The sequence below is a fragment of the Belliella filtrata genome (genome assembly GCF_022549775.1).
In the GTDB taxonomy this organism is placed as follows: Bacteria; Bacteroidota; Bacteroidia; order Cytophagales; family Cyclobacteriaceae; genus Belliella; species Belliella filtrata.
The window spans coordinates 57,672-115,342 of record NZ_JAKZGP010000002.1 but is presented as its reverse complement, the minus strand read 5'-3'; the positions used below and the strand labels follow the sequence as shown (position 1 = coordinate 115,342).

The window sequence follows — 57,671 nt, the reverse complement described above, 5'->3', positions numbered from 1 at the left end:
CTCCTTTGGTGTCGAGAAGCTCAAAGAAGCCTTAGAAGAAGCGAATTATGAGGTAAATGTTCTGACTGAGTTTGATAAGGATAAGTCGAAAAACCAAATAATCATCGGTAATTGGCAAGATGAATTGGTTCTTGAAGCGCTCAGAACGCTAGCTTTTGAGGAAGGAGATGCTGGAGCGTTGGGTAAAGAAGGTTTCTCATTATATGGGAATGGAGAACAATTGATGGTTCGAGGCAAAGACAGTTCAGGTACCTTATATGGATTGTTGGCATTGAAAGATCAGCTTCTTGAGGAAGGTGTGATTGATTTTGATACCAACTACTCAGACCAACCAGAAATGGTTCTTCGAGGAGGAGTCATTGGGGTTCAGAAGATGGAGTATTTGCCTGGGCGAAAAGTCTACGAGTATCCATACACAGAGGAGAATTTCCCATGGTTTTATGATAAAGCTCATTGGATCGCTTACCTTGATATGCTGGTGGAGAATAGGATGAACTCTTTATATCTCTGGAACGGACACCCATTTGCTTCCTTGGTCAAGCTTGAGGATTATCCCTATGCCGTCGAAGTGGATGAAGCTACTTTTCAGAAGAATGAAGAAATGTTTAAGTTTCTTACTGAAGAAGCAGATAAACGTGGGATATGGGTCATTCAGATGTTCTACAATATCATCGTTTCCAAACCATTTGCTGAACATCACAACATTGCCACCCAAGATAGAAACAGGCCTATTACACCGTTACTAGCTGATTATACTAGGAAGTCAATCGCTGCATTTATAGAAAAATATCCTAATGTTGGGCTTCTGGTGGCACTGGGAGAAGCTATGCAAGGGGAGGAAAATGACATAGAATGGTTTACTGAGACGGTCATCCCAGGAGTGAAGGATGGACTTCAAGCCATAGGGTTGTCTGAAGAACCACCAATAATTTTACGTGCACATGATACGAATGCCCCACTTGTAATGGAAAATGCGCTTCCGATTTACAAGAACTTATATACCATGCACAAGTACAATGGAGAGTCCTTGACTACTTATGAGCCACGGGGACCATGGTCACAGATTCACAAGGACCTCAGCCAAGCTGGATCTATTCATATTTCAAACGTGCATATTCTGGCAAACCTTGAACCCTTTAGGTATGGCTCTCCAGATTTTATTCAAAAAAGTGTAAAAGCCATGCATGAAGTTCATGGGGCTAATGCACTACACTTGTATCCACAAGCCTCTTACTGGGATTGGCCATACACAGCAGACAAGACAGCGGAAAGGTTAAATCAAATAGATAGAGATTGGATATGGTATGAGGCTTGGGCAAGGTATGCTTGGAACCATCAGCGTGATAGAGACGAAGAAATAGCGTATTGGAGCAAAAAAATAGGGGATAAGTATGGTGATAAGCAAGCGGGAAAATATATTCTTGATGCATATGAAGAGACAGGAGAGATAGCGCCTAAGTTGTTGCGCAGATTTGGCATTACAGAAGGGAATAGGCAGACTTTACTTCTTGGGATGTTTGGTAGCCAATTGGTCAACCCTTACAAATGGAGGGTTTACCCGGGGTTTTATGAGTCTTGCGGACCTGAAGGAGAAATACTGATAGAATATGCCAGAAAGGAATGGGAAAATGAAGATCATGTAGGTGAGACTCCTACCCAAATCATCCAGGAAGTTAAACGCCATGGCGCCAAAGCGGTAGAGGCGATCGAAAATGCGATTCCTTCTGTGACTAAGGATATAGAGGAGTTTGAAAGACTTAAAAATGATATTTATTGTTATCAAGCATTTGCTGACTTTTTTCATGACAAGGTTGAAGCCTCTCTCCATGTATTGAGGTATAGCTATTCAAAAAATATTGAAGATTTGAAACATGCAGTAGCTCCGCTAGAACAAAGTGTTGCCCATTTTGAAAGATTAGTGGAGTTGACTAAAGATACCTACTTGTATGCTAATAGTATGCAGACCGCTCAACGTAGAATTCCAATAGGTGGGGATGATGGCAAACATATCACTTGGGAAGAAATGCTGCCTCATTATCAAAATGAGCTCAGGAACCTCAAAAGGAACATTGCTCAACTAGAAAGTAATGAAAAGCCTGATCAAGTAAAGGAAGAGATTAAACCTTGGAACAATGTGAATGTTGACTGGGAGAATTCCCTGGGGAAGAAGGTTAATTTGAAAGCAGGAATTAACCTCAGTAAATCCTCCTCAATGGTAGTTAAAAGAGTAGCCGATGAATTGGAAAGTTTTGAGGGATTTGTTCTTGATGATAAACAACAGATTGAAGATGGTACAAGCTTAAAGTTCAAAGCAGATAAACCAGTCAAGCTTGTCGTTGGGTATTTCAATACCGACCAAAAAGGATACCTGTCCCCACCAACTTTAGAGACTGATGCCGCTGGGAATGACCGTGGCCAGGCTGAACCTGTGATTTTAAATGCTATAGAATTAGAAAACTTACCTCGTGTAAATCTTCATACCTATAGTTTTGAAGCTGGTAACCATGAGCTTAACCTTGGGAAAGGTAAAGTTCTAATTTTAGGCTTTGTAGATGGCGCAACTCCAATAAACCCTAGGGATGCGGGACTTATAGATCCTTCCGAAAAAGTTTCAGTCGATTGGGTTTTTTATTGATGGAGGAAAGAGTTTACATATAAGCTAAACTTTATCAGGTGCATTGATAATTGTGAAGTTTTAGATAGTTCAAGTTAAACCCATAAACCATACTTATAGCCAATATCATGTTGAGATTATTCCATAGGGTTTTTATCAAATCAATTTTTTTTATACTCTGTTTAACGTACTCAGCTTTTGCTCAGGAAGTTCGGAAAGCTGCGGACCTGAATGGAGGATGGAGAAGTGTGGCCACGGGTTTGGTAGAAATCAATGAAGATGGGTTCGAGGAGGTGGATTTTGATGATAGTCAATGGAAGGCCGTGACTGTTCCGCATAATTGGGATCAGTATGAAGGGTATCGAAGGATGAAACATGGCAATAAGCATGGTTTTGCATGGTATAGAAAAACTTTCGAAGTAGATATCAAGGATCAATCAAAGCAACATTTTTTGTTCTTTGAGGGAGTAGGTTCATATGCTACGGTTTGGGTCAATGGCATTAAGGTGGGCGAACATGCAGGAGGAAGAACAACATTTACATTAAATATTTCTGATGCAATTTTGTTTGGCAAAGAAAATACCTTAGCCGTAAAAGCAGATCATCCAGCCATGATTGCAGATCTTCCCTGGGTATGTGGTGGCTGTTCTGGAGAATGGGGCTTTTCAGAAGGCTCACAACCTTTGGGGATTTTTAGGCCCGTTACTTTGGTAGTTACAGCTCCAGTAAGGATAGAACCTTTTGGTGTGCATGTTTGGAATGATCCAAGCACAGATAAAGAGAAGGCCAAGCTCCATATCCACACGGAATTAAAAAACTATGGAGATAAACCAGTCACCTATTCTTTAGTCAATACGCTTATTGATGATCAAGGAAAGCAAGTAAAAAAAACGGAATCTAAAGTAAACCTGAAAAAAGGCGAATTACGGACGTTTAAACAGGAGCTTCCAGAAATAGCAAGCCCTAAACTTTGGTCTCCTGAGAATCCTTACATGTATAAAGTGGTGACAGCGATCAAGCACAAAGGCAAAATCATCGATGAAATGGAAACACCTTATGGCATCAGGTGGATCAGCTGGCCCATAGGAAGGGAAGGAGATGATAACAGGTTCTTTATCAATGATGAGCCAGTATTTATCAATGGAACTTGTGAGTATGAGCATTTGATTGGCAACAGCCATGCTTTTTCTGAGCAACAGGTGCGCTCTAGGGTGGATCAAATAGTAGCAGCAGGGTTCAATGCATTTAGGGATGCTCACCAACCGCATCACTTGAAGTATCACGAAGAATGGGACAGGAGAGGGGTTCTGTTTTGGACTCAATTCTCTGCTCACATATGGTATGATACTCCTGCATTTAGAGAGAATTTCAAGACACTCTTGCGTGAATGGGTGAAGGAAAGGAGAAATAGTCCCTCTGTGATTCTTTGGGGACTCCAGAATGAAAGCACCATCCCCAAAGCATTTGCTGAAGAATGTACTGAAATTATAAGAGAAATGGATCCAACTACCTCTTCTCAAAGACTAGTCACCACTTGCAATGGTGGAGAAGGAACTGATTGGAACGTGGTACAGAACTGGTCTGGAACCTATGGAGGTGATCCAGAGAAATATGGAGAAGAATTGAGTAGACAGATCCTAAATGGAGAATATGGCGCTTGGAGAAGCTTGGATTTGCACACCAGTGGCCCTTTTGACCAAAATGGGATATACAGTGAAGATCGGTTTTATCAACTCATGCAGTCGAAGATTCGCTTGGCAGAGGAACACAAAGACCACCTCGCTGGTCAGTTTCAATGGCTCTACAACTCCCATGAAAATCCAGGGCGAATTCAAAATGGTGAAGGCTTTAGAGATATTGATCGTGTTGGACCCGTCAACTACAAAGGCTTGGTGACGCCATGGGAGGAGCCTTTGGATGCTTATTTTATGTATAGGGCTTCCTATGCCTCCAAGTATTCAGATCCTATGGTGTATATCGTTTCACATACCTGGCCTGATCGCTGGCATACGCCAGGGGTAAAAGATAGCCTCATTGTTTTTTCTAATTGTGATGAGGTTGAACTTTTCAATGACCTGGACGGTGAAAGCTTAGGCAAAAAAGAGCATCCGGGCTTAGGAAAGAACTTTCAGTGGGATCAAATAAATATCCAGTACAATGTGCTATTAGCCAAGGGCTATGTTGATGGGGAGCTCGTGGCTGAAGATGTAATTGTACTAAATCACCTTCCTGAATCTCCAAATTTTGAGTCCTTCTATCATAATGACAAACTGATTTTGGGTGCTGAGCCTGGGTTCAATTATCTATATAGGGTCAATTGTGGTGGGCCGGACTTTACAGATAGCTTTGGGCATTTATGGCAGGCAGATGTACCCTTGAGTGGAGAGAACTCCTGGGGATCGGTATCTTGGACAGCTGATTTTGATGATTTACCTCCTTTTTATGCAAGTCAGAGGAGAACATTTGATCCTATCCAAGGTACTAGAGATTGGGGCTTGTTTCAAACTTTTAGGTTTGGAAGGGATAAGCTGAAGTATAAATTTCCTGTTGAAAGCGGCACTTATTGGATAACGTTTTACTTTGTTGAGCCATGGTATGGTACAGGTGGTAGCATGGATTCAAAAAGCTGGCGGGTGTTTGATGTTGGGGTAAATGGGAAGACAGTGTTGAAAGATTTAGATATTTTTTCAGAATTAGGGCATGATCATGCTTTGAAAAAAACGGTCAAAGTAGAAGTTACTTCAGGAGAAATAGTGATTGATTTTACAGGCGTGCAATCTGGTCAAGCGGTCATTTCTGGAATTGCCATTGCTTCGGACGATCCGAATAAAAAACCATCCGAGGCTTCGAGCAAAACGATGCATTCTTTAAAATCAAGCGTCAATTCAGAGAATTTGTTGAAAATTAATTCATGGCTTGACACTGGTCAACCTCAATACATGGATAAGGAAGTAGCCTTTGCAAGCCTACCCTATGAGCTATTTGGGGCCGATTGGCTTCAATGCGCTCAAAGTTTGGGAGAGGAAGCTTTTGAAGGAAGTTTTGAAGTGTTGAAAGATAGTAAGGTTTATGTTTTGATAGATTCAATGAGCAAGGAATTTCCAGACTGGCTGACAGGATATGAAGAGACTGAAAGTATGGCTTCAAATGGTGAAGGAGCTGTTTTCAAAGTTTTGGTAAGAAATTTCAAAGCTGGAGAACCTGTTGATTTCGGTTCTATCATGGGAACTTGTGCAGCGCATATGTACAGTATAGTTACTGTGCCTGATTATCAAATGGGTGAGGGAGAAGAGGCTAGACCCATCAACTTATTCCAAGCGCAAGAGACCATGATCGAAGGGGAAGGTTTTATTGAAGCCAATTTTAGAAATGAAGAACATATCGAAATCACAGATGATGCTGAATTTAGTATGGCAGTAAAAGTTTACCCTGGGCTAGCAGGTACTTATTTGATTCGTTATCGCTATATGAATGTGAGTGATAAGCCGATTTCGGTAAATTTCAGAATAGAAGCTGCCAACGGCACAGTCATGCGAGACGATACCCTTACTTTTCCTGTAGCAGATGAAAAGTGGCGCGTGCTTAATACCACATCAGGCTCAAGTATCAACGCTGGAGACTACAAAATCATACTATCAGGTGAGGGCATGAAAGGTTTGAAAATAGCGTCAATTGAATTTCAATAAACACCAATAACTCCAAATAGACATTTCAATAAATTGATTACCATGAAAAATATCAGGAAGCAATTTTTGTACACCCTTATGATGATAAGTTATGGCTTATTTTCAGCGTGTAGTACACAGGAAAATCCACGAGAAGTGATAGACTTTAATTTGGATTGGAAATTTAGCTTGGGGGATTTTCCTGAGGCAACAGAACCTGATTTTGATGATACAGCTTGGAGAAGTTTAGAACTTCCACATGATTGGAGTATTGAAGGTTCATTCAGTGAGCAGCACCCCACCACGCCTGAAGGAGGAGCATTGCCTGCTGGAAAGGGATGGTATAGAAAAGCTTTTACAGTCCCGAAGACTTACGAGCAGAAAGAGGTTTGGATTGAATTTGATGGTGTTTATAGCAATAGCGAAGTTTGGATCAATGGGCATTACCTGGGTAAAAGGCCTAACGGTTATATTGGATTCAAATACGATTTGTCACCTTATTTGACCTATGGGGACAGTACAAATTTGATTGCGGTAAAAGTCGATAATGAAGATCAACCCAATTCAAGGTGGTATACTGGCTCGGGGATCTATAGGAATGTTCGTATGGTGGCAGCCAATAAGTTGCATGTCGATCACTGGGGTACTTTTGTTACCACTCCAGAGATCAATGATCAGCATGCCAAGGTTTCCTTAGCAGTCCAGTTAAAGAATGCTTCTGTTGCAGAAGAAGAGTATACCTTAGTATCCATTATACTGAATAGCGAAGAGAAGGAAGTAGCCAGGCAGGAGTCCTCAGGTCAAGTTAAAGCAGGTCAGGTTGAGCAAGTGGAACACAGTCTGGAAGTTGAAAATGCAAAGCTTTGGCGTGTTGAGGATCCATATTTATACACTGTGATTTCAGAAGTATATCAAAATGGGAAGAAGAAGGATGTATACAGCACACCTTTAGGAATTAGGTATTTTGAATTTGATCCTGAAAAGGGATTTTCACTGAATGGTGTTCAAAAGAAGATTTTAGGCGTTTGTTTGCACCACGATTTAGGTGCTTTGGGAGCAGCGGTCAACAAGAGGGCTATTCAAAGACAATTGGAAATATTAAAAGAAATGGGGGTTAATGCCATCAGAACAGCCCATAATCCACCTGCTTCTGAGCTTTTGGAACTATGTGATGAGATGGGGTTTATTGTTCAAGATGAAGCTTTTGATGTTTGGAAGAAAAGAAAAGCCAAAGAAGATTATCATAAGGATTGGGATGAATGGCACCAGAGGGATCTACAGGATATGATCAAAAGAGATAGAAACCATCCTTCTATCATGATGTGGAGCATAGGCAACGAGATCAGGGAACAATTTGATAGTACTGGACTTGTGATTACCAGGGCATTGGCAAACATCGTAAAAGAGCTAGATACCACAAGACCGGTTACGGCAGCTTTGACGGAAAACGAACCTGAAAAGAATTTTATCTATCAATCTGGAGCCTTGGATCTTTTGGGGTTCAATTACAAGCATGAGGCATACAGCGATTTTCCTGAAACTTATCCTGGAGAGTCCATTATAGCCAGTGAGAGCATGTCTGCTTTGGCAACACGAGGATTTTATCAAATGCCATCAGACTCTGTGATGAGATGGCCCATAGCACACGATATTCCGTTGGTGACTGGGAATGATGAGTTTTCAGTCTCAGCTTATGATCATGTCTCAGCATACTGGGGAAGTACACATGAGGAAACATGGAAAACGATCAAAGCCCTCGATCACATGGCAGGGTTGTTTGTATGGACAGGTTTTGACTATTTAGGTGAACCGATTCCGTATCCATATCCTGCCAGGAGTTCCTATTTTGGGATTGTCGATTTGGCTGGATTTCCTAAAGATGCTTACTACATGTATCAGAGTGAATGGACAGACAAGCCTGTATTACATATTTATCCACACTGGAACTGGCAGGATGGTGAATTGGTGGATGTTTGGGCCTATTATAGCCAGGCAGATGAAGTGGAATTGTTCTTGAATGGCAAATCAATTGGCGTAGAGAAAAAGCGGGGAGATGATCTCCATGTGATGTGGCGAGTGCCATATCAAAAAGGTACACTGAAAGCAGTCAGTAAAAAAGATGGAAAGGTTGTATTAGAAAAAGAGATTCATACCGCAGCAGAGGCCTATCAAATACAAACAGTAGCAGACCGCAACGAGTTAAGTGCAGATGGCAAAGACCTTTCATTCATTACTGTAGAGGTCAAAGACCAAGAAGGTAACCTTGTACCCTATGCGGATCACTTGATTGAATTTGAAATCACAGGTCCTGGGAGAATCGTCGGAGTTGATAATGGTTATCAAGCAAGTTTAGAATCTTTTAAAGCACCATTTAGAAAAGCATTTCATGGCAAATGTCTTGTGATAATCCAATCTGAAAGGACATCAGGAGCAATACACCTTGTAGCAAAAAGTGAGGGATTGAAGTCCGGTGATGTCACATTGAAGGTGAATTAAATATATGATTTGGGATTTAAAGTTTCGTAACCTTAAATAATAGTTTAATAAGTTGTGGTGTAGGGAAACTCAAATCTCAAAATGAAACCATTATTGCATGATGATAAATCAATTCAAAAAACACAATGAAGCTTTAATGAATAGGATATGAAAAATACATTTAGCGTAATATTCTTGAGCTCCATGCTAATAATGAAAAGTTATGGTCAAGTTTCGACAGTTTGGGTTTCTGATCAAGGTGATGACACATTCATAAACCCAGTACTGCACGCTGACTACTCAGATCCAGATGTGGTCAGGGTAGGTGAAGATTTTTATATGACAGCTTCTTCATTCAATGCCGTACCAGGATTGCCTGTTTTACACTCCAAGGATTTGGTTAATTGGGAATTGATAGGTCATGCATTGCAAAGACAAGTGCCAGTTGATCACTTTAGTGTGCCAAGACATGGCGATGGCGTTTGGGCACCTGCTATCAGGCACCATGAAGGTATGTATTATATCTTTTGGGGAGATCCTGATTTTGGGATTTATATGGTCAAATCAAAAAACCCTATTGGTCCATGGGATGAGCCTGTACTTGTGGAGTCAGGTAAAGGGCTCATAGACGCATGTCCCCTGTGGGATGAGGATGGGAATGCCTATCTCGTACATGCTTACGCAGGAAGTCGCGCTGGAATCAAAAGTATACTGGTGGTAAAGCCGATGAGTCCTGATGGTACAAAAGTGACTGGTACGGGAAGGTTGGTTTTTGATGGTCATCCAAACCATCCTACAGTAGAAGGTAGTAAATTTTACAAAAGAAATGGTTACTATTATATTTTTGCTCCAGCAGGTGGGGTAAGTACTGGATGGCAACTAGTCCTTAGGTCTAAAAATCCCTATGGTCCATATGAAGAAAGGGTAGTTATGGATCAAGGAGGTACTGATATTAATGGTCCTCATCAAGGGGCTTGGATCTCACTCGAAAACAATGAAGATTGGTTTATGCACTTTCAAGATAAAGATGCTTATGGTAGAATTTTGCACTTACAGCCTCTGGTATGGAAGAATGATTGGCCTATTATAGGAGAATTTTCTGGTGATGAAACCAAAGGGGAGCCGGTCATGCAAACGACTAAACCGAATGTAGGAAAAGTCTATCCCATGGCTACACCTGCGGATTCTGATGAATTTGATGGCATCGAGCTAGGCTTACAGTGGCAGTGGCACGCTAATCCTAAAGCTACTTGGGCATTCATTGACTCTGGAAATTCGCAACTTACTTTGTTTACAGCAAAACCAGAGAACGAAGCACGTAATTTATGGGATGTACCCCAACTACTACTACAAAAGTTTCCTGCTGAAGAATTTACTGTGACCACGAAATTGGCTTTTTATCCTAATGAAAAGCTAGAAAATGAGCGTGTAGGCCTCGTAGTAATGGGCATGAGTTATGCCAATCTATTTTTGAATAGTAGCCCTGATGGCATTTACTTGATTTATGGTAGTTGTGAGCAGGCTATAAACGGTAAACCTGAAGTAATGGAAGAGTTGAGGAAAATTAAAGGCAATGATGTCTATTTACGTGTGAAAGTTTCTAAAGGTGGATTATGTGTTTTTAGCTATAGTGAAGATGGAAGTGATTTTCAAGAAGTTCATACAGCATTCAAAGCTGAGCCAGGAAAATGGATTGGAGCGAAGGTTGGATTGTATGCTCTTAGGGACTCACAAATAAATGATAGTGGATTTGCTAGGGTTGACTTTTTTAGATTTGAAAAATAGGGTTTGAAAGTAAAGTGATACAATCAATGATAAATTTGACTGGGATATTTAATGGAAAAATGTACCAGTATCACTTCTTTACATCTTTAAGAACTATTGCATGAATTTGCTTATGGAAATTAGCAGGGCTTAGTCCAGTTCGATTTGAAAAATAGGTAGTGAAGTGCTGTAAGGAAGAAAAGCCGCATTCATAGGCCAGGTTTGTCAGGTTTACATTCCTTTCCTTTTTCAGGACTTCTTTTGCATAAGCAATTCTCAAATGAATGATGAAACTATTGGGTGGGTACCCCGTGAGCTTCTTTACCATTGCCGTAAATTTGGTCTTTCCCATACCAAACTTCATTGCAAGATCCTCTACTGGCCATTTCTTTGAAAAATCCTTACAGATTTCATTGGATAACTGTGAGATAAGAAACCCCTCTTGGGCGATTTTCTGTTGTCTTGTGCTCAGTTGTCTGTTTAAAGCAATCAAAAAATTTTCAAGTAAATTTCTGATGACAATTTTGTATCCAGCACCTTGAGTGCGAAGCTCCTCAGAAATTCTTTTGAAATACCTACTCAGCACTTTTACATTTCTAATAACTATACCGTTTTCTATGGCAATCAATTCTCCGAGGTTTCCTTGAATCGCTTTTGAACTCTTGAACAAAGGACCAAAATCCAAACTTACTTTTTGACTATAATTTTCAGGTTTTAAGATGATCCAGCTTATATGTCCCATATCCATCTTACCCGCAGGACTTCCATTTAGTTGCCATGGAGCTGTAATTGAGAGATCACCAGGATATAGAAATACAGGATTCCCATTGATAGTCCATTCATACCTTCCGCTTTCGACATAATGGATTTCAATACCATCATTTAAATGTGGCTTCATATTCTCGTCCATCCTGACCTTTGAAAATTTCATGTCTCCAAATTGGCTGATATAGGGGAAATGTATCAAGGGACCTGGTGCTTGGGGATGTAGCCAAATACCTTTTTCTATTGAATCGGCTTTTTTCATGTTAATACTTGAATGTTGGTGATTATTGGTATCTAAAATATAAAAAGAAATAAAGTTCTGTGTACTGTACTATCTTGTATTGTATGTTTTATAACATCGACCGTTGTACAATTATTATACTGGTTGAATTTATTTTTCATTTGATTAGCAAAGTAAAAGGTCAAGTTATCCAAATTCTTGAGCCAATTGCTACAATTAACCTAAACAACCCAAAATACCATGAAAACAAGTTTACTTAGTAGCACCCTATTATGGGTGTTGTTACAGATCCCTTTTGTAGGGGAGGCATCGGGCATGCCATACAGTGAGTTGCTGCCATTTCAAGCAGTAGAGAATGAAAAGGTGCTACGAGGAAAAATCCTGGATAAAGCTAGTCAAGAACCGATTCCTGGAGCATCAATTTTAGTAAAAGGTACCTCAATAGGTGTAGTGACAGATGTGATGGGAGTTTTTGAAATGAGCATTCCTCAAGATGCAGAAACATTGATAGTTTCCTTCATAGGGTATTTACAAGTAGAAATTCCCATAGAAAATCAATCAATCTTTACGATTCAACTAGAAGAAGATACCCAAAATTTAGAGGAGTTCGTCGTAGTTGGTTACGGAACAGCTAGGGTCAGAGACCTGACTGGTGCAGTAACCAGAGTTGGAGAGGAGGGTTTCAACAAAGGGGTGAACGTATCCCCAGACCAATTGATTCAAGGGAAAGTTGCTGGAGTGGATATTATCAATAATAGTGGTTCGCCTGGAGGCGAAGTGACATTTAGAATCAGAGGAGCTTCATCGGTTCGTTCTGGCAACCAGCCACTATTTGTTGTCGATGGCGTGCCTCTTGATGGTCGAAACACAAAGCCTGCGGCTTCAGCTGGAGAATTGGGTAGTACAGAGGGATCAAATCCATTAAACTTTATCAATCCAAATGACATTGCAACAATTGACATTCTAAAGGATGCTTCAGCCACGGCTATATATGGTTCAAGAGGGGCGAATGGCGTAGTCTTGATCACCACAAAAAAAGGTCAAAGTGGAGAACCTAGGGTATCTCTTGATTTGCAATCAGGAGTAAGTGTGATTGCAAGAAGACCGAAAATAATGGATGGCAACACTTTCAGAGAGGCCCTTGCCCACCGTGAACTTTCTCAGTATGATGGAGGTGCAAACGTGAATGCTTTTGATGAAATCATGCAGCCTGCTTTGACCAAAATTGTAAATTTCTCTGTAAGTGGAGGAGGGAAAAGTAACGATTATAGGCTTTCACTAGGTTACCATGATCAAGAAGGTATCGTTAGAAACTCTGGGATTAAAAAATACACCGCTAACTATGCGGCTACTTATAAGCTGCTACCTGAGGAGAGGCTTAAATTGGATGTTAATATCATCGCTTCCAATAATACTGAAAGAGGAGCTCCCATTACAGAGAATTCCAATGTAAATGGAAGTCTCATTGGAAATGCAATAGAATGGAATCCAACAACTCCCTTCCGCAATAGCCAAGGAGATTTTGTTCAAAGGCTCTATCAGGAAGGAGGAAGAAATGTGACTGGATTGCCTACAAATCCACTGGCCTTGTTAGAATATTATAATGATCAGAGTAATATTACCAATATCCTTGGCTCATTGGCGGCTTCTTATCGTATCGTTGATGGCTTAGATTATCGGGTGAGCATCGGGGTGAATCATGCTAAAGGTAACCGAACAGTAGACACATCAGGGTTATTATTTCTGAACACCATTACAGACCTAGGGCTAGCCTTGGTCAATACCAGTCAGCTTAATAGCAGTACACTGACGCACACATTGAATTACGAGAAACAATTTTCCAAAGTGAAAGTCAGTGCTTTGGCAGGATATGAATTTCAGGATTACAAGAGCTATGTGAATAACATCACAGCTAGGGGATTCTCTATGTTTGAAATTCAAGGGACTGATATTCTTCAAAACCCGAATAGAGATAATGTACAGGTAAGCTCGTATCGTGACCCTACCAATCAAATTCAATCATTTTTCTCAAGATTAAACTTGAACTTCTCAGATCGTCTCTTGATCACCACGACGATGAGGGCAGATGGTTCTACAAAGTTTGGAGAAAATAATAAGTATGGTTATTTCCCATCATTTGCAGGTGCATGGGTGTTGAGTGAGGAGCAGTTTTTGAGGAACTCCAAAAACATAGGGATGCTAAAACTTCGTGTTGGATGGGGAAGGACCGGAAATCAAGAGTTCCCAGCGGGTGCTTCACAAGATCGATATGCCTTTGGACTTCAGAGTTTAGCTTTAGCAAATGTGGCTAACCCCAACCTGAGATGGGAAACGACTGAAACCTATAATGTTGGTGTGGATTTTACCTTTTTCAATCACAGGCTTGCAGGGTCAATCGAATACTTTGATAAGTCTACCAAAGATTTACTGTTTCAATTGCCAACTATTCAACCTGCACCAGCAGCTACATATTGGACTAACTTACCGGCAACCATTCGAAATAATGGTGTAGAAATCATGCTCAATGCCCTGGTTAAGGAAACCACAGATTTCACATGGGAGATGGGAGCGAATGCAACCTTTCTGCGAAACATATTTGAAAATTATACAGGAGCACCTGTACTGACGGGGCAGATCAATGGCAATGGACTGGGAGGTGGTAGTAATTCCCAGCAATTAATTAATGGTCAGCCATTATTTACCTTCAAAATGCTCGAATTTTTAGGTTTTGATGAATCAGGAGCTGCGCTGTATTCTGATGAGCAGATGATAGTGGGGAACCCAAATCCTAACTTCTTGCTAGGAGTTAACTCAAACTTGGTCTATAAAAAGTTCAGTCTCAACTTTAGCTTGAATGGAGTTTTTGGTCACCAGGTATACAACAATACAGCTAATGCATTGATTACAGCGGCGAATTTTGGCTTGGGAAGAAACACTTCCTCAGAAATTGGTTTAGGTAATGAAAGCCTAAGCAATGCCAATGTCGTTTCCACGAGATTCTTGGAGTCAGCAGACTACCTTAGGCTCCAGAACATGAGCATTGCCTACAATGTGGGAGCAATCAAGAATGCTTTTAACAATGTCAGGGTTTCACTAACAGGACAGAACCTTTTTTTAATAACCAACTACAGTGGCTTTGATCCAGAAGTAAATACTAATAGAGGAGTAGGTGGGGTGCCATCTTTTGGTATCGAGTACATTCCATACCCTGCTGCACGGACATTTCTACTTGGAATCAATGCTTCTTTCTAAAATTTAAACCCAAAATTATCATGAAAAATTATATCCTTCCTATACTTGCCTTTTCCTTGATCACGCTTTCTTGCACAGACTTGGTGGAAGAATTGAAGTCTGATTTACCTGAGGACAAAGCAAGAGCATTTCTTAATGAAAATGTTAATTTCGATGTGCTGCTAGAAACAGTGTACAGAGAGTTTGACAGCAGGTATATCCAGCATGCTGGTAGTGTTTGGTTGCTGCAAGAGGTGAGTGCCGATGCAGCCATAGTACCCTCTAGACCCTCGGGTTGGGATAATGGAGGTGTTTACCGGGAATTACATACCCATTCCTGGACTCCTGAAAATGCTTATATCATAGCTGTTTGGAATGGTCTGAACAGAGGGATTTTCAATGCAACCAACGTGTTGTCTTTCAATCCCTCTGATGCAGTAGCAGCGGAAGCGCGCTTTTTACGTGCTTTTTTTATGTACACTATCTTGGATCTTTTTAATCAAGTGCCTTTTAGAGAGCCTGGTGATGACCTCTTACTTCCATCTACAGTTTTGACGGGTGGTGAGGCTGTGGAATTTATTATAGATGAAGTAAAAGCTGCTTTACCCTTGTTGGCCACCACTGGGCCTGCTTATAGGGCAACACAAAATGCAGCAAGGGCTCTCTTGGCCAAATTGTATTTAAACAAAGCGGTGTATTATCAGCGGTCTAACCCACAGTTTGATGCGCAAGATATGCAACGTGTGATTGCGTATGCTGATGAAATTACCGAGAAATCCCTAGACTTCTATTGGGACAGCTTCGTGCCAGACAATAACCTCAATTCAAATGAGCTGATTTTTACCATTGAAGGAAGAGGAGGAGTACGCTCTCATTCTCTTTGGGTATGGTGGCATGCTATTTTCCCAACAGAAATGATTCTTCCAAATGGAGGTGGATGGAATGGTTTTGCCTCTACGCCCGAGGTGTATGATTTGTTTGAAGCCAATGATGTCAGGCGCTATTATGAGCATCCTATCACTGTAGCACGGGGTTACAATGCTGGATTTCTTACAGGGCAACAGTTTGACCCTAATGGCGATGCCTTACCTGGGGTAGTTTTTACAAAGGAAATACCAACCTTGGTCGGGGCTACTTTATGGAATGGATATCGACCCGTCAAATATATTCCTGATTATGCCAATCCAGGCGCTGCGGACAATGATGTTGTGCTTTTGAGGTATGCCGACGTACTGCTAATGAAAGCAGAAGCGCTCCTCAGGCTAGGAGATACGCAGCAAGCCCTACAAATCGTCAACCTGATCCGAACTGAAAGAAATGCGAGTGAATTCCAAAGCCTAGATTTAGACCTATTGCTTGATGAAAGGGCGCGCGAGCTTTATTGGGAAGGTCACAGAAGGCAAGATATGATAAGATTTGGTAAATTCTTGGGCTCCTGGACGCTCAAAACCTCTTCTTCAGACCAGTACTTACTGTTTACTATTCCGCCAGCTGATGTTTTGGCTAATCCAAATCTTGATCAAACCCCAGGATTTTAAGATAGCCTAAATGGTGAAACTAGGAATTGACCCATCTCAATATTTTATATCGATTTTAAATTCCTTCAAACTGGAAAGTACAGGATGCAGGGAATTTCATATAGTCCTAATATTAACTATTCTGAAGGTCAATTCCATACTCATGTTTGAGACCAAAAACCCGAAATAAACCAAATGCAAAAAATGAATTGCTCCATATTTAAAAAAGGATTGCTTTTATTTCTGACGTCTTTCATATGCCTTTCTAGCCCAGCCGCAGACCTATGGGTAGCACTGGATGGCAATGATCAGCAAGAAGGCACAAAAGATAGTCCTCTTCTTTCTTTACAAATGGCATTGCGGAAGGCACGAGAACTAAGGCGATTGAATGATCCTTCTGTTGAGGGAGGTATATACATTTATGTGAAAGGTGGTACTTACTTTTTGGATGAAACACTTCAAGTCAGACCTGAAGATTCTGGTACTGCCAGTAGTCCAACGATCATCATGGCTGCACCAGGTAGCAAGCCCGTTCTATCAGGAGGAGTTAAAGTTACGGGCTGGAAGAAACACAGTTCAAAAATCTCTGGATTGCCCAAAGCGGCCCAAAATAACCTCTGGGTGGCTCCAATACCTCGCAAATCAGGTAGACAAGTGGAATTCAGGCAACTTTATGTCAATGACAAGAAGGCAAATCGGGCTTCAAACTTGGATGCTCCAGAACTTGAAAGAATCCTAGCGAAAGACAATGAAAAGCAAGAAATGTGGATACCTACTCTAAAAGTAAAATTAGGTAACATTCATGATGCTGAACTTGTAATTCATCAATGGTGGGCTATTGCCAACTTAAGGATAAAATCCATGGAAGCAATTGGGGACAGTACCAAAGTGACTTTTCACCAACCAGAAAGTCTCATAGAGTTTGAACATCCTTGGCCTGCCCCTTTTATAGATGATAAAAAGGAGTATGAGGGGAATTCAGTTTTTTTCATTCAGGGAGCTGTGGAGTTTTTGGATAAGCCTGGGGAATGGTATGTAGATCAAAAGGAGGGGATGCTCTATTATTGGCCACAGGAAGGTGAAGACATGTCCAGTATCAATGCAGTAGTTCCGGTATTAGAGACAATTGTACAGGTTGAGGGGACTTTGGATAGTCCTGTAAGACATGTTGGATTCCAAGGCTTAAGTTTTGAGCATGCGGGGTGGATGCGCCCCTCTAAAGCTGGGCATGTGCCCTTACAGGCAGGTTGGTATATCTTGGAAGCCTATGCTCTCCAAGAGCCAGGTACTCCAGATAAAGCCAAGTTGGAGAATCAGGCATGGATTGGAAGGCAAGCTGCCAGCATTCAGGTGAGCAACGCTATCAACTTCTCTTTCCAAGACTGTAAGGTTTCACATGTAGCAGCAACAGGCATAGACTTGATAACAGGTGTTCAGCACAGTATCATTAAAGGAAATGTATTTAAAGATATCGGGGGAACGGGAATTCAAGCGGGATTTTTTGGAAGTCACGCTTTCGAGGCCCATTTACCCTACAACCCACAGGATGCAAGGGAATTGGTGGGCTTTGCAGAGATTTCAAACAACCTAATCTCTGATGCAACCAATGAAGATTGGGGATGTGTAGGTATCAGCGTTGGCTTTGCCCATGATATCAATATAGAACACAATGAAATAAGGGATGTGAATTACTCTGGAATTTGTGTAGGATGGGGATGGACGAAGACAATTTCAGCTTCTAAAAACAACCGAGTCCATGCAAATAAAATCCATCATTTTGCAAAGCAAATGTATGATGTAGGAGGAATATACACACTTTCTTCTCAGCCCAATATGGAGATTAGTGAGAATTATATTTTTGACCTTGTTGAAGCTCCTTATCCACACATGAGGCATCACCACCAGTACATTTATTTTGATGAAGGATCTTCCTACATCAGGGCGATAAACAATTGGACCGAGCAGGATAAATTCTTCTCAAATACCCCAGGCCCAGGTAATGAATGGGAGAACAATGGACCCCAAGTCTCAGATGAAATCAAGGAAAAGGCAGGAATCCAACCAGCCTATCAAAAGATATTCGATAAGTAAACAATGAATAGGACTAACTACCAACTGTTTGATTTCTTGGATTTCGATCCAAACCTAAAACCTGAAGAGCAGCCTAAAAGACTTTGGAGGGCTGGTAAACCTGTTGACATAGCAACAGTGGATGGTATTGTAGTCGTTACCATTGCATTTCAGTGCCAAGAGGCTACCAAAGAAATCCATGCTGATACAGCTATTCCTCTAGAATTCAAGCGGCTTAGCTTGGAAGCCTTGGGAGATAAAATTTTGAGGGTAGGTATTGGAGAGGGCAAGGATGCATTTCCAGACTCAGACATGCTGGAATTTGCACTTGATTTAGAAAGAAATCCATTGTCTGTTACAAAATCAGACAAGGAATGGAATGTTGTGGATTCAAGAGGGAAATTGAGAGCAAAGTTTAGTTTTGAAGACCATCCGAAAGACCATTGGAGTGAATTGCTTCCAGAGCCTCAAGAAACTTTGGAGATGAGTTTTTATCCAGGTGGAGAAAAAGAAGTGAAAATGCATGGTTTTGATCAATTTTTTCCAGCAAGACAAGATGCTTTTGGATTGGCTTACATCAAAGAGGGAGGATTAACCCAAGCGATGACAATTTCTCTACATGCCAAACCCGATGAGAAGTTTGTAGGCACAGGAGAAAGGTTTGCTAAAATGGATCTTGCTGGAAAAACCTTCCAAATGAAGAATCAAGATGGACAAGGGGTGAACAGTCAGAGAACCTATAAGAATGTGCCTTTTTATCTTTCCAGCGAATTGTATGGGATGTTTTTACACACTTCAGCATATTGTAAGTTCTCCATGGCTGACCATTCTACCAGAAGTGTTCAAGTTCTTAGTGAAGAGCCAAGCTTGGATATTTTCCTGATCGGTGGAGATAAACCAGAAGAAATATTATATCAATATCGAAGAATTACGGGCTTCCCAAGTGTGCCTCCACTGTGGAGTTTTGGAATTTGGATGAGTAAAATGACCTATTTCTCTGCCGAAGAGGTCTATGAGATTTGTGATCGATTGCGTCAGGAAGACTATCCCTGTGATGTGATCCACCTTGACACAGGCTGGTTCAAGACTGATTGGCTTTGTGAATGGGAGTTCAACCCTGAAAGGTTTCCAGACCCTGCTGGGTTTATGCAAAGATTAAGAAAGGATGGATACAAAGTCAGCCTTTGGCAAATGCCCTATATTGCCAAGGAAGCAGCACAGCATGATGAAGCAAAAGAAAACAATTTTTTTGGGGAGTCACTAAAGGTGTCTAAGCAAGAGGGGTCGAATTTTAGTGCTTTGGATTATGCTGGAACCATAGATTTTACTTACCCCAAAGCAGTGGCTTGGTACAAGAATTTGTTGAGAAACTTACTGGAAACTGGTGCTGTATGTATCAAAACAGATTTCGGTGAAGAGATTCATATGGATGCATCATATCATAGAATGAATGCTAAGCAACTCAATAATATCTACGGGTTACTCTACCAGAAAGCGGCATTTGAAGTGACAAAAGAAGTGACAGGAGAAGGAATCGTATGGGCAAGAGCAGGATGGGCTGGTTGTCAAAGATATCCTCTTCATTGGGGTGGGGATGCAGCAGCTACTTGGGACGGCTTGGCAGGCTCACTGAGAGGTGGTTTGCATTTGGGTCTATCAGGATTTGCATTTTGGAGCCATGATGTTCCCGGTTTTCATGCACTTCCAGATTTTATGAATAGCATCATACCTGATGAGTTATATGCCAGGTGGACTCAGTTTGGTGTGTTCTCTTCACATATTAGGTACCATGGGACATCTAAGCGTGAACCATACCATTATCCTAAAATTGCGGATATGGTGCGCAGGTGGTGGAAATTACGATATGCCTTGATTCCTTATATCATGAAAGAGAGTGTACAAAGTACCCTCACAGGATACCCTGTGCTCAGGGCTATGCTATTTCATGACTTTGATGATCCAACGGTTTGGCACCTGGATGATCAATATTACTTCGGAGCGGACTTCTTGGTAGCGCCCATCATGAATGACCTTGGCAATAGAAAAGTCTATCTTCCAAAAGGAGATTGGGTAGATTTTTTCACGGGAGAAAAGCTTCAAGGTAAGCAATGGCTAGATAGGACTTGGCCTTTGGAGGAAATGCCCGTCTGGGTGAAGCTTGGAGCATCACTACCGATATATTCCCAACCTGTTACAAGCACCGATGAAATGAATTTAGAGCAACAGGAAATGCTGTTCATAGATCAGGATTATAAAGGGATTTGGAAGTTTTTGGGAATTTGAAATGACTAATGAAAATGATGGTAAATAAAAAATTAGGTATAGGCATTTTAGGACTTGGAGAAGGCAGAAGTACCATTTCGGCTTCGCTGAATAGTGATAAAATAGCTTTGATTCAAATTTGTGACCTGAACCTTGAATTGTGTAAAAAGCGGGCCAAGGAGTTTGATTTTCATAATTATACCACCAATTACCTAGAAATGCTTCAGAATCCACAGGTTGATGCCATAGGTATCTATACCCCAGACCACCTGCATGCTCAGCATATCAGGCTGGCCATGGAGCATGGCAAGCATGTGGTATGCACCAAGCCGCTTTTAGACGATTTGAGCGAGGCAGTATCCTTGTTGGCACTACAGAAAAAGATGGATGTAAAGCTTTTTGTAGGGCAGAGTAGTAGGTTTTTTGAACCTATGCGAAGGCAGCGTGAGGATTTTCAAAATGGTCTTATTGGAGAACTGATCACTGTTGAAGCTTACTATCATGCTGACCACCGATGGTTTTTGAGCAAACCTTGGGCTTTGAAGCCTTCTTTCAAATGGCTGTTTGGAGGACTAAGCCACCCTGTGGATTTTATTCGCTGGTATTTACCAGACATTGAAGAAGTAATGGGTTATGGTATGCTCTCCTCAAATGGCTATGAGGGAGGATTGAAAAATCATGATACCATGCACTTTATCTTCAAATCCAAAGATGGAAGGATAGCACGGGTCTCAGGGGCTTATACAGGGCCTGTTCAGCCCGCATTGAGAGATAGTGAAATGAGTTGTATACTCAGAGGAACAAAAGGCTGTAGTCAAGGGGACTACATGGAGCTTCGCTACGCAATTACCACAAGTGATGGAGAAGAGCAAGTAATCACTTGGGAGCATAAATCAAAGCATTACTTCAGGTTTGAAGGCAAAAGCCACCATGCAGGAGAGTATAACAACTACTTGGAACATTTCGCAGCCAGTGTACAAGAGAATTTTACAGCTTACCCTGACTTGAAAGAGGGAATAGGTACCATCGTTTTGCTCAAAGCCATGGAGAAATCCCTTCAAAGTGGAAGGCCAGAAAAACTTGAAGAAATCATAAGCGACTATGGATTGAACATTTACTTAAAATAAGAAATAATTAATTAAATCTTTGAAAATGAAGGTGTTTATGAGTGATAAATCATGTTTCAGCTCATTCATTTTCAATACAGGTAAGCTAGAGAATGTGGCCTTAAATTACTTTGGCTATTTAAAATAAAACCGAATACACAAAACCATAAAAACCATAAAACCATGAATTCAGTAATTTCAGAAGCGCAATTGAAACAATTCCAAGAGGAAGGTTTTTGCATCGTAAAGGATGTTATTTCCAAGGAAATGATTGATCGGTTAAGAGAAGCTTGTCAACAGTTCATGCTAGAAAAAGATCAGGAAATGGATCGAAAAGGTGTAGAAGTTGATGAAATCAACCACAAAGGAAAGCGTTATTTTATTGCCTTGCGCTATAAAGATAGCAAAGCCATGCAAGATTTGATCTATGGGCCAGAACTGGAACAGATCACCCGTAAAATATTGGGTGAAAATGTGTATTTGTTTTTGGAACAGTTTGTAGTCAAGGCAGCTGATAAAGGAATGACTTTTTCCTGGCATCAAGATTCAGGCTATTTAGATTTTGAGCATTTGCCTTATTTGTCGATTTGGCTTCCATTGGATGATGTTACAGAAGAGAATGGGACCGTTTATTTGTTGCCGTATAAAGACGCAGGGACAAAGAAAAGGCTTGAGCATGTACTTCAGGAAGGTACCAATGATAAAATCGGCTATTTTGGGGACAACCCGGGTGTTCCAGCAATTTTAGATGCTGGAGATGTAGCTTTATTTTCCAGCACATGCTTTCACAGAAGTGGGTCAAATCAAACCAATAAAGCCAGAAGAGTGCTTTTGATCCAATATTCAGCAGAACCGATCCTGAAGGCTGATGGGACACCACTTTATTGGGCTGATCCCATTGTTGAGCATGGGGAACGATTGAAGCCACTTCCAAGCAAAGGTTTGGCTTAATATTTAATCTCTTCAAGGTTTTGATTCGAGAGGACATTGTGCAGTAATTGATTCCACTACGCTTCCTTTCCTTTGGCCTGTGTTCTTACAGGCCAATCATATTCCATTCATACACCCACAGGTCAACCAAGTCCCCACAAACCAAATTAACCCAAAATAAGCCCAACCATGCAGATTTATGAATTATTGACAACCCTAGACTTTGTGGTAGTGATAGCATACCTGATTGTGCTGATTGCTATAGGGTACTGGGTAAGTTTTAGAAATAGAACTCCTGGTGATGGGAATCTTTTTCTTGCAGGTAATTCTCTTGGATGGCCTAGTATAGGTTTGACCATGTGGGGAACAAATGTAGGGCCTTCTATGCTGATTGCATCAGCAAGTATTGGCTACACCACAGGTATTGTAGCAGGTAATTTTGCTTGGTATGCCTTCATCTTTATTTTTTTACTTACCCTAGTTTTTGCTCCAAGGTATTTGCAAGCAAAGGTTCAAACTTTGCCTGAATACATGGGGAAGCGATTTGGAGATGCTACCCAGAATCTATTAGCATGGTATACAATAGTGACCATCTTGATTTCCTGGCTTTCTTTGACGCTCTTTGCAGGAGGAATATTGATTCAGCAAATATTAAATATCCCCCTTTGGCTTTCTGTTATATTGTTATTGGTTATAGCAGCATTTTTTACCATTGCTGGTGGACTCAAAGCCATTGCATATACCAATGTTTTTCAAATGTTGCTTTTGATTGGGGTTTCTTTGGCATTGGTAATTGTGGGTTGGCAGAAGGTAGGCGGAATAGATACCATTATTAGTCAAACTCCCAGTTCCTATTGGAATTTGTTCTTGCCAAATGATGATCCCAATTATCCTTGGGTGGCAATTTTACTTGGATATCCAGTGATGGGTGTATGGTTTTGGTGTACTGACCAGTCTATGGTGCAGTCTGTTTTGGGAGCGAAAAATCTAAAACACGGACAACTTGGGGCAAACTTTACAGGCTGGCTTAAAATCCTTGATGTTGCTTTGTTTATCATTCCAGGGGTACTGTGCTTTATATTATTTCCAAATTTGGAAAATCCAGATCATGCCTATATGACCATGGTCACCCAGCTCTTTCCTCCGGGTATGACTGGCTTGGTGATGGCGGTGTTGATTGCAGCTTTGGTGAGTACCATTGATTCAGCATTGAATGCCCTCAGTACGGTGTTCACCATGGATGTATTTGTGAAAAAGTATGCGCCAGAAGCTTCTCAAAAGCAAGTAATTAAGGTAGGAAGACTCGTGACAGTTGTCGGCGCACTGTTGGCGATTCTCTTGACATTGGCAATTGACAGTATCAAAGGGTTGAATCTGTTTGATGTATTTCAGTCGGTTCTTGGTTTTATTGCCCCACCCATGTCTGTGGTATTCTTGTTTGGGGTATTATGGAAAAAAACTACTGCAAAGGCAGCCAATTTCACCCTCACTTTTGGTACAATCCTAAGTATTGGTGTGGGGGTGCTATACCTGTGGGTTTTTCCCAAAGCGGATTATCCATTTTGGCCACATTTCCTAATGCTATCCTTCTACATTTTTGTTTTCCTCTCATTTCTAGTTGTGCTGATCAGCCTTTTTGATACCCATGATGCCATGCCTTCAAGCTTGGTTTATCAAAAGGTTAACAAAACGTCCTCAGTGGTGAAATGGCTTTGGACAGCACTTATTGTAGTGATGGTAGCATTGTATTTCGTGTTCAATGGGCATTGATGAACATACAGGAATGTACAGGATGAGAAGAGATACCCATTTGATGAGTTTTAATAAATTGAAAAGATGATGATGATTGTACGTAACATACCAATTTTTGCCATTATAATGATTGGCGCCATTATGTTCTCTCCCTATAAATCCATCGCTCAAGAACAAAAAGCAGAGGCGACCTGGATATGGTATCCTGGAGATTATGAGATTTGGCTCAGTAACAAAATGCAAGCGAGAAGAACTGAAAGAGGGGCATTTCTACCTCCTTTATGGCGATACTATAGCCCCTATGCACTGGTGACATTCAAGAAAGATTTTGAACTGGATGAGCCTGATGAAATTACCATTGCTACCGAAGGAGATTTCAAATTACAGCTTGATGGTAAGTTGATTCATGGCCGATCCAAAACCCTGCAAGTACCTTCTGGTAAGCACAGCATAGTGATCAAGGTTTACAATCAGGAAGCAGTACCTGCCTTATATATTCAGGGAAATCGTTTGGTGACGGATCATACTTGGGAGGTGACTTTTGAAGATAAAGAATGGATTGATGAAACTGGCAAAGCATCAGATCAATCAGGTACCAATTGGGAAACTGTTGGGAGCTGGAACTTTGATAATGCAGAAGAAAAGCCATCTCTTTTTAAGCTCGAAACAACACCTCAGTATGCTACTTCGGTCAAAGACGCTGGAAAGGGACAATTGATTGACTTTGGAAAAGAAACCTTTGGATACATTCGGTTCCATGGACTTAAAGGAACTGGAAACATTTCACTATACTATGGAGAATCTGAGCAGGAAGCATTAGATGCTGAGTTCTGTGAGACCTTGGATGAGTTGACTTTTGATGGAAGTCAAGCATCAGAAGTTACACTGGAGAATTCCATGGCTTTCAGGTATGTTCAGATTCAGGCAGATCAAAGTATCGAGTACGATTCAGTTTCCATGCTGTATGAATACCTGCCAGTAACCTACCATGGGAAATTCAAGAGTTCGGATGAGTTGCTGAATGAAATCTGGGATGTTTCGGCTTACACCATGCATTTGAATACCAGAGAATTTTTCTTGGATGGAATCAAAAGGGATCGCTGGATATGGTCTGGTGACGCCTACCAGAGTTACTTGATGAACTATTACCTCTTTTTTGATAATGAGTCTGTAAAAAGAACCTTGCTAGCACTTAGGGGTAAAGAACCAGTAGCTTCTCACCTCAATACCATTATGGATTATTCCCTGTATTGGTTCATAGGGATTTATGATTATTACCTGTTTTCTGGAGATGAAGACTTTATCAAAAACTTCTACCCAAGAATGGTAAGTCTGATGGACTTTTGCCTTGATAGGAGAAATGAAAGTGGCATGATGGAGGGACTACCTGGGGACTGGATCTTTATAGACTGGGCAGATGGACTAAGCAAGGAGGGTGAAGTTAGTTTTGAGCAATTGTTATTGGCAAGAAGCTTGGAAGCCATGGCTCTCAGTGCCGAAATCGCAGGAGATCAGGAGGGTAAAGAGAAATATCAAATTTTAGCTGATGCGTTAAGAGATAAATTGTTTGAAGTTTTTTGGTCTGAGGAAAAGAAAGCTTTAATGCATCAGCGGGTAGATGGTGAAGTATTGGATACCATCACCAGGTATGCCAATATGTTTGCGATTTTCTTTGATTATTTCTCAGATGAGCAGAAAAATGCAGTAAAAGAGCATGTCTTACTCAATGAAGAAATTCAAAAGATCACCACCCCCTATATGAGGTTCTATGAGCTTGAAGCCCTTTGTGCTATGGGGGAGCAAGCGTTTGTATTGGAAGAAATCAGGGATTATTGGGGTGGAATGCTGGACTTGGGGGCTACTTCATTCTGGGAAAAATATGATCCTCAAGAGTCAGGAGAGGAGCATTTGGAAATGTATGGAAGACCTTATGGTAAGAGTCTGTGCCATGCTTGGGGAGCAAGCCCCATTTACCTTTTTGGTAAGTATTACTTGGGAGTCAAGCCTACTAGTCCGGGTTATGAGAATTATGTGATTGAACCACATTTGGCAGGCTTGGAATGGATGGAGGGAGAAGTTCCCACTCCCTTTGGAAATATAAGTTTATCCATTTCTATGGCTGAAATCAAGGTGCACTCAGCTGGAGGGCAAGGTACATTGACAATCAAGAGCAAAACCAAACCAATCAGCAATACTGCAGAGGTTGTGGCCATGGGTGAGGATGTCTATGAATTGAAAATAACTCCTGAAACCAAACATCAAATTACTTATACTTCTTTTCAATGATGAGGAATAGAATCAAAGATTTTAAAATTTTCAAGGCATATGCAAACCTACCTCGTTCGCTTTCAGATGCCACGCATACCTTGGATGAGCTATCATTTATCATTCTTCGCATATACCTAGAAAATGGGATTGTGGGAGAATCTTACATGTTGAGCTTTCAGTATAGCCCCAAGGCCATTTTAGGTGCTATTCAGGATATGGGGGAGCTATTGCTTGGAGTACCTGTAGATAAGACGGTTGCTGCATTTCAACGCTGTGATCAAGCCAATGAGTACTTTGGCCATGAAGGTGTAAACAGGTGGTCACAAGCAGCCTTCAATATAGCCATGTATGATGCTTGGGCAAAATGTCAAGGTATACCCGTATGGAAGCTTTTAGGTGGAACCAACCGCAAGGTTAAGCTTTATGGAAGTGGGGGTTGGATTTCTTATTCTATAGAAGAGTTATTGGAGGAGGTGAATGGTTATAAAAGTAGGGGGTTTCAAGCTGTGAAAATCAAAGTAGGTAAGCCTGACTGGAAAGAGGATTTGGAAAGGTTGCGGCTTGTGCGTGAGGCTGTGGGCAATGATATAGACATCATGATAGATGCCAATCAAGGGATGGATCTACCTGATGCCTTGCTTCTAGCAAAAAAAGCCAAAGAATTGAATGTGTATTGGTTTGAAGAACCCATTAATCATCAACACTATGATGGGTTCAAATTGCTCAAAGAGGAGGTGGGAATGTCTTTGGCAATGGGAGAGAGAGAATACACTTCCATAGCCTTGCGTGAGCTAGCAAGAAGAGAAGCGCTTGATATTTGGCAGCCTGATTTGTTGAGAATTGGTGGTGTAGATCAGTGGATAAGTAGTGCCATGCTAGCCAAAACATATCAGATTCCAGTGTTACCACATTTCTATAAGGATTATGATGTGGCCTTGCTGTGCTGTATTTCCAATGGAGCTGGAGCGGAATCATTTGACTGGATAGATCCCTTGATTGACAATCCGATCAAGATAGAGCAGGGATATGCTTCACCCCATCAAGGGGAGGGCTGGGGATTTTCTTTCAAAGATTCCTGTCTTGTTGAGGTTTAAGTTAGAAAATGAATAAATGTAGACTGTAAATGATAAAAATTATGCTGGGCAAAAATAAAAATTGGTTACGCAATACCTTGATCTTACTTTTTATGTGTCTTTATGATTTTGGCTTTGCCCAAGAAAAACAGCACGAGACCATCATTGAATACCTATCTGGAACAGGGTATAAAGATACCAAAGTCTGGGAATTCAAAGTCTCTGGCGGGCGCAAAGCGGGAGAGTGGAGTACGATCAATGTTCCCTCGGTATGGGAGCAAGAAGGATATGGTAAATACCAATATGGCATAAAATTTTATGGCAAAGACTTTCCTGATGGAATAGCCGATGAGGTAGGAGAATATAAGTATGAATTTGAGATTCCTAAGGATTGGGAAAATAGAAGAATCAGAATTGTTTTTGATGGCTCGATGACTGATACGGAAGTCCGAATCAATGGTAGATCTGCAGGGGATAAGCATCAGGGAGCTTTCTACAGGTTCAAGTATGATATCACTGAAATATTGAAGTATGGCGCAAAGAACCTGTTAGAAGTTACTGTCTCCAAAGAATCAAGCAATGCAGGGGTTAATCTAGCAGAAAGAAGGGCTGATTATTGGAATTTTGGAGGGATCTTTAGGCCTGTTTTTTTAGAGGTTTTACCGAGCACTTTTATAGATAGAACAGCCATTGATGCCAAGGCAAATGGAGATTTTTTGGCAGAAGTCTATTTGGGAGATGGTAGCTCCAAAGCGCTAAAGGTTCAGGCGAAGATTCAGGATGAATCAGGCAAAATTGTCGGTGAAATGATAGAAAAAACAATACCGGTTGGAAGTGATAAGGTAGTATTGGAAGGGAGGTTTGATGAAAAGGATTTAGCCTTATGGACAGCTGAAACCCCCAATCTCTATGCTATTACTTACTCACTTTTTGACCAAGATCAATTATTGCATACCATCAATGATCGCTTTGGCTTTAGGACTATTGAAGTTAGGGAATCAGATGGAATCTATATCAATGGGCAGCGGATTTTGATGAAAGGGGTCAACAAACACAGTTTTTGGCCCGAGTCAGGACGTACACTCAACAGGGAGTTGAACTATGAAGCAGCCAAATTGATCAAAGAAATGAATATGAATGCGGTGAGGTTAGCTCACTATCCTTCCGATCCTGAGTTTTTGGAAGCTTGCGATGAGTTGGGTTTGTACGTACTGCATGAGCTAGGAGGATGGCATGGACATTATGATGAGGAAGTTGGAATTGGTTTGGTTGAATCCTTAGTGACCAGAGATGTCAATCACCCAAGTGTGATCTTTTGGGACAATGGTAACGAGGGTGGTTGGAATACCGAGCTTGATGATGAGTTTGCAAAATGGGATCCTCAGAATAGACCCGTTTTACATCCTCAGCAATTACTTAGCGGGATTGAGACCATGCACTACAGGTCTTATGGAGAGATGCAAGAGTACTTCAGAGGGGATTACATTTTTATGCCAACTGAATTTTTACATGGATTGTATGATGGTGGACATGGAGCAGGCTTGTATGATTATTGGGAAATGATGCGCAAACATCCAAGAAGCGGAGGTGGTTTCTTATGGGTTTTTGCTGATGAGGGAATTGCACGTACTGATCAAGATGGGAGGATAGATAACCAAGGAAACTATGCGGCAGATGGAATCTTGGGCCCACACATGGAAAAAGAGGGTAGTTTTTATACCATCAAGGAGGTATGGTCTCCTGTAATGCTAATGCAGGATGCTGTATTGCCGCCTGATTTTGATGGGGATTTTTTGGTAGAGAACAGGTATGACTTTACGAACCTGAAGGATTGTACTTTCGAATGGAGTTTTGGTAAATTCCATACACCTGAGTCTGGAAAGGCTGGACATACCGTTTTGATGAAAGCAAGTATCCCAGGGCCAAGTGTAGCGCCACAAAGTTCAGGGACACTTTCCATAAAGTGGCCAAGTAACTGGAAAGAACTAGATGTCTTATACATCAAAGCATTGGATCCTAATGGAGATGAATTATGGACATGGTCTTACACATGGGAAAAAGAAAAGACATACCTGACAGCAGCAAGTGGAAAGGTGGATTTTTCAGAAGACGAAGCAACTATCACAGTGAAATCAGGACAATTGGAAGTGGCTTTTGACAAAAAAACAGGTGAACTAAACTCCTTAAAGGAGTCGGGTAAACCATTTGCATTCAAAGGCCCAAACTTTATTGCTGCAAGAAGGGGAGATAGAACATTGGATGGAAATATAGATCGAGATGCTGACAAGGGGTTGGATAGGATATATAAGGAAATAGCCTATGAACAATCTTTAACTCAACTTCAAGTGTCCAAAGAGGGTGATCAAGTAATCGTACATACAGCATTCAAAGGCCCTATAGCAAGTCTGACATGGTATATCAAGCCAGGAGGATTGATTCAATTGGATTATGCTTACCAATATGATGGTGTAGTTGAATTGCTTGGTTTGAACTTTGACTACCCAGAGCATATGGTCAAAGCCAAAAGGTGGTTGGGTAAAGGCCCTTATAGGGTATGGCAGAACAGACTCCACGGAACCACATTTGATACTTGGGAAAATGAATACAATGATCCTATTCCTGGAGAGACATTCGGTTATCCTGAATTCAAAGGCTATTTCCATGATTGGAGATGGGTTGTTTTTGAGACCTCGGAAGGTGAGATCCACCTGTCAACTGATCAGACAGAAAATTACCTTGGCGTATACACCCCAAGAGATGGAAGAGATAAGTTGCTTTACACTTTACCACAGACGGGCTTAGCTGTATTGGATGTGATACCTGCCGTGAGGAATAAAGTGAATGCGACAGATTTGATAGGTCCATCTTCACAAGCTCAATGGGTTGAGGGAGTGAAAAAGGGAAGTGTATTTTTAAAATTCAAAGCAAAGTAGCATGAGTAAGAACTGTAATGATGGTAGCGACAAAAGGCCATACTTAAGATTAGATATCAATTATGGAAATTGTAATGAGCTACCTGAGTTTTCCAAAGGGCCCAAGGGTAATGATGAAGAGAAGCACAGCTTGATCAAGTCAGCTGGATTTGAAGGTATTCAAGATGGGATTCCTAGACTTTGTGAGGAATATGGTTTGGGTTTGACAGCCCATGCACGTATCAATCAAGTTGGAGAATTGTCTCAATTGGCTCCTGTCTGGAAAAGTCAAGGTTTTGATTGTGCTACGATTCACTTGGGCTGGGGCATAGAAACAGATCGAGAAGTAGACCTGCTGGTAGAAGATGTTTTAAACACCTCCATGAAGTTGGACTTTCCGATTTATCTTGAGACTCACCGTGCCACGGTTACACAAGATATGCAAAGGACTGTGGCTTTGACAGAAAGGTTTCCAGAAATCAGGTTCAACGGAGACTTTTCTCACTGGTATACAGGTCAAGAGATGGTCTATGGAGGAATCGAAATGAAATGGGACTTTATCCAACCAATTTTCGAAAGGGTCAGGTTCTTACATGGTAGAATCGGAAATCCTGGTAGCATTCAAGTAGATATTGGAGATGGCCTTGGCTTAACATATGTAGAACACTTCAAGGAGATGTGGACACGGTCTTTTGTGGGGTTTCTCCAGTCGGCTCAAAAGGGAGATTTCATCTGCTTTACAGCCGAATTGTTACCTGCATCGATTTATTATGCAAGGAATATTATCCTGCCAAATGGTGAAGTTCAAGAGGAAGGAGACAGGTGGAGACAAGCGATACTTCTCAATGAAATTGCCAAATCCTGTTGGCAGGAAGCAGAATCTAGGCTATCATTAAGCTAGTTCCATAAGGTCAATAGATGAGAGGGGTGTACTGAAAGCGTGTTTATTAAAATTGATTGTGTTTTCAAATCCTAAAAATAATTGAACTTTAAAGTTTCTTTTTCCTGAAGCGTGATTTATGTAAATCTTGACTACATCATTCAACGATATTCAAAGCTCTGTTATCTTTTTCAAATATTTTTTCAGAAGCAGGTAGGTTCAGGATTCTTTTGGGTAGCTAAAAATTGAAATTTGAATAATTAGGGTTTATTATTTGGAAAAGGGTAGGATGGCATTCGTGCATATCTTGCCTTTTTTTCTATTAATAACATAAAAATTATGGATAGAATAACAGCACATTATTTTATAGAAACACCTTATCAGGTGGCTAAAGCTGCAATGATTTTGGCTGGTGAGCAATCCTCTGGGACTTTTGTAGAAACTCCAGGCGAAACCCCTGCATTGAAGCAGCGGTTTGGGGCTAGAATAGAAAATATTGAACTTCTTGAGTCGGTCAATCAACCCGCTATTCCAGGGCCAAAATTGTCTTTTGATAAGTACCATAGGGCCTTGGTTTCTATCTCATGGTCGGTAGAGAATTTTGGATATAACTTACCTGTGTTGATCTCTACCCTTCAAGGCAACCTTTATGAGATCACGCAATTTACAGGACTCAAGCTTATGGATATTGATTTTCCAGCTTCATACGTTTCCAACTTCCAAGGGCCGAGATTTGGCATCAAAGGTACAAGAAATTTGATGGGAGTAGCCTCAGTCAGTCCTATGATAGGAACTATCATAAAGCCAAGTATAGGAATGGATGTAGCTACTACAGCATCTATAGTCAAGACATTGTTGGAGGCAGGGATTGATTTTATCAAGGACGATGAATTGATGGGTTCAGCTGCCAATTCTCCTTTTGACCAGAGGGTGGATGCAATCATGAAGGTTATCCGTACACATGCTGACCGCACGGGCAAAAAAGTAATGTATGCTTTTAATATCAGTGCTGAAGTGGATGCCATGCAACGCAACTACGATAAAATTGTGGAGCAAGGCGGAACATGTGCCATGGTTAGCATCAACAGTGTAGGGCTTGCTGCCGTCAAAAAAATCTGTGATCGGGGAGAATTGGCTATCCATGGACATAGAAATGGCTGGGGGATGCTCAACAGGCACCCTTTGTTGGGAATTGAGTTCAAAGCATATCAGAAGATCTGGAGACTTGCAGGTGTTGATCAAATCCATGTCAATGGCATAAAGAATAAATTTTGGGAAGCTGATGAATCAGTAGTGCGATCCATAGCTTCTTGTTTAGACCCTTTGGGCAAGGGGATGGATGTGTTACCTGTGGTATCCTCTGGACAGTGGGGAGGACAGGCATTTGAAACTTATCAAAAAACAAAAACAACTGACTTGCTATACATGGCTGGCGGAGGGATTATGGCACATCCAGCAGGGCCAACAGGGGGAGTTAGGGCTATAAAGCAGGCCTGGCAAGCAGCTATTGATGGATGGGACATTCAAAGGACAGCTGAAAAATATACTGAGTTTGCACAGTCAGTTGAGAAATTTGGAAAAGGCTAAGGAATGAGGGAACAAGAGAACAAATTGAAAATTGCTTTTTATGGGGATGATTTCACTGGATCCACCGATGCATTGGAGTTTTTGGCCAAAGCAGGAATTCGTACAGTCTTGTTCATCAGTCCGCCAAGTCAGGAAGTGTTAAATCAATATCCTGATATTCAAGCATTCGGTGTTGCTGGTTTGAGCAGGTCTTTGAGTCCGGAAGAGATGGTAAATGAGCTTGGAGATGCCTTTTTTGCACTAAGGGACTCAAATGCCTCTCATGTTCACTACAAAGTTTGCTCTACTTTCGATTCTTCACCGACGATTGGCAGCATTGGAAAAGCCATAGAAATTGGCTTTGATATTTTTGACATTGACTTTGTATCTCTTTTAGTGGCTGCACCCCTATTGGGAAGGTATTGTGCTTTTGGAAATTTGTTTGCCAAAATGGGAATAGGAAGTGAGGGCTTGATCTACAGGTTGGATAGGCACCCTTCTATGTCTAAGCATCCGACTACTCCGGCAGATGAATCTGATTTGAAAAGGCATTTATCCAAACAGACAAATATCAAAATTGGCTTGGTTGACTTGTTGGATATTGATCAGGATAGGATAGAGGATCAGTTGCTTCTGGAGCTAAATGCAGGTTGTGAAATAGTTCTTTTTGACGCTGTTTATCAAGAACATATCAAGAAAATTGGAGAGTTTTTAGTGAAGAGGGGAAGTGATAAGCAACATTTCTCAGTCGGCTCATCAGGAATAGAGATGGCTTTAGGCGAAGCTTATGGGTTGAAAAAGCAGTTGTGGGAAAATCCAGGTCAATCAAAAAACTTATTGGTTTTATCGGGGAGTTGCTCCCCCATTACAGCTGGACAGATTAAGATGGGCTTAGAAAATGATTTTGAAGAAATTGCAATTGATACAGTTGAGATAGCAAATCAAAGCGAATCCGTTTCTTTAGATGCTTACCTTAAAAAGGCTATCAAGGTATTTGAATCTGGAAAAAACTTGATCATACATACAGCTATCGGCTATGATGATCCAAGAGTTGCTGATACCAAAGAAGCATTGAAAAAGCAAGGGTATAGTGAGGTGGAAATTTCCAGGTTCACGGCCAAGCGCTATGGAAGCGTGATGGGCTTGCTTGCAAAGGCCATATTGGCTAGAACTCAAATTCAGCGAATGGTAATTGCAGGTGGTGATACATCAAGTTGGATTGCCAGGGCCTTGGGGATTGAGTCAGTGGAGATGATAGCTCCACTCGCTCCTGGAGCACCACTTTGTAAAGCTAGTGCTCCAAATTCACCAGCAGATGGATTAGAGATCAATTTCAAAGGTGGGCAAGTAGGTAAGGAGGATTATTTTGTCAAAGTACAGTTGGGAAAAATGGATGCAACATGACAGTCTGATATAATGAATTCAAAGCTGCCTATAAGTATAGCCTATCATACAAGTTCGCAGGTAATTGGATAGTTAAAGAAAAATAATGTCAAAATAAACAATAGAAAACATGACCTTTAAAAAATTAGGATTGGTACATACATCAGCTACATTAGTTCCTGTTTTTCAAAAATTATGTGCTGAAAATCTTCAAGGAATTGAAGTTTTCAATATCGTGGATGACAGCTTGATCAAGGATGTAATTGCACAAGGCGAACTTACTCCACAAATAGCAAAAAGAGTAGTGGGGATTGTTTTTTTGGCCGCGCAAGCTGGAGCAGATTATATCTTGGTGACATGCAGCTCCATAGGTGTAGCGGTAGAGACAGCAGCTACTTTAATAGGAGTCCCTGTTCTTCGGGTTGATCAACCGATGGCTGACCTGGGCATACAGACTGGAAAGAAAATTGGGGTAGTGGCTACCTTATCTACTACCTTAGAACCGACTTCTGATCTGGTAAAAAGAAGGGCCATAGCATTGGGAAAGGAAGTTGAAATTACCTCCAAACTTTGTTATGGAGCTTTTGAAGCTTTGATGAGTGGAGATTCAGCATCGCATGATACCATTGTTTCCAAAGCGATCAAATCCTTGGCATTGGAAGTGGATGTGATCCTATTGGCACAAGCATCTATGGCTAGGGTAGTAGATAACTTGGCTGAAGAGGATAAAGTTGTACCCATCATTTCAAGTCCACCAGAAGCAATAAAATATTTAGCCAATCAGGTGAATGGGTGATTCAAAATCAAATTTTTTCCTAAAACTTGGTTTTGGCTTAGCTGCATTTGCCATGCTTGCCTGCATGGTAGCTTGGTATTTGGATGGTGTAGTATTTTCAAAGTTGGCTGCCTTTATGGGATTCTTCGTTCTAACTTTGACCATTCGCCAAATCCCCACCCTCAAAGGCTACCAATATACAGCTTGGATTCTTTTGGCTGTATTATCAGGTATGCTATTTCCCGAACAGATTTTGAATTTGGGACCAATTGATCTACGCAATAAATGGCTGATTTTGGGGGTAGTTCAAATCGTGATGTTTGGAATGGGCGTACAGATGAGCCTCAAAGATTTTTCTGGTTTGGCATCTACAGGAAGAGGAGTCTTAGTAGGTATCATCAGTCAATTTTCGATCATGCCCATTTTGGGATATTTATTGACACAGATTTTTGCTTTCGAACCAGAGATTGCAGCAGGGATTATACTTATGGGCGCTTGTTCTAGTGGTTTGGCTTCCAATGTGATGGTCTATTTGGCAAAAGCTAACTTAGTACTTTCTGTCACAGTCACAGCAATAGCAACATTATTAGCACCGATTTTAACTCCCTTTTGGATGAAAACCTTGGCGGGTACATTGATAGATATCAGGTTCATGGACATGATGATAGAGATTGTCAAAATTGTCTTGGTACCGATAGGAGCAGCATTGCTGCACGATTACCTAAAGCACGCAAATAAGCGTAACCGCCAAATGATATTTCTTTTAGCCCTTTTATCAGGTCTAGTTTTGATTGTGTTTGTAACAGGGCTTTGGTATTACCTTTCTCAAATATTCACCCTAGCTCAAATGCAATCCTTAGAAATCTTGTCTTTCTTTTTAGGAGCCATATGCTTTGGGGTGGTTTATCACTTGGTTGCCAAAAAGGTTGTCAGATTAGATAAACTTATGCCTGTTTTATCGATGGCTGGAATTGTATTCTTCACCACTGTTACCACAGCGGCAGGAAGGGATAACTTGCTTCAGGTTGGCTTGATGCTGTTTTTGGCATCAGTAATTCACAATTCACTGGGCTATCTGTTCGGGTATTGGTTTAGCAGGTTTTTGGGATTGGATATTGCATCCTCAAGGGCAATGGCTTTGGAGGTGGGATTGCAAAATGGAGGCATGGCATCTGGATTGGCAGGATCAATGGGGAAGCTTGGTACAGTTGGCTTGGCACCAGCTGTATTTAGTCCTTGGATGAATGTGTCAGGCTCTATTTTAGCGAACTATTGGAGAAGAAAGAGAGAACAAATGGATGAATGAAGCCTTTTTTAGGAAATGAAGCGTGTTAGAAAATATGTAAATAAATAGATACTAAGGGTAATGAATTACTATAGATTTCAAGCTTTAGGGCGAAGAAATAAGGATTACTAAAAATGAATTTAACCAGTTTAAGTAAATAATAATGAGAAACCTAAGAACTAAAATAACCACCTGTTTGCTCTGTTTTATCCTATTAAGTGTAGAGACGGCATGTCAGGCACAGAATGCCCCGTCAAGCAAATCTCAAGCTGAAGTTGGACAAATCCCGCCTCATCCACCGAGGTTACCAGAAGGTGCCATACCAGCATTTCCAGGAGCTTGGGGTGGGGGCATGTTTACTACAGGAGGAAGAGGAGGGAAAGTTTATGCAGTCACAAATTTGAATGATAGCGGTCCTGGTAGTTTTCGTGAGGCCATTGAAAGCGAAGGGCCTCGAACAGTGATATTCCGTGTGGCGGGGACATTAGAAGTTAAAGAAGATCTCGATATCAATCATCCGGATATAACCATTGCTGGTCAAACAGCTCCAGGGGATGGGATTTGTATTGCAGGGACATTGAACATCAATACCCACAATGTAATTGTGAGACACCTGCGCGTCCGTCGCGGCATTCCTGTAGGTGGTCAAGGAGATGATAATATTGGCGGAAACCCACACCATCATGTGATCATTGACCATTGCTCTACAAGCTGGGGGATGGATGAGAATATTTCACTTTACAGACACATGAGGCCGTCTTTGGATGAAACCACACGCATCAAAGATCCTGCAGAATTTATCACCATCCAATGGTGTATTTCCAGTGAAGCCTTAGATGCCAAAGGACATGCCTTTGGGGCAACTTGGGGAGGAAATCCAGCTACTTTCCACTATAACCTGTTTGCTTCCAATACAGCAAGAAATCCTTCCATAGGTATGTCTGGGCTATTTGATTTTAGATACAATGTGATTTACAATTGGAGACACCGCACGATAGATGGAGGAGATGAAACTTCCATGATCAACTTGATCAACAATTACTTCAAACCAGGGCCCGCTACCCAAGAAAATATGCGAGCGGTCTTCGCCAGAATTGAACAAAGAAGCATGTATTCACCAGGCAATGCATGGAGTGAAGGTGACTGGTATCCAAAGGAGAATAACCGACCTGGGAAATGGTATGTTGCAGGGAATATTATGGATGGAAATGAAGCCTTGAACAGCGACAATTGGGCTGGCATGAAGATGAAAGAAACGAAAGACTCCATGATCCCTGAAGGGAGTGACGGTAAAGAGATGGCCAGGGTGTACACCCCATTTGAAGGCTGGCCAGTGGCTCCACATCAAACTGCCGAGGATGCTTTTGAGTCTGTCTTGAATAAGGCAGGAGCGACCTTGCCAAAAAGAGATGCCGTCGATACACGTGTAGCAGAAATGGTTCGCACAGGAAAGCCAATGACCAAAACAGGAATTATCAAAAGCATAGATGAAGTAGGTGGTTATCCCAAATTGACTTTTGATCCCTCAGAAGTACCTGTAGATTCCGATGGAGATGGAATGCCAGATGAGTGGGAAATCAAATACAACCTTGATCCCAATAATCCTGAAGATGGGGCAATCGATTCTGATGGAGATGGTTATACGAATTTGGAAGAATACCTCAATGGAACCAATCCCCAAGAAAAAATCAATTACCGAAACCTTGGTAACAATGTGGACAAAATAAGCTAAAGGAAACCAAATGGCATCCTAAACGCTTGATTTGAGATTTCTAACATTAAAATAAGCAAATATCTGTTTTACATTATCCCCTGATTTTCAGCTTGAGGATTGGCCTGCATACAAGTTACCATGTAAGCACAGGAAGGTATTTGTCTTGTAGAAGCTAGATTTATAATTCATTAGCTAACCATGTGTTTTATAGCATTACATTGATGGATATATTGAAAGGAACTGGTTTTTTGGCAGCGATAGTAATTTGTCTTGCCTGTGAAGTAAAACCTCAGGAGATCACCCCCGAGCTCATGGAAGAAATTTATGAAGAGATAAAAACTCCTTATAAATATGGGCTTGTCAAAGTCCCACCATCTGATGACTTGATGATGGATTGTCCAAGTGTCTTTAGGAAAGATGGTAAATGGTATATGGTTTACCTGATTTTTGGGGGACGAGGCTATGAAACTTGGTTAGCAGAAAGTGATAATCTACTTGATTGGGAAACCAAGGGTAAACTGATGTCTTTCTCTGATTCCACCGATTGGGATGTGAATCAAAAGGCAGGGTATGTCGCATTACAGGATTTCGAGTGGGGAGGTTCATATGAATGGAATCCCTACGAAGGCAAATACTGGATGAGTTATTTTGGTGGAAATAGTACAGGTTATGAAGCGGGATTGCTTTCTACAGGTATTGCATTTACGAACCAGTCCCCAACAGAAGTTCATGAGTGGCAGCGACTGTCTGAACCTGTCTTGAAGGCAAATGATGCTGATGTGAGGTGGTGGGAAAATAGCACACATTACAAAAGCTCGGTGATTTGGGATAAAAAGGAAAAACTGGGGTATCCTTTTGTGATGTATTATAATGCACGAGGAGATAGTATCAATCCAGCCAAAGGCGCAGAAAGAATCGGATTGGCTGTATCCAAAGATATGATTAATTGGGAAAGGTTTCATGAAGAACCCTTGATCAACCATCACAAGGGGATTTCTGGTGATGCCTTTATCCAGGAAATAAATGGTGTCTATGTGATGTTTTTCTTTGGTGCATTCTGGCCCGACAGGCAAGGTGATGGCGCCTTCAATCGCTTCGCTGTTTCCAATGACTTACTCCACTGGGTGGAATGGGAGGGAGAAGACCTGATCAAGCCTTCCGAGTCTTATGATTCAGTTTTTGCACATAAATCATTTGTGGTTAAGCATGACGGAATAGTCTATCATTACTATTGCGCTGTCAATGATAAAGGTCAAAGGGGAATCGCAGTGGCTACTTCAAAGGATTTGGGGAAGAGTACATTAAGTTTTGTAGCAGATGAAAGTAACTAGTTTTATCACATTATCCTTATTGTTTGTTGCATTGAATTTTCAATTGCTCCAAGCGCAGACTGTAACAGGAGAGCCTGCAGGAGTTCCTGAAGCACCAAGGAAGTACGCTTTTGCCCCATGGGAAGATCCCCAAGTCACTAGTATCAACAGGGCACCTGCGCGGGCAACTGCCTATTCCTTCGCTACGCCAGAAGAGGCATTGGAGGGGGATAGGGATAAAAGCAGGATGATGCTGCTGAATGGTGAGTGGGATTTCTCTTATGCCGAAAACCTCATAGCTGCATCTCAGCATTTTTTCAAAGAAAGGGTTCAAGGCTGGGATAAAATTGATGTACCTTCCAATTGGGAGCTCAAAGGTTATGATAAACCAATTTATAAAAGTGCGGTATATCCCTTTAGACCTGTAAACCCACCATTCATCCCCAAGGATTACAATGGGGTAGGTTCCTATCAAAGGACTTTTACAGTTCCTGATGACTGGAATGATATGACCACCACGCTACATTTTGGAGCAGTCAGTTCAGCGTTTCAAGTTTGGCTCAATGGAGAGTTTGTTGGCTATGGAGAAGATAGCTTTCTACCTTCTGAATTTAATATTTCACCTTATCTCATTCCTGGAGAAAATATCCTTTCTGTACAAGTCTTACGTTGGAGTGATGGATCCTATTTGGAAGATCAAGATCACTGGAGGTTAAGTGGAATCCAGCGGGAAGTGTTCTTAATGGCAGAGCCAAATCTTAGGATTGGGGATTTTCACTGGCAAGCAAAACTTGATAAGGATTATCAAGATGCAGTTTTTCAGTTAAGGGCAAAAATCGATAATTTCAAAGGAGAGCAGCAATATGGTCACCAGTTGAAAGTTCAGCTGTATGACCCACAGGATAATCCTGTTTTTGAAAAGCCATTGGAAAAAACTGTCAAAGATATACTAAATGAAAGCTATCCAAGATTGGACAATGTGAGGTTTGGCATGTTTGAGGCGAGTGTTGAGAACCCATTGAAATGGAGTGACGAAACGCCAAATCTTTATACAGTAGTTTTGACTTTGGAGGATTCTTTAGGAAATGGTTTGGAGTCCAAAAGCTCGAAAGTAGGATTCAGATCAATCGAATTTTCTAAGGACAATGGAAAGTTATTGATCAATGGAAAGGAGACCTATATTTATGGTGTCAACAGGCATGACCACCACCCTGAGCGTGGCAAGGCTATGACCAGAGAGGACATAGAAGAAGATGTGAAAACAATTAAGAAGTTTAACTTCAATACCATCAGGACAAGCCATTATCCAAATGATCCCTATTTCTATGAACTCTGTGATGCATATGGGATTTTTGTGATGGATGAAGCTAATCATGAGACCCACGGAATCGGAGGAAAATTGAGCAATGATAACCAATGGACTCATGCCTATATGGAGAGAGTCACCAGGATGGTTCAAAGAGACAAGAACCATCCAAGTATCATTTTTTGGAGTCTTGGGAATGAAGCAGGCAGAGGCCCGAATCATGCGGCTATGGCTGAATGGGTGAAAGATTTTGACATTACAAGACCAGTGCATTATGAGCCAGCTCAAGGTAACCATAGGGTTGAAGGGTATATTCCACCCGATCACCCAGATTACCCATCCGAGCATGCCTACAGGATACAAGTCCCTTCTGATCAACCTTATGTAGATATGGTCAGCAGGTTTTATCCAGGGGTATTTACACCAGAATTGCTTGTAAATCAACAGGTAGATAAGCGGCCAATAATTTTTGTAGAATATTCCCATTCTATGGGGAACTCTACAGGCAATATGAAAGAGCTATGGGAAAAGTTCCGATCGCTACCACAGGTGATTGGTGGGTGTATATGGGACTTTAAAGATCAAGGATTGACGAAAATAGATTCAGCAGGAAATCCTTTTTATGCTTATGGAGGAGATTTTGGAGAAGAGCTTCATGATGGGAATTTCTGTATCAATGGAATCGTCGCTTCGGATGGCAGGCCAAAAGCTGCTATGTATGAATGTAAATGGGTTTACCAACCAGTAGAAAGCACTTTGGTCGATAGTGCGGATTACCTCATCAAAGTACATAATCGACATGCAGGCAAATCCACAGCAGATTATCAGGTTGTTTTGGAAGTATTGGAGGATGGGAAGTCCATTTATCGAAACAATATTCCTAGCATCTCCTTGGAAGCAGGGAAGTCTACGATATTAGACGTGAAACCTTATTTGCCCAACTTTTCTGACAAACATGAATATTTGTTGAACTTGTCCTTTACTTTAAAGAAGGATGAACTGTGGGCTTCCGAAGGGCATGTAATTGCTATTGATCAATTTTTATTGAAACAAGCACAACAAAAAGAGTTTGCAGCTACACCAAGGCTTCCTAAACTGGAAACGATATCAGAAGCGGATGCTTGGAAAGTGAGTTCAGAGAACTTTGAGCTTACATTTGATAAGAAAAATGGAGCTTTGAGCAGCTTTGTTTTTGAAGGCGAAGAACAAATATTAGCCTCAGTTTTACCCAGCTTTACCCGCCCACTTACTGACAATGATAGAAAAGGCTGGAAGCCACATCAAAAATATAAAGCTTGGTATGAGCCAGCATTGAAACTGGAAAATATGGAAGTGGATTATATTGAGGAGCTTGTCCTGATATCCAGTACTTTTAGCTTGATAGAAGGAAAAGCAAAGCTCCAAGTAAAGTATAGCGTTCATCCATCTGGATCTGTTAAAGTAGCATATGAAATGATCCCATTGGATGATCTACCGCATATTCCAAAGGTGGGTATGAAGCTTGGGGTCAGAAGGAATCTGGAAGAAATCACTTGGTATGGGAAAGGACCATTAGAAAACTATATTGACAGAAATAGTGGCTTTCAATCAGGGATCTATCAAACCTCTTTGGAAGATTTCATGGAACCTTATGTGATGCCTCAGGAGAATGCTAACCGCACGGATGTAAGATGGATGACACTAGAGGATAATTCCAGCGCTACAGGACTTTCGGTAATTGCAGACCATGTTCTTAGCATGAGTGCATGGCCTTATACTGAAGAAAATATCAATGAAGCCAAGCATATTTATGAATTAAAAGATGCAGGATTTATCACTTTGAACATAGACCTGATACAGATGGGAGTGGGAGGGAATGATTCATGGTCTGATGTTGGTCAGCCTTTGGAAAAATACCAGATACCTTCCAAACCTTACAGGTACAGTTTTTACCTTAAACCTTTCAGTAAAAATGCACCATTCCAAAAAGAGCGTTTTAGGGAGTTGAAGTTTTAGTGGGTAGTTTGGGATAGGTTTAAAAGAAAGCTTACGGCAGGTGTCCGGCCAAGGCAATAGAGGTGCAAAGGTATACTTAGAATTATTGGAAAGACAGGTGAGCGGAGAAGTGCCATTGTGTCTTTCTTACATCTTTGTTGTTTCAGGTATTTAAATCAACTTTATGATTAAATCCATTTATAGTTAAATGGTTGTAAAAATTTATAAATCAATATATTAAAACATTCTAATTTTCTAGCTCCTAATCCACCTATCATTCAAATTGGAAGAACTCTTAATTACTTATCATTACTCCCTATGAACAAAATCCAAGAGATACTAAAGTGCTTTTTATTGATTATGATGCTTATAGCTTGTCAGGGAAATGAGCACCATGAAGCTACTTTTTTCGAACCTACCTATGAGAGTTCACAGCCATGGGCTTATTGGTATTGGATGTATGGGGCCTATTCAAAAGAAGGGATCACGGCTGATTTGGAAGCGATGAAAGAAGCAGGTTTAGCGGGCGCATACCTGATGTCAATTAGGGGACCAAAAGAACCCCCTTTGATCGATCCTCCCATCATACAGACAAGTCCAGAATGGTGGGAAATGGTGTCACATGCTTTGCATGAGGCGGATAGGTTAGGCTTACAAATTGCCATGCATTCTTGTGATGGTTTTGCAGTAGCGGGGGGACCATGGGTGACCCCAGAGTTGTCTATGCAGAAGTTAGTTTGGACAGATGTGAATGTACAAGGTGGAAAATTGATAGAGATGTCTTTGGAGCAACCTGAAACCAAGGAGGATTACTACAAAGATGTGGCTGTGTTTGCTTATCCTGTCCCCGAAAAGGAATATAGAAAATCAAGTTTTGTTCGGCCTAAGGTCAGTAGCAATATCTCTGACAAGGATTTGACATTTTTGTTGGATGATTCCAAGGACGAGACTTTTTCTACCAATGAGCCAGCTTGGATTGAGTATGTGTTTGAAGAGCCATTTACCCTTAGGAATATTAAGATAAAGGTAGGTGGGTCACATAGCTATCAGGCACAGCGATTGAAACTAGAAGTGAGCAATGATGGCAGAAATTATGCTACCTGGACAAGTTTAGTACCTCCCAGACATGGATGGCAGGATTGGGATGCAGCTTATACACATGCCATAGAAGCTGCTACTTTTACGCATTTTCGCTTGGTTTATGATCCCGAAGGTACTGAACCAGGATCCGAAGATTTGGATGCTGCCAAATGGAAACCGTCTCTAAAGGTCAAAACCATTGAGTTAAGTGAAGAACCCAAAATTGGGGATTTTGAAGGTAAGTCGGGACTGGTTTGGAGAATCAGTCCTCAAACCACAGATGCTGAAATCCATACTGGAGAAGCGGCACCCTTGGAGCAAGTGATAGATATTTCAGACAGCATGGACGCTGATGGAAACCTCTCTTGGGAAGCTCCTGAAGGCCATTGGAAAGTGATAAGATTTGGACATACCTCTACAGGGCATACCAACGCTACAGGTGGGGGTGGACTTGGGCTAGAAGTTGATAAATTCAATCCAGAAGCAGTAAAACTACAGTTTGATTCTTGGTTTGGAAAGGCTGTAGAAGTGGCTGGGCCTAACTTAACGGGGAGCGTGTTATCCCTTTTGCATATAGACTCTTGGGAGGCAGGGAGCCAAAACTGGTCACCATACTTTTTGGAGGAATTCCAGAAAAGGAGGGGATATAACTTAAAGCCCTACCTCCCTGTTATGGCAGGATTTCCCATAAATGGAGCAGAATTTTCAGAGCAGGTTTTGTATGATGTCAGACAGACGATTTCTGAACTGATCGTAGATGTCTTTTTTGAAATCATGAGAAGTGAAGCAGCTACCCATGAGATAAAGTTCAGTGCAGAAAATGTAGCGCCTACCATGATAAGTGATGGCTTGCTCCATTTTAGCAAAGTAGATTTTCCTGGTGGAGAGTTTTGGCTGAATAGCCCTACACATGACAAACCCAATGACATGCTGGATGCTATTTCTGGTGGCCATATCTATGGTAAGCAAATCATCCAAGCAGAGGCATTTACCCAGTTGAGAATGGATTGGGATGAGCATCCAGGAAGCCTCAAGACGATTGGAGATAGAAATTATGCTTTGGGAATCAATCGGTTTTTCTATCACGTATTTGTTCACAATCCTTGGCTGGATAGAAAGCCTGGAATGACTTTAGATGGTGTTGGGTTGTATTTTCAGCGAGATCAGACTTGGTGGAAGCCCGGCAAAGCATGGATTGATTATGCTCAGCGTGTCCAATATCATTTGCAAAAGGGAAAGCCAGTGATAGATTTGGCTGTGTTTACTGGAGAAGGATTGCCAAGTAGGGCGGTATTGCCAGATCGATTGGCACCTTTCTTACCAGGTTTGGTAGGAGAGAAGGTGATGCAAAAAGAGGCTTCAAGATGGGCCAATGAAAACCAGCCCACCCACCAAAGACCGAAAGGAGTAACTCATGGATCCAATATAGCATTGGCAGAGGACTGGACGGATGCCTTTAGAGGATACAAATACGATTCTTTTAACCCCGATGCATTACTCAACTTGGCCTCTGTCAAGGATGGTAAAGTAGTCTTGTCTACAGGGATGGAGTATAGCGTTTTGGTATTTCCCGGAAATAGAAAAATGAATCCAAATGCAGATAAGGTATCTTATAATGTATTGAAAAAAATATGGGAACTGGTCAATGCTGGTGCTACAATCATGGTGGATAGTCCGCCAACAGGTTCTCCAAGTTTAGCATTGGATCAAGAAGGAAAAGGGAAATATGATGAACTTGTAAATATACTTTGGAAGGGCTATGATCCTACTCATCAAACAGGTCTCAACCAATGGAGTATTGGAAAAGGGAAAATAATTCAGTTGCCTTATTTGCAGGAGAGTTTAGAAGATATTGGGATTCCAGCGGATGTACTTGCAAGGCAAAAGGGGAGAGAAAGAAATCATGGCGTAGCTTGGAGCCATAGAAAGTCTGGGCAAGAAGAAGTGTATTTTATTTCCAATCAGCTAGAAGAAAAGCGGCAGATGGAATGGACTTTTAGGGTTACAGGGAAAATCCCGCAAATCTATGACCCTGTAAAGGATGAGTATAGAGAAGTCAAAAACTGGGTAGCTAATAATGGAAATACAACTATTCCTTTGACCTTGGATAAAAATGAGTCGCTATTTGTGATTTTTGACAAAAAAACTACTAAGTCAAGGAGTTCAGAAGGAAGTAATGACCTGAAGTTTTCTGAATTCCTAAGGATATCATCACCCTGGAAAGTTCAATTTGATCCAGCATACAAGGGGCCAACAGAAGAACAAGAATGGACAGTTCTAAAAGATTGGAGCAAAAATGAAAAGCCTTCCATTCGATATTATTCTGGTACAGCAAGCTATCAAAACCAATTTCAGATGGATGAAATTCCTCAAGTACCACTTTTGTTGAACTTAGGAGAAGTAAATTATTTGGCAGAGGTAATTGTAAACGGTCAAAATTGTGGTGTAGCGTGGACTTTTCCTTTCGCTGTGGACATTTCTAAAGCTATCAAAAAAGGCAATAATGAACTCATCATCAAAGTCAGCAATACTTGGGCAAACAGGATTATTGGAGACTTCAATGACCCAAACGCAGATCCAATCACATGGTCAGTAGCTGACCTATCAAGAATTAAGAACAACCCACTAATGCCATCAGGACTTATTGGCCCGGTGAGCATTGACAAAAAAGAGAAATGAGCTTGCTTTAATATGAAAATATATTTCAATCAATTTAAATCTTAACGCTCAATATTTAAGGTTTAACGTTAATCTCCTAACGATTAGCGCTTTACCCCTAGCTCCATTCTCCACTGCGTTTAAAAAAAAATTGTAAAACATGAAGAAAATCAAATTATCAGCCATCTTCTCGATCCTCTTAGTGTTTTGGATGGTATATGGGGCGATGGCTCAGGTAAGGCTTCCATCGATTTTTTCCAACGACATGGTATTGCAGAGAAATGCCGATGTCAAAGTTTGGGGATGGGCAGATCCAGGGAAGAAGGTCTTTCTTCAGGGGACTTGGTCAGATGATGTCGTAGAAGCTAGGTCTGGCGCAGATGGTAAATGGAGAGCAGAAATCCCAACGCCAGAAGCAGGAGGCCCCTATGAGCTCCGAATACAGGCAGGTGAAGGAGAGGAGGTAGTTTTGACAGGGATTTTAATAGGAGAAGTTTGGCTATGTTCGGGACAGTCAAATATGGAGATGCCCCTCAAAGGCTATCCCGGACAGCCCATATCTGGAGGGCAGGAGCAAATTGTAACTGCGAAAAACCCATTACTCAGGATGATCACCGTTCCCCGCAAAGCTGAATTGATTCCTATGGAAGATTTTGAAGGAGAATGGAAAGTGCCAAATCCAGAAACTGTGTCTAATTTTAGCGCAACAGCTTGGTTTTTTGGTAATCTATTGACCCAAGTTTTGGACATTCCAGTGGGATTAATACAGGTGTCTTACGGAGGATCCAATATTGAAGCCTGGATGGATAGTGACATGTTGGAGCAATTTCCCGAGATCAACCTACCAAAAGAAAAAAGCAATATCAAAGAGCCAAATAGAACGGCAACCGCATTGTACAATGGGATGCTGGCTCCAGTGATTGGCTATGGAATCGCAGGGGTAATTTGGTATCAAGGAGAGTCCAATTATGATAGGCCAGATCAATATGAGCATCTTTTTCCCTCAATGGTCAGCGCTTGGAGAGGACAATGGGAAGCGGGAGAATTTCCTTTCTACTTTGCACAGATTGCCCCTTTTAATTATGCCCAATTCACTCCCAATGAAGTGATCACAAAGAACAATTCAGCATACCTTAGGGATGCGCAACGCAAGTCAGCTGACAAGATCCCAAACTCTGGCATGGTCGTACTGCTGGATATTGGAGAAGAAGATAATATCCATCCAGCTAAAAAGAAGGAGGTAGGGCATCGCTTTGCCTACTGGGCATTGGCAAATACCTATGGGCTGAAAGGTTTTGAATTTGCTGGTCCAGTTTATAATGCCCATGCAGTTGATGGAAGTGTAGTAACCATATCTTTTGACCAGGTTTCTACAGGAATTACTTCTTATGGAAAGGAAGTTCATGGATTTGAGTTGGCAGGTGAAGACAGGGTTTTTCATCCAGCTCAAGCTGTGCTGGAGAGAAAGTCTATCAAACTCAGTAGTTCCCAAGTACCCAAACCTGTAGCCATCAGGTACGCCTTCAAAGATTTTACAAACGCGGAAGTTTTCAGCACAGCAGGCCTTCCCTTGTCTTCATTTCGGACAGATGATTGGTGAGCTTATTGAAATTTTAAGGAGCACACAAATCAAGCTGGTTTATTGAATAAGCTTGTACCTGCTTAAATAACAATCCTTATTAAATCTAGGATTCATCAAAATTTTAAAAATTTATTCTCCAGTTGGTGTTTTTCAGCACGTCCTAAGTAGAAGTAAACAGCTGATAACTGCAAGATATTTAACTTAAATAAATGAGTCTAGGTATTATTTTATTTTTTCTAATATAGGCTTAATGAATTATTTGATTTAGAAACTAAATAAGTTGTCCCTTGGTATTTGCGTGTGAATACTAATCTCACATTACAGCACACCACAGGAAAGAAAGGCAAATCGCTTTTGATAATTTGACCTTTGATGAAACCTTTCCGATTTTACATTATTTTGGTTGTGGGACTTGTACTTTCCCTAAATGCATATTCACAAGACCTGTCTATTTTGGACCAGTACAACCCGGTTTGGAATTCTCCCAGTTCAAATGCTGGGGAGTCCATGCCTGTGGGTGGTGGAGATATAGGACTTAATGTTTGGGTTGAGGATGGGGAGTTGATTTTTTACATGGGAAGATCGGGTACTTTTGATGAGAACAATACCCTGCTCAAGCTCGGTAGAACCCGTGTCAAGTTATCTCCAAACCCTTTTAAAGATTCGGATAGCTTCAGGCAGGAACTCGTTCTGAAGGATGGTTACCTCGAAATCCAAGCCAGAGACACCAAAATCGAGATTTGGGTAGATGTACATCGCCCTATCATTCACCTGGAAGTAGCTTCACAGCAAGCGATCAGCATGACGGCTAGCTATGAATCCTGGAGATACAAAGACCTCAAGGTAACAGGGAAGGCCAATAATGCCAACAGTTACAAATGGGCACCCCAGGGGGAAGTGATCACGTATGCTGACCAAATAGATTTTGATGTAGATGGTGTGCTTTTTTTTCATAGAAACAAAGCAGAACCCACTGTATTTGATATTGCTGTAGCCCAACAACAGTTGAGTGAGGTAAAAGAACAATTGTACAATCCTGTAGCAAACCTGACATTTGGTGGATGGATTGGAGGGAAAGGGCTGAAGGTTTCCAAAAAGCGCAGTGGGCAATATCAGGATACAGCTTATGAAGCTTGGGGGTTGGAAAGCGAGAAGCCATCCAAACAGCATCGAATAGCTATTTACTTACATACCAATCAGACAACCGATCAAAAGCAATGGCTTAACGAATTGGAGCAATTCAAAGCTGAAAATAAATCAAACACCTGGAAAAAAAACAAGGCCTTAACCCGAAAGTGGTGGAGTAATTTTTGGGATAGAAGCCATGTATTGATAGATCCTGGAAAGCGTATGAATGATTCAGTTTGGAATGTGGGGAAGAATTATCAACTATTTCGCTATATGTTGGCTTGCAACGCATACGGAAAGTATCCTACCAAATTCAATGGGGGACTATTTACGGTTGATCCATACTACACAGACAGTACTTACAAGTACACTCCCGACCACAGAAATTGGGGTGGAGGTACCATGACAGCTCAAAATCAAAGATTGGTTTATTTCCCCTTGTTAGCTAGTGGGGATTTTGATTTGCTTCCTTCCCAACTTGATTTTTACCTGAATCTCCTAAAAAATGCCGAATTGAGAACAGCGGTGTATTGGGGACATGAAGGAGCAAGCTTTACAGAGCAATTAGAAAACTTTGGACTTCCCAACCCAGCAGAGTATGGATGGAAGAGACCCGAAGATTATGACCCAGGTATGCAGTACAATGCTTGGCTGGAATACCAATGGGATACGGTTTTAGAATTTTGCCTGATGATGCTTGAATTGGAAAGGTATGATGGGCAGGATATCAGTAAATACATCGCCTTTATAGAAAGTTGTTTGAAGTTCTTTGACGAGCATTATCAATACCTAGCTAGGAACCGAGGGGCGAAAGTTTTTGATCAGCAAGGGCATTTGGTATTGTACCCAGGCACAGCAAACGAAACCTATAAAATGGCATATAATGCCAACTCCACCATTTCAGGATTGAAGGTAATCACGCAAAGGTTATTGGAATTACCAGAGGGCTACTTGGATGAGGATCAAAAATCTCATTGGGAAGAATTTCTTGCTAGAATTCCTCCTTTGAATTACAGAGAGATCAATGGGCATACCCTTCTTTCTCCAGCAAAAATTTGGGAAAGGGTGAACAATACAGAGTCTCCACAATTGTATCCAGTCTATCCTTGGAAGCTTTATGGCTTAGGTTTGCCCGATCTGGATTTTGCCTGGAACACATGGCACCATGATCCAGATGTGGAAAAATTTAGAAGTCATGTGGGATGGAAGCAAGATAATATTTTCGCCGCCAGGATGGGTATGGTGGAAGAGGCCGCGAGTTTGACTTTAAAGAAAATGGCAGATTCAGGGAGGAGGTTTTCAGCGTTTTGGGGGCCAGGCTTTGATTGGGTACCAGATCACAATTGGGGAGGTGCGGGGATGATAGGAGTTCAGGAAATGTTATTGCAAACACTCGAAGAAAAGATCTTACTATTTCCTGCATGGCCAAAAGACTGGGACGTGGATTTTAAACTCCATGCTGCTTACCAAACTACCGTGTCAGGGACTTTGAGAAACGGGAAGCTTGAAAACCTAAAAGTTATTCCCGCACATAGAGAAAAAGACATTATCAATCTTTTGGATTTCAGTTTGGAAGAGAAAAAGGGTTTGGGGGATAGGGATTGAAGGATAGCTGATCGGTTTCTAATAAGAGATCTAAATGATCATTTATCAGTACATCAGATACCAAGGCAACTGATAGCCCAAAGAAGTGTTGACTTGTAATCCATTCAACATTCATGAATTTACCCAATTAACTATTGACCAAAATAAATTCTAAAAATAATCCTCTTGACTAGAAGTTTATTTAGACCATCATAAAACCATTAATAATGAATAAGAATGCTTTGATTTTAACGCTAGGGATACTGGGAAGCACCTGCTTTGCAAGCGATACATTTGGCCAGCAAAAGGCTCTTGTAAATACGGATGACAGTCCTTTTGCAAAGCTCAAAAGTGTAAATATGCAGGATGTGAAGTGGACAGGTGGTTTTTGGAAGGAACGATTTGATGTGACTCGTGACAAAACAATTCCCTTTATGTGGAGCCTCTACCATGACGCAGAAATCAACCATGCAGTGCGAAATTTTGAGATTGCAGCAGGTCAAATTCAAGGGGAATTTAAAGGACCTTCATTTCACGATGGGGATTTTTATAAGGTATTCGAAGCCATGGCTTCACTTTATGCTGTGACAAAGGATAAGGATATTGACAAGGAAATGGATAGAGCTATTGCTCTGATTAAGAAAGCTCAAAGGGAGGATGGTTATTTACATACCCCTTTACTGATAGAAGAGCGCTGGGGTACTCTTGGTCCTGAAGAAGTTCAGAAGCAGTTGAGTTTCGAAAAATACAACATGGGTCATTTGATGACTGCGGCATGCGTTCACTATAGGGCAACAGGAAAAGATAATTTTCTCAATGTAGCCATAGGGGTTGCGGATTTTCTCTATGACTTTTATAAGGATGCTTCACCAGAATTGGCCAGAAATGCCATATGTCCTTCGCATTATATGGGAGTGACTGAAATGTACAGGACTACTAGAGACCCGAAGTATTTGGAGTTGTCGCAAAACCTGATTGATATAAGGGGGAAGACAGAAGATGGAACAGATGATAATCAAGATAGAAGCCCATTCAGAGATCAGAAAGTGGCTATGGGGCATGCTGTAAGGGCCACATACCTCTATGCGGGCGTAGCGGATCTTTATGCAGAAACAGGGGAGGATATCCTACTGGAAAACCTTCTTTCAATCTGGGAAGATGTAGTGTTTAGGAAAATGTATGTCAATGGAGGATGTGGAGCCTTGTATGATGGTGTTTCTCCAGATGGTACTTCCTATGATCCGACGCTTGTTCAAAAAACCCATCAGTCGTTCGGCAGAGCCTATCAACTGCCGCATGCTTCAGCGCACAATGAGACATGTGCCAATATTGGTAATATGTTATGGAACTGGAGGATGTTGCAGCTCACTCAAGATGCAAAGCATACCGATGTGATGGAATTGAATTTTTATAACAGTATCCTATCAGGTGTCAGTTTACAAGGGACGGAGTTTTTTTACAATAATCCGCTTAGTGCAAAACTTGATTTTCCTTATGAGCTTAGGTGGCCAAATACCAGAGAAGGATACATTTCCAAAAGTAATTGCTGTGCTCCAAATGTAGCAAGAACCCTCGCGCAAGTGAATAATTATGCCTACAGCATTTCTGAGACAGGGCTTTTTGTGAATCTTTTTGGAAGCAATTCATTGAATACAAGGTTGCCCAATGGAGAACAGTTGTCACTTAGTCAAGCCACGGAATATCCATGGGATGAAACTATCAATTTGACAATCGATAAAGCTCCAAAAGATGAATTCATTATTCATATGAGAATTCCCGGATGGTGTGAAAAAGCCTCTTTGAAAGTGAATGGAGAAATTCAAAAACATAAACTTGAATCGGGAACATATGTACCTATTGCCAGGCAGTGGAGAAAAGGAGATCAAGTAGAATTGGTATTGGAAATGCCTGTACAATTTCTAGCATCTCACCCACTTGTAGAAGAGAGCAAAAACCAACTCGTTGTTAAAAGAGGACCTATCGTGTACTGTGTAGAATCAATGGACTTGCCTGAAGGAAAGCAGGTGGATGATTTAATATTTGACACTGAGAGCGAGTTTACCACAGAATGGATGGATGTAAAAGGAAGCAAATTCTTGGTGCTTAAAGGAGAAGCAATCTTTCAGTCAGAGATAGATTGGAACAAAAAACTGTACAACCCTTTGAACAAAGATTATTCAAACCGAGCCAACCTAACCCTGATCCCCTATTACGCTTGGGCAAACCGAGGAGAAGGAGAGATGCAGGTATGGATGCCATTTAAGTGATGGATATGAACACAGGTATAAGGCAGAAGATTCAAGACAGCGATGTCTTGTCCTGAAATTACAGGACACTTGTTTGTTGATTCTAAATTCTAAAATCTAAACCCCTCCCAAAAAACCAATCAAGTAAGTACAGGATGGCTCATTGTTGATAGAGACTAAGTTTGTTGAAAGATTTTCAAACTACTAAACTTCCAAGACGATGAAATTAAACTCCATGCCTAACTTCAATATAAAAGGAGGAATTATCCCCCCAATGATCACACCGATGTTGGATGATGATACCTTGGATTTGGAGGGGTTGGCTAGGTTGATAAACCATGTGATAGATGGTGGAGTACATGGTGTTTTTATTTTGGGTACTACAGGAGAGTCCACAAACCTTTCCAATAAGCTCAAACACGAACTTACCCAGAAAACATGTGAAATCGTAGCTGGTAGAGTGCCCGTTCTTGTGGGTATCACAGACACTTCTACTGTAGAAAGTGTGAAATTGGCCCAGACGGCTTCAGATACTGGAGCTGCTGCTTGTGTCGCTGCCCCTCCATACTATTATGCATTATCTCAACCTGAGCTGATAGAATACTACACAGACTTAAACCAAAGACTTCCTTTGCCTTTGTTTTTGTATAACATGCCCGTGCATACCAAAACAGTAATAGAACCAAAAACGGTAGCAGAACTTTCAAAATTAGAAGGAATTATTGGAATTAAAGACAGTTCAGCAAATGCTGTTTATTTCAATAAGCTAATCCATACCATGAAGGATAAGTCAGAGTTTACACTTTGGGTAGGGCCTGAAGAGATAATGGCTGAAGCAGTGATGATGGGTGCAGCAGGTGGTGTCAATGGAGGTGCCAATATTTTCCCAAAGCTGTATGTGTCCTTGTATGAGGCTGCGCAGTCAGGAGATTTGGAAAAAGTCAGAGAACTTCATAATCAAGTAATGCTCATTTCAGATAGTCTCTATACCATTGGGAAATACGGCTCTTCGTACTTGAAAGGAGTAAAAGCAGCATTGTCTGTTTTGGGAATTTGTAATGATTTTATGGCCTCTCCCTTGCATAGATTTGAAAAATCAGAGAGAGACCAGGTGGTAAAAGCTGTGGAAAACATTAAGTCTGTATTAGCATAATGGTAGATCAAATAGAAATACTTGACTTGATTATCTTCTTTGGATACATGGCAGGTATTCTCTTGTTTGGAATCTCTTTCTATTTCAGGAAAAATAAGACACCTGAAAATTACGTGACTGGAGGTGGTAAGTTACCCACTTGGGCTATTGGAATGTCTATTTTCGCCACCTTTGTGAGTAGTATCAGCTTCTTGGCCCTCCCTGGAAGTGCTTATTTGAGCAATTGGAATAGTTTAGTCTTTAGCTTGACGATTCCTATTGCAGCATATATTGCAATAAAGCTTTTTATTCCTTTGTATAGGAAAATCAACAGTGTTTCGGCATATTATTATCTAGAGGTAAGGTTTGGCTCTTGGGCTAGAACATATGCCTCGGTATGTTATCTACTGACCCAAATGGCACGTATGGGATCAATTCTTTACCTTTTGGCCCTTCCGATGAATGCCTTGCTGGGCTGGGACATTACTTGGATTATCATCATTACTGGCCTTTCTGTGATTATTTATGCGGCATTAGGGGGAATTGAAGCGGTTATTTGGACAGATGCCATACAGGGGATCATTTTGATTGCTGGAGCCATTTTATGTTTGCTCATCATCATCAGTCAAATCCCAGGAGGTGTGCCTGAAGCAATTGAGGTTGCCAAAGCCCATGATAAATTCAGCTTAGGAAGCTTAGAATTGGATTTTACGAGTGCTACTTTTTGGGTGATTTTGATATATGGATTTGTTATCAACCTCCAAAACTTTGGGATTGATCAGAATTATATCCAGCGGTACATGAGTGCTAAAAATGAAAAAGAAGCAGTACAGTCCACATGGTTTGGGAGCTTACTTTATGTACCTGTGTCCTTGTTGTTTTTCATGATAGGAACAGCCCTTTTTGTCTATTACCAATCCGATATGAACATGTTACCTGCGGACTTGCAACCTATGGAGGCCGCAGATAAGATTTTTCCATATTTCATCGTAAACGGCCTTCCTACTGGATTCACTGGCTTATTGATTGCAGCCATTTTCGCAGCAGGTATGAGTACAATATCTACAAGTTTGAATAGCTCATCGACGATTATCCTTTCAGATCATTATAAGAAATACATTTCAAAAAATCCAACCACAAGTTCCAGTTTTAAAGTTTTGAGGATTTCAGCACTTTTTATGGGGCTGATCAGCATCGGTGTTGCCTTAGCCATGACCAATGTCACCAGTGCTTTGGATGCTTGGTGGGCATTGTCTTCCATCTTTAGTGGGGGAGTTCTTGGTTTGTTTTTACTTGGCTATATGGCAAAAAATGTAAATAAAATTGAAGCGCTGATAGCGGTAGTCAATGGGGTCCTTCTGATCTCTTGGATGAGTTTATCGGGGTTAGTTTTTGAAAGTAGTTTGCTAGAAAAATTCCAAAATCCACTTCATGCTAACCTTACTATTGTGATGGGTACTATGGTGATATTTCTGACTGGATTCCTATTGAGTGGGTTCGGGAGAAAAAAAAATAGGAGTTAAACATAAAAATCAAAAAAATAAAAAGACAAAGTGGAAAGGGTGAGGAGATAAATAGCGAGAGTTAAGTTTAGAAAAATGAATAATTAAAAGAGACAGCTATGAATGCTAAATTATTATCAAGGGAAGTGAACAAAAAGACTGGCGCCCCAGTAATTGGAGTTTTTGCACCATGTGATCCTAGAATTGATCAGCAAAGCAGAGAGCGAAGTATCAATATTGTGAAAAATGCTTCGGAAATGCTTGCCAATAAAATACTTCAACCTGACGGTACTCCTGTAGAAATTGTATATTCTGACATTTTGATTGATGCAGAAAGTCAAGCAGATCAAGTTGCGAGGCAGTTTAAAGAGGCAGGGGTAAATATTTTGGTTTGTGTTCCAGACACCTGGTCATTTCCTCAGTTGACTACACTTTCACTGCTAGCCCATTTCCCGAAGGATACACCTATCAATTTTACTACTGGCAACAGTGCCCCAAGACCAGGTGTGGTCTATACACATGCGACTGCAGGAGCGATTGCCCAGTTTGGTAAGTTGACACATATCAATGTTGGTAGGTGGCCAGACGTTGGTCAATCTCCTCAAATGGATGCTGAAACATTAGAAAACTTGGTGGATTGGTGTTATGCCGCAATTACTTTCATGGGTTTAAGAGGCAGAAGAATTGTGATTTTTGGTCATGACTCTATGGGTATGGAGACTGCATTGGCACATGTGTTGGAAACGAGGAATCAATTTGGTCTGGAGATCACCAGACTGGATATGAAGCTACTTGCTGATATGCTCCAAAAAGAATCCTATGATAAAGCTGAACTCAAAAAATTGAGAACTTGGCTTGAAGGACATGCCAAAGGCAGGATTGAGTTGCCAGAATTGGAGAAAGACAGCGAACTACTAGATAAGAGCTTGGCTTTATATCTTATCGTTAGAGATTTGATGGTAGAGCTTGACGCTGTAGGGGGAGGTTTTATGAGTCAATTGGAATGGGGTTCTGATGCTCGTGCTATTCAGCAGCCTGTGGCAGATATCATGGAGTCCTTATTCAATTCATCTTTTGACCATAATGGTCCTAAGCCAATTACTCCATTTGCTACTGAAGCAGATGCGCAAGCACTTTTGACACAATTGTTTATGACATGGCTTTCAGGAGGGAATCCGCCTTTGTTTATGGATTTTAGAAAAGTTTGGGAAAAACAGGATCTTTTAGACTTTGCTGAAAAGAATCAATTGGAGGTAGATCATTCAGAAACTTGGTTAGAAAAAGGGTTTGTGGATGGGGTCAACTCTGGGTCAGCATCATTTGATTGGGCAGCTAAGCCAGGAGCAACTGAGCATGAAATTATGTCAAAGATCTCATTTCCCAAAGCAGTGGATTATTTCTATTACTTAGGAAATTCCGTTCACTTTATATCACCTGGAGGGATAGAAGGAGTAGCAGCAAGATTGGCTTTCAGTTCCCTTTCTGGTATGTTTTCTATGGTCTGGGATGAAGCAAAGACAGTTGAATTGCCAAATGATTTTGCTCAAGCCATCCGCCAGACAGCAAATCCTACATGGCCTCACACTTTTGTAGTACCAAAGTACGCTACCATGACAGAATACAAGCAATACGCGCCATCAAATCATTTTCACCTGACCTGGGGCTTGAAGCCTGCTAGGTTACAATTCTGGATGGATTTTACTAACGTGTTATCCGTGACCCCTTGGCAAAGTAGACCAACCTTTGTTGAAGGTACAGATAGGCCAGTGCCTTTGTTGTATTTGATCAATGGTGGTGAATTGAATACCAAAAGGTTGAAACTAGGTAGGTAGCTTACCATTGAGATTTGCTTGCAAGAAGAGAAAGTTTAATAGTTTAGATGAGATGTGGTATAATAAGTCGGTATTACTGGGGTGTTTTG

Annotated in this window: 31 protein-coding genes (2 of these 31 cut by a window edge); 30 read left to right on the top strand and 1 reads right to left on the bottom strand. The window is 41.1% G+C overall.

What is annotated here, in order from left to right; all coding sequences use genetic code 11:
- The 4 genes from MM239_RS01845 to MM239_RS01830 all read left to right on the top strand — a co-directional run.
- Positions 1 to 2,635: the 3' portion of an alpha-d-galacturonidase gene (locus tag MM239_RS01845; RefSeq protein WP_241346114.1), read on the top strand. 104 nt of this gene lie to the left of the window's left edge; 2,635 of the gene's 2,739 nt are visible here — the last part of the coding sequence; its start codon lies off the left edge, out of view; it ends in the stop codon at positions 2,633 to 2,635.
- 107 nt (positions 2,636 to 2,742) lie between these two features.
- Complete coding sequence (locus MM239_RS01840; RefSeq protein WP_241346112.1) at positions 2,743 to 6,300, top strand: malectin domain-containing carbohydrate-binding protein; 3,558 nt, start codon at positions 2,743 to 2,745, stop codon at positions 6,298 to 6,300.
- Positions 6,301 to 6,342: 42 nt separating this feature from the next.
- Positions 6,343 to 8,775: a beta-galactosidase GalB gene (galB, locus tag MM239_RS01835; protein ID WP_241346110.1), complete on the top strand. Its 2,433-nt coding sequence runs from the start codon at positions 6,343 to 6,345 to the stop codon at positions 8,773 to 8,775.
- A gap of 147 nt (positions 8,776 to 8,922) precedes the next feature.
- Positions 8,923 to 10,539, top strand: a complete 1,617-nt coding sequence (locus MM239_RS01830) for a glycoside hydrolase family 43 protein (protein ID WP_241346107.1) — start codon at positions 8,923 to 8,925, stop codon at positions 10,537 to 10,539.
- Positions 10,540 to 10,609: 70 nt separating this feature from the next.
- Here MM239_RS01830 and MM239_RS01825 read toward each other — a convergent pair whose 3' ends face one another.
- The gene (locus MM239_RS01825; RefSeq protein ID WP_241346106.1) at positions 10,610 to 11,545 is read right to left on the bottom strand and encodes a helix-turn-helix domain-containing protein; all 936 of its coding nucleotides are present in this window, start codon (positions 11,543 to 11,545) and stop codon (positions 10,610 to 10,612) included.
- 219 nt (positions 11,546 to 11,764) lie between these two features.
- On the opposite strand from MM239_RS01825, the gene MM239_RS01820 reads away from it, so the two are divergent.
- From MM239_RS01820 to MM239_RS01695, 26 genes are all read left to right on the top strand, one after another.
- Positions 11,765 to 14,776: a SusC/RagA family TonB-linked outer membrane protein gene (locus MM239_RS01820; RefSeq protein ID WP_241346104.1), complete on the top strand. Its 3,012-nt coding sequence runs from the start codon at positions 11,765 to 11,767 to the stop codon at positions 14,774 to 14,776.
- 20 nt (positions 14,777 to 14,796) lie between these two features.
- Complete coding sequence (locus MM239_RS01815) at positions 14,797 to 16,293, top strand: RagB/SusD family nutrient uptake outer membrane protein (protein ID WP_241346102.1); 1,497 nt, start codon at positions 14,797 to 14,799, stop codon at positions 16,291 to 16,293.
- A 183-nt stretch (positions 16,294 to 16,476) separates the two neighbouring features.
- Complete coding sequence (locus MM239_RS01810; protein WP_241346100.1) at positions 16,477 to 18,363, top strand: right-handed parallel beta-helix repeat-containing protein; 1,887 nt, start codon at positions 16,477 to 16,479, stop codon at positions 18,361 to 18,363.
- A 3-nt stretch (positions 18,364 to 18,366) separates the two neighbouring features.
- Positions 18,367 to 20,625, top strand: coding sequence for a glycoside hydrolase family 31 protein (locus tag MM239_RS01805; RefSeq protein WP_241346097.1), 2,259 nt, complete (start codon positions 18,367 to 18,369; stop codon positions 20,623 to 20,625).
- A gap of 14 nt (positions 20,626 to 20,639) precedes the next feature.
- Positions 20,640 to 21,731: a Gfo/Idh/MocA family protein gene (locus MM239_RS01800; RefSeq protein WP_241346095.1), complete on the top strand. Its 1,092-nt coding sequence runs from the start codon at positions 20,640 to 20,642 to the stop codon at positions 21,729 to 21,731.
- A 162-nt stretch (positions 21,732 to 21,893) separates the two neighbouring features.
- Positions 21,894 to 22,661, top strand: a complete 768-nt coding sequence (locus tag MM239_RS01795) for a phytanoyl-CoA dioxygenase family protein (RefSeq protein ID WP_241346094.1) — start codon at positions 21,894 to 21,896, stop codon at positions 22,659 to 22,661.
- Between the two features lie 168 nt (positions 22,662 to 22,829).
- Positions 22,830 to 24,410: a sodium:solute symporter gene (locus MM239_RS01790; protein ID WP_241346092.1), complete on the top strand. Its 1,581-nt coding sequence runs from the start codon at positions 22,830 to 22,832 to the stop codon at positions 24,408 to 24,410.
- A gap of 66 nt (positions 24,411 to 24,476) precedes the next feature.
- A complete protein-coding gene (locus MM239_RS01785) occupies positions 24,477 to 26,678 on the top strand; it encodes an alpha-L-rhamnosidase-related protein (protein WP_241346090.1) in 2,202 nt (733 codons plus the stop codon).
- Positions 26,675 to 27,754 (top strand): mandelate racemase/muconate lactonizing enzyme family protein, encoded by a 1,080-nt coding sequence (locus tag MM239_RS01780; RefSeq protein WP_241346088.1) that lies wholly within the window; start codon positions 26,675 to 26,677, stop codon positions 27,752 to 27,754. The genes MM239_RS01785 and MM239_RS01780 overlap by 4 nt, the downstream gene beginning before the upstream one ends.
- A 29-nt stretch (positions 27,755 to 27,783) precedes the next feature.
- Entirely contained in the window at positions 27,784 to 30,666 is a 2,883-nt protein-coding gene (locus MM239_RS01775) for a glycoside hydrolase family 2 TIM barrel-domain containing protein (RefSeq protein ID WP_241346086.1), read from the top strand.
- A 1-nt stretch (position 30,667) separates the two neighbouring features.
- A complete protein-coding gene (locus tag MM239_RS01770; protein ID WP_241346084.1) occupies positions 30,668 to 31,546 on the top strand; it encodes a hypothetical protein in 879 nt (292 codons plus the stop codon).
- Between the two features lie 318 nt (positions 31,547 to 31,864).
- The gene (locus MM239_RS01765) at positions 31,865 to 33,112 is read left to right on the top strand and encodes a ribulose-bisphosphate carboxylase large subunit family protein (RefSeq protein ID WP_241346083.1); all 1,248 of its coding nucleotides are present in this window, start codon (positions 31,865 to 31,867) and stop codon (positions 33,110 to 33,112) included.
- Positions 33,113 to 33,115: 3 nt separating this feature from the next.
- Positions 33,116 to 34,495, top strand: coding sequence for a four-carbon acid sugar kinase family protein (locus MM239_RS01760; protein ID WP_241346082.1), 1,380 nt, complete (start codon positions 33,116 to 33,118; stop codon positions 34,493 to 34,495).
- A 109-nt stretch (positions 34,496 to 34,604) separates the two neighbouring features.
- Positions 34,605 to 35,270, top strand: coding sequence for an aspartate/glutamate racemase family protein (locus tag MM239_RS01755; protein ID WP_241346081.1), 666 nt, complete (start codon positions 34,605 to 34,607; stop codon positions 35,268 to 35,270).
- A complete protein-coding gene (locus MM239_RS01750) occupies positions 35,263 to 36,555 on the top strand; it encodes a bile acid:sodium symporter family protein (protein WP_241346080.1) in 1,293 nt (430 codons plus the stop codon). The genes MM239_RS01755 and MM239_RS01750 overlap by 8 nt, the downstream gene beginning before the upstream one ends.
- Positions 36,556 to 36,697: 142 nt before the next feature.
- Positions 36,698 to 38,266 (top strand): polysaccharide lyase, encoded by a 1,569-nt coding sequence (locus MM239_RS01745; protein ID WP_241346079.1) that lies wholly within the window; start codon positions 36,698 to 36,700, stop codon positions 38,264 to 38,266.
- A gap of 203 nt (positions 38,267 to 38,469) precedes the next feature.
- Positions 38,470 to 39,579: a glycoside hydrolase family protein gene (locus MM239_RS01740; protein WP_241346078.1), complete on the top strand. Its 1,110-nt coding sequence runs from the start codon at positions 38,470 to 38,472 to the stop codon at positions 39,577 to 39,579.
- Positions 39,566 to 42,859 carry a glycoside hydrolase family 2 TIM barrel-domain containing protein gene (locus tag MM239_RS01735; RefSeq protein ID WP_241346077.1) on the top strand — a complete coding sequence of 1,098 codons (3,294 nt, stop codon included), beginning with the start codon at positions 39,566 to 39,568 and terminating at the stop codon, positions 42,857 to 42,859. Before MM239_RS01740 ends, MM239_RS01735 begins: the two co-directional genes overlap by 14 nt.
- 297 nt (positions 42,860 to 43,156) lie before the next feature.
- Positions 43,157 to 46,597, top strand: coding sequence for a glycosyl hydrolase (locus MM239_RS01730; protein ID WP_241346075.1), 3,441 nt, complete (start codon positions 43,157 to 43,159; stop codon positions 46,595 to 46,597).
- Between the two features lie 139 nt (positions 46,598 to 46,736).
- Positions 46,737 to 48,176 carry a sialate O-acetylesterase gene (locus tag MM239_RS01725; RefSeq protein ID WP_241346074.1) on the top strand — a complete coding sequence of 480 codons (1,440 nt, stop codon included), beginning with the start codon at positions 46,737 to 46,739 and terminating at the stop codon, positions 48,174 to 48,176.
- Between the two features lie 354 nt (positions 48,177 to 48,530).
- Positions 48,531 to 50,891, top strand: coding sequence for a DUF5703 domain-containing protein (locus MM239_RS01720; RefSeq protein WP_241346072.1), 2,361 nt, complete (start codon positions 48,531 to 48,533; stop codon positions 50,889 to 50,891).
- A gap of 206 nt (positions 50,892 to 51,097) precedes the next feature.
- Positions 51,098 to 53,137 (top strand): aceric acid hydrolase, encoded by a 2,040-nt coding sequence (locus MM239_RS01715; RefSeq protein WP_241346070.1) that lies wholly within the window; start codon positions 51,098 to 51,100, stop codon positions 53,135 to 53,137.
- A gap of 199 nt (positions 53,138 to 53,336) precedes the next feature.
- Positions 53,337 to 54,269, top strand: coding sequence for a dihydrodipicolinate synthase family protein (locus tag MM239_RS01710; protein ID WP_241346067.1), 933 nt, complete (start codon positions 53,337 to 53,339; stop codon positions 54,267 to 54,269).
- Positions 54,269 to 55,771: a sodium:solute symporter gene (locus tag MM239_RS01705; RefSeq protein ID WP_241346065.1), complete on the top strand. Its 1,503-nt coding sequence runs from the start codon at positions 54,269 to 54,271 to the stop codon at positions 55,769 to 55,771. The genes MM239_RS01710 and MM239_RS01705 overlap by 1 nt, the downstream gene beginning before the upstream one ends.
- Before the next feature lie 98 nt (positions 55,772 to 55,869).
- Positions 55,870 to 57,582: a hypothetical protein gene (locus MM239_RS01700; protein WP_241346063.1), complete on the top strand. Its 1,713-nt coding sequence runs from the start codon at positions 55,870 to 55,872 to the stop codon at positions 57,580 to 57,582.
- Between the two features lie 52 nt (positions 57,583 to 57,634).
- A protein-coding gene (locus MM239_RS01695) for a glycoside hydrolase family 28 protein (protein WP_241346061.1) crosses the window boundary here: on the top strand, positions 57,635 to 57,671 show its 5' end (the start). The gene runs 1,547 nt beyond the window's last position; 37 of the gene's 1,584 nt are visible here — the first part of the coding sequence; it begins with the start codon at positions 57,635 to 57,637; its stop codon lies beyond the right edge, outside the window.

Coding starts and splice junctions, on each gene's coding strand:
- MM239_RS01840 (WP_241346112.1), top strand. CDS start 2,743: ATGTTGAGATTATTCCATAGGGTTTTTATCAAATCAATTTTTTTTATA.
- galB (WP_241346110.1), top strand. CDS start 6,343: ATGAAAAATATCAGGAAGCAATTTTTGTACACCCTTATGATGATAAGT.
- MM239_RS01830 (WP_241346107.1), top strand. CDS start 8,923: ATGAAAAATACATTTAGCGTAATATTCTTGAGCTCCATGCTAATAATG.
- MM239_RS01825 (WP_241346106.1), bottom strand. CDS start 11,545: ATGAAAAAAGCCGATTCAATAGAAAAAGGTATTTGGCTACATCCCCAA.
- MM239_RS01820 (WP_241346104.1), top strand. CDS start 11,765: ATGAAAACAAGTTTACTTAGTAGCACCCTATTATGGGTGTTGTTACAG.
- MM239_RS01815 (WP_241346102.1), top strand. CDS start 14,797: ATGAAAAATTATATCCTTCCTATACTTGCCTTTTCCTTGATCACGCTT.
- MM239_RS01810 (WP_241346100.1), top strand. CDS start 16,477: ATGAATTGCTCCATATTTAAAAAAGGATTGCTTTTATTTCTGACGTCT.
- MM239_RS01805 (WP_241346097.1), top strand. CDS start 18,367: ATGAATAGGACTAACTACCAACTGTTTGATTTCTTGGATTTCGATCCA.
- MM239_RS01800 (WP_241346095.1), top strand. CDS start 20,640: ATGATGGTAAATAAAAAATTAGGTATAGGCATTTTAGGACTTGGAGAA.
- MM239_RS01795 (WP_241346094.1), top strand. CDS start 21,894: ATGAATTCAGTAATTTCAGAAGCGCAATTGAAACAATTCCAAGAGGAA.
- MM239_RS01790 (WP_241346092.1), top strand. CDS start 22,830: ATGCAGATTTATGAATTATTGACAACCCTAGACTTTGTGGTAGTGATA.
- MM239_RS01785 (WP_241346090.1), top strand. CDS start 24,477: ATGATGATGATTGTACGTAACATACCAATTTTTGCCATTATAATGATT.
- MM239_RS01780 (WP_241346088.1), top strand. CDS start 26,675: ATGATGAGGAATAGAATCAAAGATTTTAAAATTTTCAAGGCATATGCA.
- MM239_RS01775 (WP_241346086.1), top strand. CDS start 27,784: ATGATAAAAATTATGCTGGGCAAAAATAAAAATTGGTTACGCAATACC.
- MM239_RS01770 (WP_241346084.1), top strand. CDS start 30,668: ATGAGTAAGAACTGTAATGATGGTAGCGACAAAAGGCCATACTTAAGA.
- MM239_RS01765 (WP_241346083.1), top strand. CDS start 31,865: ATGGATAGAATAACAGCACATTATTTTATAGAAACACCTTATCAGGTG.
- MM239_RS01760 (WP_241346082.1), top strand. CDS start 33,116: ATGAGGGAACAAGAGAACAAATTGAAAATTGCTTTTTATGGGGATGAT.
- MM239_RS01755 (WP_241346081.1), top strand. CDS start 34,605: ATGACCTTTAAAAAATTAGGATTGGTACATACATCAGCTACATTAGTT.
- MM239_RS01750 (WP_241346080.1), top strand. CDS start 35,263: ATGGGTGATTCAAAATCAAATTTTTTCCTAAAACTTGGTTTTGGCTTA.
- MM239_RS01745 (WP_241346079.1), top strand. CDS start 36,698: ATGAGAAACCTAAGAACTAAAATAACCACCTGTTTGCTCTGTTTTATC.
- MM239_RS01740 (WP_241346078.1), top strand. CDS start 38,470: ATGGATATATTGAAAGGAACTGGTTTTTTGGCAGCGATAGTAATTTGT.
- MM239_RS01735 (WP_241346077.1), top strand. CDS start 39,566: ATGAAAGTAACTAGTTTTATCACATTATCCTTATTGTTTGTTGCATTG.
- MM239_RS01730 (WP_241346075.1), top strand. CDS start 43,157: ATGAACAAAATCCAAGAGATACTAAAGTGCTTTTTATTGATTATGATG.
- MM239_RS01725 (WP_241346074.1), top strand. CDS start 46,737: ATGAAGAAAATCAAATTATCAGCCATCTTCTCGATCCTCTTAGTGTTT.
- MM239_RS01720 (WP_241346072.1), top strand. CDS start 48,531: ATGAAACCTTTCCGATTTTACATTATTTTGGTTGTGGGACTTGTACTT.
- MM239_RS01715 (WP_241346070.1), top strand. CDS start 51,098: ATGAATAAGAATGCTTTGATTTTAACGCTAGGGATACTGGGAAGCACC.
- MM239_RS01710 (WP_241346067.1), top strand. CDS start 53,337: ATGAAATTAAACTCCATGCCTAACTTCAATATAAAAGGAGGAATTATC.
- MM239_RS01705 (WP_241346065.1), top strand. CDS start 54,269: ATGGTAGATCAAATAGAAATACTTGACTTGATTATCTTCTTTGGATAC.
- MM239_RS01700 (WP_241346063.1), top strand. CDS start 55,870: ATGAATGCTAAATTATTATCAAGGGAAGTGAACAAAAAGACTGGCGCC.